The organism is Ralstonia sp. 1B3, from assembly GCF_036631435.1.
Genome location: NZ_JAPNUG010000022.1, coordinates 1 through 40638 on the forward strand (window position 1 = coordinate 1; position 40638 = coordinate 40638).

General features: G+C 64.7%; 25 protein-coding genes, 1 tRNA gene and 16 pseudogenes. 28 read left to right on the top strand and 14 right to left on the bottom strand.

All coding sequences use genetic code 11. The annotated features are described in order from the left end of the window. The 4 genes and pseudogenes from OWR21_RS06050 to OWR21_RS06065 form a co-directional block, all read left to right on the top strand. Positions 1-783, top strand: a pseudogene (locus OWR21_RS06050) (beta-ketoacyl synthase N-terminal-like domain-containing protein); the annotation flags it as partial. Beyond that, complete coding sequence (locus tag OWR21_RS06055; protein ID WP_332394796.1) at positions 780-1583, top strand: beta-ketoacyl synthase chain length factor; 804 nt, start codon at positions 780-782, stop codon at positions 1581-1583. The pseudogene OWR21_RS06050 and the gene OWR21_RS06055, both read left to right, overlap by 4 nt. Beyond that, complete coding sequence (locus tag OWR21_RS06060) at positions 1580-2041, top strand: hotdog family protein (RefSeq protein ID WP_316900250.1); 462 nt, start codon at positions 1580-1582, stop codon at positions 2039-2041. Before OWR21_RS06055 ends, OWR21_RS06060 begins: the two co-directional genes overlap by 4 nt. Positions 2042-2064: 23 nt before the next feature. Beyond that, positions 2065-2325, top strand: a complete 261-nt coding sequence (locus OWR21_RS06065) for a hypothetical protein (protein ID WP_332394797.1) — start codon at positions 2065-2067, stop codon at positions 2323-2325. 88 nt (positions 2326-2413) lie between these two features. Here the strand turns inward: OWR21_RS06065 and OWR21_RS06070 are convergent, their stop codons facing one another. Both OWR21_RS06070 and OWR21_RS06075 read right to left on the bottom strand, forming a co-directional pair. Then, positions 2414-2968, bottom strand: a complete 555-nt coding sequence (locus OWR21_RS06070; RefSeq protein ID WP_316877241.1) for a single-stranded DNA-binding protein — start codon at positions 2966-2968, stop codon at positions 2414-2416. A gap of 86 nt (positions 2969-3054) precedes the next feature. Continuing rightward, positions 3055-4218, bottom strand: coding sequence for an MFS transporter (locus tag OWR21_RS06075; protein WP_186829331.1), 1164 nt, complete (start codon positions 4216-4218; stop codon positions 3055-3057). 243 nt (positions 4219-4461) lie between these two features. Here OWR21_RS06075 and uvrA point away from each other — a divergent pair, with 243 nt between their 5' ends. Continuing rightward, positions 4462-7326 (top strand): excinuclease ABC subunit UvrA, encoded by a 2865-nt coding sequence (uvrA, locus tag OWR21_RS06080; protein ID WP_332394798.1) that lies wholly within the window; start codon positions 4462-4464, stop codon positions 7324-7326. A 65-nt stretch (positions 7327-7391) separates the two neighbouring features. On the opposite strand, the pseudogene OWR21_RS06085 reads toward uvrA, so the two are convergent. The 3 genes and pseudogenes from OWR21_RS06085 to OWR21_RS06095 form a co-directional block, all read right to left on the bottom strand. Beyond that, positions 7392-9067, bottom strand: a pseudogene (locus OWR21_RS06085) (Na/Pi cotransporter family protein). 19 nt (positions 9068-9086) lie between these two features. Continuing rightward, positions 9087-9707: a LysE family translocator gene (locus OWR21_RS06090; RefSeq protein ID WP_316888635.1), complete on the bottom strand. Its 621-nt coding sequence runs from the start codon at positions 9705-9707 to the stop codon at positions 9087-9089. A gap of 126 nt (positions 9708-9833) precedes the next feature. Beyond that, a complete protein-coding gene (locus OWR21_RS06095; protein ID WP_051530827.1) occupies positions 9834-10442 on the bottom strand; it encodes an adenine phosphoribosyltransferase in 609 nt (202 codons plus the stop codon). A gap of 108 nt (positions 10443-10550) precedes the next feature. Between OWR21_RS06095 and OWR21_RS06100 the strand changes: the two genes are divergently transcribed. Together OWR21_RS06100 and OWR21_RS06105 are read left to right on the top strand one after the other, a co-directional pair. Further along, positions 10551-11129, top strand: coding sequence for a DJ-1/PfpI family protein (locus OWR21_RS06100; protein ID WP_332394799.1), 579 nt, complete (start codon positions 10551-10553; stop codon positions 11127-11129). 39 nt (positions 11130-11168) lie between these two features. Continuing rightward, the gene (locus tag OWR21_RS06105; protein WP_027678296.1) at positions 11169-11573 is read left to right on the top strand and encodes a ribbon-helix-helix domain-containing protein; all 405 of its coding nucleotides are present in this window, start codon (positions 11169-11171) and stop codon (positions 11571-11573) included. A gap of 9 nt (positions 11574-11582) precedes the next feature. Here OWR21_RS06105 and OWR21_RS06110 read toward each other — a convergent pair whose 3' ends face one another. Further along, on the bottom strand, positions 11583-13562 hold the full coding sequence (locus OWR21_RS06110) for a cation:proton antiporter domain-containing protein (protein ID WP_332394800.1): 1980 nt from the start codon (positions 13560-13562) through the stop codon (positions 11583-11585). Between the two features lie 309 nt (positions 13563-13871). Between OWR21_RS06110 and OWR21_RS06115 the strand changes: the two are divergent. The 12 genes and pseudogenes from OWR21_RS06115 to OWR21_RS06170 all read left to right on the top strand — a co-directional run bounded on the left by OWR21_RS06115 (position 13872) and on the right by OWR21_RS06170 (position 23696). Next, a pseudogene (locus OWR21_RS06115) lies at positions 13872-14854 on the top strand (KpsF/GutQ family sugar-phosphate isomerase). 16 nt (positions 14855-14870) lie between these two features. After that, positions 14871-15466 (top strand): annotated as a pseudogene (locus OWR21_RS06120) (KdsC family phosphatase). Between the two features lie 4 nt (positions 15467-15470). Next, entirely contained in the window at positions 15471-16103 is a 633-nt protein-coding gene (gene lptC, locus OWR21_RS06125; RefSeq protein WP_332394801.1) for an LPS export ABC transporter periplasmic protein LptC, read from the top strand. A gap of 59 nt (positions 16104-16162) precedes the next feature. Then, positions 16163-16750 carry a lipopolysaccharide transport periplasmic protein LptA gene (gene lptA / locus OWR21_RS06130; protein WP_332394802.1) on the top strand — a complete coding sequence of 196 codons (588 nt, stop codon included), beginning with the start codon at positions 16163-16165 and terminating at the stop codon, positions 16748-16750. A 30-nt stretch (positions 16751-16780) separates the two neighbouring features. Continuing rightward, the gene (gene lptB, locus OWR21_RS06135) at positions 16781-17569 is read left to right on the top strand and encodes an LPS export ABC transporter ATP-binding protein (RefSeq protein ID WP_004633384.1); all 789 of its coding nucleotides are present in this window, start codon (positions 16781-16783) and stop codon (positions 17567-17569) included. A 96-nt stretch (positions 17570-17665) separates the two neighbouring features. After that, entirely contained in the window at positions 17666-19174 is a 1509-nt protein-coding gene (locus tag OWR21_RS06140) for an RNA polymerase factor sigma-54 (RefSeq protein WP_316888642.1), read from the top strand. A 50-nt stretch (positions 19175-19224) separates the two neighbouring features. Continuing rightward, complete coding sequence (gene hpf / locus OWR21_RS06145) at positions 19225-19578, top strand: ribosome hibernation-promoting factor, HPF/YfiA family (protein WP_004633388.1); 354 nt, start codon at positions 19225-19227, stop codon at positions 19576-19578. A 346-nt stretch (positions 19579-19924) separates the two neighbouring features. Then, entirely contained in the window at positions 19925-20380 is a 456-nt protein-coding gene (gene ptsN, locus OWR21_RS06150) for a PTS IIA-like nitrogen regulatory protein PtsN (protein WP_004633390.1), read from the top strand. Between the two features lie 73 nt (positions 20381-20453). After that, on the top strand, positions 20454-21428 hold the full coding sequence (gene hprK / locus OWR21_RS06155; protein WP_004633393.1) for an HPr(Ser) kinase/phosphatase: 975 nt from the start codon (positions 20454-20456) through the stop codon (positions 21426-21428). A gap of 187 nt (positions 21429-21615) precedes the next feature. Continuing rightward, positions 21616-21956: pseudogene (locus tag OWR21_RS06160) on the top strand (PsiF family protein). 94 nt (positions 21957-22050) lie between these two features. Continuing rightward, positions 22051-22943: pseudogene (rapZ, locus tag OWR21_RS06165) on the top strand (RNase adapter RapZ). Positions 22944-23042: 99 nt separating this feature from the next. After that, complete coding sequence (locus OWR21_RS06170; RefSeq protein WP_147217213.1) at positions 23043-23696, top strand: LON peptidase substrate-binding domain-containing protein; 654 nt, start codon at positions 23043-23045, stop codon at positions 23694-23696. Positions 23697-23726: 30 nt separating this feature from the next. Here the strand turns inward: OWR21_RS06170 and mutY are convergent, their stop codons facing one another. From mutY to mutM, 3 genes and pseudogenes are all read right to left on the bottom strand, one after another. Next, entirely contained in the window at positions 23727-24875 is a 1149-nt protein-coding gene (gene mutY / locus OWR21_RS06175) for an A/G-specific adenine glycosylase (protein WP_147217215.1), read from the bottom strand. Between the two features lie 103 nt (positions 24876-24978). Then, a pseudogene (locus OWR21_RS06180) lies at positions 24979-26921 on the bottom strand (dynamin family protein). A 287-nt stretch (positions 26922-27208) separates the two neighbouring features. Beyond that, positions 27209-28084: a bifunctional DNA-formamidopyrimidine glycosylase/DNA-(apurinic or apyrimidinic site) lyase gene (gene mutM, locus OWR21_RS06185; RefSeq protein WP_332394803.1), complete on the bottom strand. Its 876-nt coding sequence runs from the start codon at positions 28082-28084 to the stop codon at positions 27209-27211. Positions 28085-28185: 101 nt separating this feature from the next. On the opposite strand from mutM, the pseudogene OWR21_RS06190 reads away from it, so the two are divergent. From OWR21_RS06190 to OWR21_RS06225, 8 genes and pseudogenes are all read left to right on the top strand, one after another. After that, positions 28186-30122 (top strand): annotated as a pseudogene (locus tag OWR21_RS06190) (tetratricopeptide repeat protein). After that, positions 30122-30744: pseudogene (gene lolB / locus OWR21_RS06195) on the top strand (lipoprotein insertase outer membrane protein LolB). Before OWR21_RS06190 ends, lolB begins: the two co-directional pseudogenes overlap by 1 nt. 12 nt (positions 30745-30756) lie before the next feature. After that, positions 30757-31625, top strand: a pseudogene (gene ispE / locus OWR21_RS06200) (4-(cytidine 5'-diphospho)-2-C-methyl-D-erythritol kinase). A 50-nt stretch (positions 31626-31675) separates the two neighbouring features. Then, positions 31676-31752 (top strand) — tRNA-Gln (locus tag OWR21_RS06205). Positions 31753-31834: 82 nt separating this feature from the next. After that, the gene (locus tag OWR21_RS06210; RefSeq protein WP_004633415.1) at positions 31835-32785 is read left to right on the top strand and encodes a ribose-phosphate pyrophosphokinase; all 951 of its coding nucleotides are present in this window, start codon (positions 31835-31837) and stop codon (positions 32783-32785) included. Between the two features lie 149 nt (positions 32786-32934). Beyond that, positions 32935-33561, top strand: coding sequence for a 50S ribosomal protein L25/general stress protein Ctc (locus OWR21_RS06215; RefSeq protein ID WP_027678312.1), 627 nt, complete (start codon positions 32935-32937; stop codon positions 33559-33561). Positions 33562-33728: 167 nt separating this feature from the next. Further along, positions 33729-34331, top strand: a complete 603-nt coding sequence (gene pth, locus OWR21_RS06220) for an aminoacyl-tRNA hydrolase (RefSeq protein ID WP_316877256.1) — start codon at positions 33729-33731, stop codon at positions 34329-34331. A 23-nt stretch (positions 34332-34354) separates the two neighbouring features. Then, on the top strand, positions 34355-35005 hold the full coding sequence (locus OWR21_RS06225; RefSeq protein ID WP_332394804.1) for a DUF4124 domain-containing protein: 651 nt from the start codon (positions 34355-34357) through the stop codon (positions 35003-35005). An 86-nt stretch (positions 35006-35091) separates the two neighbouring features. Here the strand turns inward: OWR21_RS06225 and OWR21_RS06230 are convergent. From OWR21_RS06230 to OWR21_RS06250, 5 pseudogenes are all read right to left on the bottom strand, one after another. After that, positions 35092-35337, bottom strand: a pseudogene (locus tag OWR21_RS06230) (YfhL family 4Fe-4S dicluster ferredoxin); the annotation flags it as partial. 50 nt (positions 35338-35387) lie between these two features. Further along, a pseudogene (gene coaD / locus OWR21_RS06235) lies at positions 35388-35890 on the bottom strand (pantetheine-phosphate adenylyltransferase). Between the two features lie 197 nt (positions 35891-36087). Then, positions 36088-36740: pseudogene (locus OWR21_RS06240) on the bottom strand (RsmD family RNA methyltransferase). A gap of 93 nt (positions 36741-36833) precedes the next feature. After that, positions 36834-38184, bottom strand: a pseudogene (locus OWR21_RS06245) (M16 family metallopeptidase). After that, positions 38184-39673, bottom strand: a pseudogene (locus OWR21_RS06250) (M16 family metallopeptidase). Before OWR21_RS06250 ends, OWR21_RS06245 begins: the two co-directional pseudogenes overlap by 1 nt. A 60-nt stretch (positions 39674-39733) precedes the next feature. Between OWR21_RS06250 and ftsY the strand changes: the two are divergent. Further along, positions 39734-40638 (top strand): annotated as a pseudogene (gene ftsY / locus OWR21_RS06255) (signal recognition particle-docking protein FtsY); the annotation flags it as partial.

Sequence of the window (40638 nt, forward strand, 5' to 3'; positions counted from 1 at the left end):
TGCGTGCGTACTTTGGGCTGCGCGGGCCGGCCATGGTGATTTCGTCGGCGTGCTCGTCGGGCGCCAAGGTCTTTGCCTCGGCGCGGCGCATGCTGGCTGCGGGCCTGATCGATGCGGCGGTGGTCGGCGGTGTCGATTCGCTGTGCCTGACCGCGCTGTACGGTTTCAACTCGCTTGAGCTGCTGTCGCGGCAACCTTGCCGACCGTACGATGCGGCGCGGGACGGCATCTCCATCGGCGAGGCCGCAGCCTTTGCGCTGCTGGAGCGCGCACCCGACGCCAACGGCGCGCTGGACGACGGCGCCATCCTGCTGCTCGGCATTGGCGAATCGAGCGATGCGCATCACATGTCGTCACCGCATCCCGAAGGATTGGGCGCCCGCGCGGCCATGGCGCAAGCGCTCGCCACCAGCGGCCTGAGCGCAACGGATATCGACTACATCAACCTGCACGGCACCGGCACGCCCAGCAATGACGCTGCGGAGGCGCGGGCCATCCAGGCGCTGTTCGACGGCACGGCGTGCAGTTCGACCAAGGGCGCGACCGGCCACGCTCGGCGCGGCCGGAGCGTTGGAAGCCGTGATTACGGCGCTGGCGCTGCGCCATCAATTTCTGCCCGCCGGCATCAACACCACGCAGCCCGACCCGGCGTTGAACGTCAACTACCTGACAACCAGCCGCGACGCGCCTGTTCGCGCGGCACTGAGCAACGCGTTTGGCTTTGGCGGCACGAATTGCAGCCTGGTCTTTGCCCGCGCACGCGATGTGGGGGTGTCGTCATGACCGGCCTGAGCGTCTTCATCGACAGCATCGGCGTGCTGGGCCCCGGCCTGCAGGATTGGCCGCACACGGCTGACGTGCTCGCAGGCCGCGCACCCTACGCACACGCGCCGACGGAATTGCCGCCGCCAGCCGGCCTGCCGTCGGTGGAACGTCGTCGGACGGGGCCGGTGGTCAAACTCGCGCTCGCAGTCGGCCACGAAGCCGTCGCAGCCAGCGGACGCGATGCCGCCACGCTGGCCACGGTCTTCAGCTCGTCTGGCGGCGACGGCCATAACTGCAACGCCATCTGCGAGACCTTGGCAGGCGACGATCGCAAACTGTCGCCCACGCGCTTTCACAACTCCGTGCACAACGCGCCGGCCGGCTACTGGAGCATCGCCACACACGCGATGGCGCCGTCCAACGTGCTGTGCGCGTATGACGGCAGCTTTGCCGCCGGCCTGCTGGACAGCCTCTGCCAGGTCGCAATTGACGCCACGCCCACGCTGCTGATCGCCTATGACGGCGACTACCCGGAACCGCTGAATGCGGTGCGGCCCGTGCCCGACACGTTTGCGGTGGCCCTGGTGCTCGCGCCCGAAGCCGGCCCGCGCACGCTCGCGCGCATTGACGTCGCGCTGACGGACGCGCCGCCGACGGCGTTGGCACACATTAGCCTCGAAACCCTGTGGCACGGCAACGCCGCAGCACGCGCGCTGCCACTGCTGGAAGCGCTGGCCGCACGGCGCACAGGCCGCGTGGTGCTCGAGTATTTGCCCGAGACCCGCGTGCAGATCGACATCACCTTCGGCATGCCATGACGTCAACTGCGCAGCCGGCTCTGCCACTCGACCGCAACTGGATCGCGGCGCGCATTCCGCACAGCGGCGCGATGTGTCTGCTCGACACCGTTATCGCCTGGGACGATGCGCACATCCATTGCAGCGCCACGAGCCATCGTGACGCCGCCAACCCACTGCGTTCGCATGGTCAACTGGCTGCCGTCTGCGGCATTGAATACGCCGCTCAGGCGATGGCCGTGCATGGCGCCCTGTGCGATGCTGCGCAAGCACGCCCGCGCGCCGGTTTTCTTGCCAGCGTGCGCAGCGTTGAAGCCCATGTCCCGCGCCTCGACACCATCGACGCACCGCTCGACGTCGAAGCTGAACGCATCGGCGGCGACGGCAACAACGTGCTGTACCGATTCACCGTGCGCAGTGGCGCACGCATCCTGTTGACCGGCCGCGCCGCCGTGGTGCTCGACGCGTCCGTTGCATGAACCTGTTTGTGAGGATTCCCGCCGTGAAAGGTCGTCTGCTTTTGATCCCCGCGCTGCTGCTGGCGCTGCTCAGTCCCCTGGCCCACGCCGACTTGTCGGAGACCAAAGAAGACATCAAGCAGGGCACGAAGGAAGCGGCCCGCAAGACCGGGCATGCCGCGAAGGAAGCCGGTCATGCGACGGCCAACGCCGCGCGTACGGTCGGCCATGGCGTGAAGAATGCGGCGCATGCGACCAAATGCGGCGTGAAGCATCTCTTCAAGAAGCCATGTGAGAGCGACTAGAACGCCGCACCCCTGCAGACTGAAGGCCAACAAAAAACCCGGCGTCCTTGGCGAACTGCCGGGTTTTTTGTTGTGTGCCGAGAGGGACTTAGAACGGAATATCGTCGTCCATATCCTCAAAGCCATTCGACGGTGCCGGTTGACGACGTGCACCGCCGCCCTGGCCGCCGCCTTCGCCGCCGCGGGAGTAGCCACCGCCTTGGCCTTGACCCTGGCTGCGGCCACCGCCGTAACCACCACCGCCGGCACCGCCGCCTTCACCGCCACGCGAGTAGCCGCCACCGCCACCACCGCTGCCGCCGCCCTCGCCACCGCGGCCGCCGAGCATCTGCATCTGGTCTGCGACGATCTCGGTGCTGTATTGCTTCTGGCCGTCCTTTTCCCATTGACGGGTCTTGAGGCGACCTTCGATGTAGACCGACGAACCCTTCTTCAGGTATTCGCCCGCAATTTCAGCGAGACGGCCGAAGAAGGCGATGCGGTGCCACTCGGTGGCTTCCTTCATTTCGCCGCTGGCCTTGTCCTTGTAGCGGTCGGTGGTGGCCACGCGGATGTTGGTGACCGCGTCGCCGCTGGGCATGTAACGCGTTTCCGGATCGGCACCGAGATTGCCGACGATGATGACTTTGTTGACGGACGCCATGATGAGTTTCCGAAGGTAATTGAAGGGATGCCGCCGTAAAGGGCTAACGAAAAAGCCGACTGAAAGTGTAGCGCTGAATGCCGACCCTAGTGCCGACGCAACGCCGGCATCTGCATGGGGCTGGCGATTATAAGCCAGGCAAAAGCCAGTGCGGCGCAGGATAGGAATACAGCATGCTGCCCCGCGTGCAGCAGAATCCAGCCGCCGCCCGCACCGCCCGCAAACAGGCCCAGCGCCTGCGTCGTGTTGTACACGCCCATGGCCGCGCCCTTGCGTACGCCCGGCGCGTATTTCGACACCAGCGACGGTTGCGACGCCTCCAGCACGTTGAAGCCGAGGAAGTAGACCAGCAGCGCAATCGCCAGCGCGGCGAGCGTCGGATTCACTTCGCCCAGAGCCAGCTGCGCCACCATCACCAGCGCCACGGCAGACAGCAACACCGCCTTCATCTTGCCGCGCTTCTCGGCGGCAATGATGGCCGGCACCATCAGCACGAACGACACGCCCATCACCGGCAGGTAGATCTTCCAGTGCGAATCGACGGGCAGGCCGGCGGCTTCCAGCATGTGCGGCAGCACGACGAACAACGCCGTCTGCGTGGCGTGCAGGGCGAACACGCCAAAGTTCAGGCGCAGCAGTTCAGGGTTGCGCAGGACTTCTCGGAACGGCGCTTTCACATGCTCGGGCGGACGCGGCGGGTTGGGCACCACCCACAGCACCACGCCGATGGCGACGATGGCCAGCACGCCAATCGCCGTGAACATGCCGGGCATGCCAACCCAGCGGAAGATGACCGGCGCGCTCACGATGGCCACGGCAAACGACAGGCCGATGCTGCCGCCGATCATGGCCATGGCCTTGGTGCGATGCTCCTCGCGCGTGAGGTCGGCCACGAAGGCGATCACCGCCGACGAGATCGCCCCTGCGCCCTGGATAGCCCGCCCCACGGCAATGCCCGCCACGCTGTGCGAAAACGCCGCCACCAGGCTGCCCACCGCAAAAATCACCAGCCCCGTCACGATGACGGGCTTGCGTCCGAAGCGATCCGACAGCCAGCCGTACGGGATATAGAGCACCGCCTGCGTGAGGCCATACACGCCGATGGCGAAGGCGACGAGCTGGGTGTTGTTGCCGTCGGGCAGCGTTTTCGCAAACACCGCGAAGACCGGCATGATCATGAACAGACCCAACATGCGCAGCGCGAAGATGCCGGCCAGCGAGGCGGCCGCGCGCAGCTCAAGGCCGTTCATGCGGCCGGAGGCGGAAGTCATGGATGGGGAAGCGGAGGACATGGTGCGGAAACCGCCGCGAAAACCAGGAAGAAAAAGCGGCGACAAGAACACTTGAACGGTCTCACGGATTGCCCCATCTGGGGGCAGATACCAGCAAAACCGAAGTTCGGTATATTAGCAGGCTTACCCTTTTCCACCCCTCCGCCGATTGCCGCAGGCGGTCTGCACCCCGACGCCGCATTCAGCTGCACTCAGCCGCACATGGACGAAATCAAGATTCGTGGGGCCCGTACCCACAACCTGAAGAACATCAACCTCGATCTGCCGCGCAATCAGCTGATCGTGATCACCGGGCTTTCGGGGTCGGGCAAGTCGTCGCTGGCGTTCGACACGCTGTATGCGGAGGGGCAGCGGCGCTACGTGGAATCGCTGTCGGCGTATGCCCGGCAGTTTCTGCAGTTGATGGAAAAACCCGATGTAGATCTGATCGAAGGTCTGTCGCCGGCCATTTCCATCGAGCAGAAGGCCACCAGCCACAACCCGCGCTCGACGGTCGGGACTGTTACCGAGATCCACGATTACCTGCGCCTGCTGTATGCGCGCGCCGGGACGCCCTACTGCCCCGATCACGGCCAGCCGCTGGAAGCGCAAAGCGTGTCGCAAATGGTGGATGCCGTGCTGGCGCTGCCGGCCGACACGAAGCTCATGATCCTGGCGCCCGTGGTGGCCAACCGCAAGGGCGAACACGTCGACCTGTTTGAGGCGATGCAGGCGCAGGGTTTCGTGCGCTTTCGCATCCGCTCAGGCGGCGGCACGGCGCACGAGGCCGAGGCCAAGGTCTACGAAGTCGACAACTTGCCCAAGCTCAAGAAGAACGACAAGCATTCGATCGAGGTCGTGGTCGACCGCGTGAAGGTCAACCCGGAACTCAAGCAGCGACTGGCCGAATCGTTCGAAACCGCGCTGCGCCTGGCCGATGGCCGCGCCATCGCGCTGGAAATGGATACAGGCAAGGAGCACGGCTTCAGCTCCAAGTTCGCCTGCCCGATCTGCTCGTATTCGCTGCAGGAGCTGGAGCCGCGGCTGTTCTCGTTCAACAACCCGATGGGCGCATGCCCGCACTGCGACGGTCTGGGCCAGATCACGTTCTTCGACCCGAAGCGCGTGGTGGCGTTTCCGAATCTGTCGCTGGCGTCGGGCGCGATCAAGGGCTGGGACCGCCGCAATCAGTTCTACTTCCAGATGCTGCAGAGCCTGGCTGCGTTCTACGACGTCGACATCGATGTGGCGTTTGAAGACCTGCCGGCTGAAATCCAGCAAATTGTGCTGCACGGCTCGGGCAAGCAGCAGATTCCGTTCACGTACATCAACGAGCGCGGCAAGACCACGGTGCGCGAACACGCGTTCGAGGGGATCATCCCCAACCTGGAGCGGCGCTACAAAGAGACGGACTCCATCGCCGTGCGCGAGGAGCTGGCCAAGTACCAGAACAATCAGCCGTGCCCCGAGTGCCACGGCACCCGCCTGCGCCGCGAGGCCCGCTTCGTCAAGATTGGCGAGGCCGATCAGGCACGCGGCATCTACGAAATCAACGGCTGGCCGCTGCGCGATGCGCTCACGTATTTCCTGACGCTGAACATGCATGGCGCCAAGCGCGAGATTGCCGACAAGATCGTCAAGGAAATCACCGCGCGGCTGAACTTCCTGAACAACGTCGGGCTCGATTACCTGTCGCTGGAGCGCAGCGCCGATACGCTGTCGGGCGGCGAGGCGCAGCGCATCCGGCTGGCGTCGCAGATCGGCTCGGGGCTGACCGGCGTGATGTATGTGCTGGACGAGCCGTCCATCGGCCTGCACCAGCGCGACAACGATCGGCTGATCGGCACGCTCAAGCACCTGCGCGATCTCGGCAACTCGGTGCTGGTGGTGGAGCACGATGAAGACATGATCCGCGCGTCGGATTACGTGGTCGACATCGGCCCCGGCGCCGGCGTGCACGGCGGTCAGATCATCGCCGAGGGCACGCCCAAGCAGGTGGAGCAATCGCCGGGGTCGCTGACGGGCGACTACTTGTCGGGCAAGCGCCGCATCGAGGTGCCGAAGCAGCGCACAGCGCCGGACGAAGAGCGCTGGCTGCGCATCATCAACGCCAGCGGCAATAACCTGAAGAACGTGTCGGCCGATATTCCGATCGGGTTGCTGACGTGCATCACGGGCGTGTCGGGTTCGGGCAAGTCGACGCTGATCAACGACACGCTGTACCACGCGGTGGCGCGCCATCTGTATGGCTCGACGCCGGAGCCGGCAGCTCACGATCGCATCGACGGGCTGGAGCATTTCGACAAGGTCATCAACGTCGACCAATCGCCGATCGGCCGCACGCCGCGCTCGAACCCGGCCACCTACACGGGCCTGTTCACGCCGATCCGCGAGCTGTTTGCCGGCGTGCCGTCGGCCAAGGAGCGCGGGTATGACCCGGGGCGCTTCTCGTTCAACGTCAAGGGCGGCCGCTGCGAAGCATGCCAGGGCGACGGCGTGCTGAAGGTCGAGATGCACTTCCTGCCCGACGTGTATGTGCCGTGCGACGTGTGCCACGGCAAGCGCTACAACCGCGAAACGCTCGAAGTGCTCTACAAGGGCAAGAACATCACCGAAGTGCTGGAGATGACGGTGGAGCAGGCGCACGAATTCTTTGCGCCGGTGCCGGTGGTGCGCCGCAAGCTGCAGACGCTGCTGGATGTGGGCCTGGGCTACATCCGCCTGGGGCAATCGGCGACGACGCTGTCGGGCGGCGAGGCGCAGCGCGTGAAGTTGTCGCTCGAGCTATCGAAGCGCGACACGGGCCGCACGCTCTACATCCTGGACGAGCCGACCACGGGTCTGCACTTCCACGATATCGAGCTGCTGCTGAAGGTGATCTACAAGCTGCGCGACCACGGCAATACGATCGTGATCATCGAACACAACCTCGACGTGATCAAAACGGCGGACTGGCTGCTCGATCTGGGCCCCGAAGGCGGCGCGGGCGGTGGGCAGATCATTGCCAAAGGCACGCCGGAGGATGTGGCCAAGAGCAAGGCGAGCTTTACCGGCAAGTACCTGGCGCCGCTGCTCAAGCGGAAGTAAGCGCGGTCATCCGGCAACAAAAAGCGCAGCTTCGGCTGCGCTTTTTCTTGGCGCCAATACCACCTTCAGTGGCTGGCTGGCGCTGTCTCGGCTTCCACCTCATCCGCGTCTTTCATGCGGCTGCGGTTCAGCGCCCCCGCTTCATCCAGCACCGAATACGCGGCTGCGCAGAACAACGAATTCAATCGCTTGAAATCGCTGATGATGTCCAGGTGCAGCGAGCTGGTCTCGATGCTCTCGGCCGTCTGCGCCGAGATCCGCGTGAGGTGACTGCGCGAGTAGCGTTTCTCCAGATCGCGGAAGTGCGCCTTTTCCAGCATCAGCTTCTGCGCGCTGCGCAGGTCACCGGTGAGGAACACCGACAGCGCCAGCTTCAGGTTCGTAACCAGACGCGCGTGCATGTCTTCCAGCTCTTCCATGCCGGCTTCGGAAAAGGCCAGCTTGTGCGCGATCTTCTTTCGCGCACGTCCTGTAACAGGCGATCGAGAATGTCGCCGGCGTGCTCCAGGTTGATGGTGAGCGAGATGATGTCGGCCCAGCGCTTGCCCTCGCGCGCGTCCAGCGCTTCGTGGCTCAGCTGCGTGAGGTAGAGCTTGATGGCGGTGTAGAGCGCATCGACCTCGTCGTCGATCGCGCGGGTGGTTTGCAGCAGGCGCACGTCGTTGGTCTTGAGCACGCGCAGCGTGTTGTCGAGCATGTGTTCAACGCGATCGCCGATGCGCAGCACCTCGCGCGCCGCGTTGCCCAGCGCCAACGTTGGCGTGGCCAGCGCCGACGGATCGAGATAGCGCGGCGCGACCAGGTCGTCGATATGCGCGCCGCCCGGCAGGATGCGCGCGCACAGTCGCGCCATCGCTTCGGTAAAGCCGATCAGCAGCACCGCCAGCGCCACGTTGAACACCACATGAAACGCCACGACCACGTGTTGCGGCGCCACGCCCGCGTGCGGCGCCCACGCTGCCAGTGTGTCCAGGAAGGGCAGCGCCAGCGCTGCTCCCAGCATGCGCGAGAGCAGATTGCCGAGCGTTGCCCGGCGCGCGGCTTGACTTGATGACGGCGTGGTCGCCAATGCGGCCACGGCACTACCGATATTTGCGCCCAGCACGATCGCAAACGCCACCTTGACCGACACCGCGGCCGACGCCGCCAGCGTCGCGCAGAACAGCACCACAGCCAGGCTCGAATAGCACAGCAGCGTGAGCACCGCGCCAATCAGCATGTTCAGGCCGGTGTCTGACGAGAAGGAGCTCAGCAGCACGCGCAGCGCATTGGCTTCCACCATGGGGCTCGACGCGACCGAGATCAGCTCCAGCGCCATCATGATCAGCCCCAGACCGATGAGCACCCGCCCAAAGTGCCCCACCGCACTGCCCTTGCGCGACAGATGCAGGATCACGCCAAAGAAGATCAGCAGCGGCGACAGCCACGACAGGTCCAGTGCAAACACCTGCGCCATGATGGCGGTGCCGACGTTGGCGCCCAGCAGAATGGCCAGCGCCGACGACACGCCCATCAACCCTTGCGCGACGAATGCCCCGACGATGGTGGCCGTCGCGTTACTGCTCTGCACCAGGCACGTCACGCCAATGCCGGCCAGCAGCGCGGAGAACCGGTTCGAGACGCTGCGCGACAGCAGGCGACGCAAGTCCGCGCCGTACAGACGCAGCATGCCGACCTTGACGGTCTGCGTGCCCCATACCAACAGGGCCACGCCGGAAAGCAGCTTAAGCAGGGTGATCATTGTTGCCGTGCAGTCTTACTTATTTGGTCAGAGCCACGCGCAGGCCCAGCCCGATGAAAATACAGCCGCTCACCCGATCGAGCCACAGCGAGGCACGCGGCGTACGGCGCATCCAGCCGCCCAGCGCGGCCGCGCACCAGCCGTAGATGCTGAACACGACGATGGTCTGCGCCATGAACACGCCGCCCAGCAGCAACATCTGCAGCGCTGCGTGGCCCGCCTGCGCATCCACGAACTGCGGCAGGAACACCACGAAGAACAGCGTCACCTTCGGATTGAGCAGATTGGCGAAGACGCTCTGGCGATACACACGCCACAGGTCGGGCGCCGTCTGGGGTCCAGCAGGATTCAGGCCGACGCCGCCCTTGCTGCGCAGTGCCTGAATCCCCAGCCAGATCAGATACGCCGCACCGAGCCAGCGGATCGCCTGGAACGCCACAGGCGACGATTGCAGCACGGCCGCCAGCCCCAGCGCCGCCAGCGTCGTATGGAAAAGGCAGCCTGACGCAAACCCCGCTGCCGCTGACAGCCCCGCCTTACGGCCCTGGCTGGCACCGCGTGCGATCACCTGCAGGTTGTCCGGGCCCGGCATCACCGTGATCGCGATCGAGGTCAGCAGGAACAGCAATACGTGGGGCATCGACGTCTCCCGGGGTGCGGCGGCAATGGAAAGAGTCATGCTACTGCGCAAGGCAGCAGCGCGTCATATTTTTGTCACATGAACGTATGCGGCCCGTGCATCACGCGAAGGTCGCCGACGGCCCGCTCAGTGCCCGTCGAAACGGCAGACCGTGAAGAGCGGCAGACCGCCTTCGATCAGCAGTTGCGAGCCGCCCAGCTCGGGCAGGTCGACAATCGCCGCACCTTCCACCACCGTTGCCCCGAGCCGCTCCAGCAGGCGCTTTCCGGCCATCATGGTGCCACCGGTGGCGATGAGATCGTCGATCAGCAAGACGCGGTCGCCGGGCTTGCAGGCATCGGCATGGATTTCCACCGTCGCGCTGCCGTATTCGAGCATGTACTCCTCGGCCACCGTGTTGAACGGCAGCTTGCCTTTCTTGCGGATCGGCACGAAGCCCAGGTTCAGCTCGTACGCCACGATCGAGCCGAGGATGAACCCGCGCGCGTCGATGCCCGCCACCAGGTTCAGCCCCTGCCCCATGTAGCGATGGACGAACACGTCCACCAGCACGCGCAGGCTCTTCGGGTCCTGCAGCAGCGGCGTGATGTCGCGAAACATCACCCCGGCCTGCGGCCAATCCGGCACCGTGCGGATCCGGTCACGCAGGTAGCGCGACACATCGCCCAGTTCGGTGGACGCGGGAACGGACGACGGCGTCAGCAGCGCCGCCTGGTGATGAGGGACTTGGCTCATGGCAAAAACCGGAAAGCAGGAAACGTGGTCTGCGGTAATGGGCTACCACCCGGGCCGATTGGCGCCGAACCACAATGGGGAAACCGCAACCATACAGGAGACACGGCGATGGCAAAGAAAATTCTGATGCTGGTTGGCGACTACGTCGAGGACTACGAGGTCATGGTGCCTTTCCAGGCGCTGCAGATGGTCGGCCACACGGTGCACGCTGTCTGCCCGGACAAGCGCGCCGGCGATTCCGTGGCGACCGCCGTCCACGATTTCGAAGGCGCACAGACGTACTCCGAAAAGCCCGGCCACCGCTTCACCATCAACGCCACGTTTGCCGACGTCGACCCGGCAGCATACGACGCACTCGTCGTGCCCGGCGGCCGCGCGCCCGAATACCTGCGACTGAATGGCCGCGTGCTCGAAGTCGTGCGTCACTTCTTCCAGGCGGACAAACCCGTCGCCGCGATCTGCCACGGTGCCCAATTGCTGTCGGCGGCGGGCGTGCTGGAAGGCAAGGCGTGCTCGGCGTATCCAGCATGTGGCCCGGAAGTCACGGCGGCGGGCGGCACGTTCAAGGACATCCCCGTCGACCAGGCCCACACCGACGGCAAGCTCGTCACGGCGCCCGCCTGGCCGGCACATCCGGCGTGGTTGGCACAGTTTCTTGAAGTCCTGGGCACGCGGGTTCTACACTGATCCGGTTGCCCGCACGCCGGGCGCCCCGGAGCCCCGGCCATGTGCGAAATCTTCATCCGCGCCAATCCCCATTCGTACGACAGCCTCGCGCGCTCGCTCCGCCTGCACGGCGTGGCGACCAGCGTGCGGCTGGAATGCCTGTTCTGGGAGGTGCTCGAAGAGATCGGCCAGCGCGACGGCCTGACGGTCAACCAGCTCATCAGCAAACTCTATGACGAGCTGTTGGAGCGACGCGGCGAGGTGGCGAATTTCGCGTCATTCCTGCGCGTCTGCTGCCTACGCTATCTGATGCTGCAGCAGGACGGGCGCATTCCCGCCGATACCCGGGTGTCGATCAGTTCGCTCGACGCCGCAGCGGTGCTCGATGGCCTGCCGCCCAACTTAGCCGATACCCCGCCGCCGCGCCGCTCGCGGGGGCCGCTGCTCGAAGCGCTCGTCAAGTAAGCCCGCGCATCAACGCGGCGAGAGCCGCTCCTCCGCCATCTGCAGCCCCTCGGGCGTGCCACGCAGCACGACGATATCGCCCAGTTCCAGCACGGTGTCCGGATCGGGATCGAGCGCACGAATACCCTGGCGCCGGATCGCGGTGACCGACGTCTTGAAGGTCTCCAGCCCCATCGTCCCGAGCTTGTGGCCGATGGCGGGCGAGCCCTTGGCAAGCGGCACCGAATGCAGACGCACGGCGTCGCGCTCGAGCATGTCTTCCTCGTCATCCTGGCCGTGGAAATAGCCGCGCAGCAGGCTGTAGCGTGCGTCGCGCATTTCCTGCGCACGGCGCACCACGCGGCGCAAGGGCACGCCCAGCAGCACCAGCGCGTGCGAGGCCAGCATCAGGCTCCCTTCGATGATCTCGGGGACGACCTCCGTGGCGCCGGCTTGCTGCAGGCGGTCGAGGTCCGCATCGTCGATGGTGCGCACGATCACGGGCAGGGTCGGCTCCAGGGCCTGCACGTGGTGCAGCACCTTCAATGCAGATGCCGTGTCGGCGTAGGTAATGGCGACCGCCGCTGCGCGGTGGATACCGGCGGCCACCAGCGACTCGCGCCGCGCCGCATCGCCATAGACGACATGCTCACCCGCGGCGGCGGCCTCGCGCACGCGGTCGGGGTCCAGATCGAGCGCGACGTAGCCGATGCCTTCCTGTTCCACCATGTGCGCAAGGTTCTGGCCGCTGCGCCCGTAGCCGCAGATGATGACGTGGCGCTCGGTGGCGATGCTCTGTGCGGCGATTTTCGTCATGGCCAGCGACTGCATCAGCCAATCGGTGCGCGACAGCCGCATCGCGATCACATCGCTGTACTGGATCAGGAACGGCGCCAGCAGCATCGACAGCAGCATCGCCGCCAGGATCGCCTGGCCGAGCAGCGGGTCGATGAGCTTCATGCCGTCGATCTGGTTGAGCAGCACGAAGCCGAACTCACCGGCCTGCGCCAACCCCAGGGCCGTGCGGATCGCCGCACCGCCGCCGGAGCCGAAGGCCCGCGCCAGCAGCGCAATGAGCACGAACTTGAACAGCACGGGCGCCGCCACCAGCCCCAGCACCAGGGCCCAATGCTCGAAGACCACGCGTGGGTCCAGCAGCATGCCGACCGTCACGAAGAACAGCCCCAGCAGCACGTCGCGGAACGGCTTGATGTCTTCTTCCACCTGCAGCTTGTACGGCGTTTCCGACACCAGCATGCCGGCCAGGAACGCGCCCAGCGCCATCGACAGGCCCAGCCGCTCTGTCAGCGCCGCCATCCCGAGGGTGACAAGCAGCAGGTTCAGCATGAACAGCTCCTGCGAGCGCCGCGCCGCCACGAGGTGGAACCAGCGCGACAGCAGCTTCTGCCCCAGGAACAGGATCAGCACCAGCGCAACGGTGATCTTCAGCGCCGCAATCGACAGCGTCAGCACCAGGTCGGTCGGATTCTTGCCCAGCGACGGCACCACGATCAGCAGCAGCACCACCGCCAGATCCTGGAACAACAGCACGCTGATGATGTTGCGGCCGTGTTCGGTCTCGAGTTGCAAGCGTTCGGCCAGCATCTTCGAGACGATGGCCGTGGACGACATCGCCAACGCGCCGCCCAGCGCCAGCCCGGCCTGCCACGACAGCGGATACCAGTGCGAGAGCAGCATCGAAGCCGGAATCGTCAGCAGGATGGTCAGCACCACCTGGGACGCACCCAGCCCCAGCACCAGCCGCCGCATCGAACGGAGCTTTGAGAGGTTGAACTCCAGCCCGATCGAGAACATCAAGAACACCACCCCGAACTCGGCCAGATAGCGCGTCTGGGCAGAATCGGACTCCAGCCCCGTCGCCTTCGGCCCGATCAGCACGCCCACCACCAGGTAGGCCAGCATCGGCGGCAATTGCAGCATGCGGAACAACACCACGCCGATCACGGCAGCGGCCAACAACACGAGGGCGAGTTCCAGCGGCGAATGCATGCGACGCGAAAAACCAATCTAAAGGGGTTGGACAGCGGGGACAGCGCCCGCGCATCAGGACGGTGCGTGCGCAAGCGAGCACGCAGGCGCTGCAAGACCGATGCCAGGGTATTAAACGAAGAACGCGACACGCGAGACGCCGCAGGGCAAAAAAGACGGCGTGGCGACGGGAAGAAAAGTGATTGGAAAGCTGAATGCCGCGGCGCAGCAAAACGGAGCGCCCGCACGCTCCGCGACTCCCCGCAAGCCAAGCCCCAACGCGCCACCGGCGGCCGAGGACACTGTCAATCGTTGTTATACTTCGCCGCCATGATAGCGAATTTCAATCCGGATCGAGCACTTGCGCTGGCGCAGCAAACCTTCGACATCGAAGCGCAAGCCGTCCTCGGTCTCAAATCACAGGTGTCCGCCGACTTTGCACGCGCGGTCGAAATGGTGCTCGGCTGCACCGGGCGCGTCGTCGTGTCCGGCATGGGCAAATCGGGGCATGTCGCGCGCAAGATCGCCGCGACGCTCGCTTCGACCGGCACGCCGGCGTTCTTCGTGCACCCGGCCGAAGCCAGCCATGGCGACCTCGGCATGGTCACGCGCGACGACGTTTTCATCGGCTTTTCCAATTCCGGCGAAGTGTCCGAGCTGAACGCCATCCTGCCGCTGGTCAAGCGGCTCGGCGCCAAGCTGATCGCCGTCACGGGCAACCCGGAGTCCTCGCTTGGCAAGCACGCCGATGTGGTGCTGAACTCCCACGTCGATGTCGAAGCCTGCCCGCTGAACCTTGCTCCCACCGCCAGCACCACCGCGCAGATCGCGCTGGGCGATGCGCTGGCCGTCGCCGTGCTCGACGCGCGCGGCTTCGGTGCCGAAGATTTCGCCCGCTCGCACCCGGGTGGATCGCTTGGCCGCAAGCTGCTGACGCACGTGCGTGACGTCATGCGCGCCGGCGACGCCATCCCCGCGTGAACGAAGACACGCCGCTGTCGCAAGCGCTGATGGAAATCACCCGCAAGGGGATGGCGATGACCGCCGTGGTCGATACCGAAGGCCATGCCGTGGGCGTGTTCACCGACGGTGACCTGCGCCGCCTGCTCGAAACCCCGCGCGACTGGCGCACCGTGCCCATCCACGAGGTCATGCACCGCAACCCGCGCTCGGTCGGTCCCGACCAGCTCGCCGTTGAAGCCGTCGAAGTCATGGAAACGCACCGTATCAACCAGTTGCTGGTGGTCGACGCCGCCGGCCTCCTGGTGGGCGCGCTGCACATCCACGACCTGACGCGGGCCAAGGTCATCTGACCCGCCCACGCCGCTGATGATCACTCCGGCCCTGTTTCCCGCCGACAGCGTCCACAGCAACATCGACGCACGCTTTCCGCAGGCAATGGAACGCGCCGCACGCGTGCGTCTGATGGTGTTCGACGTCGATGGCGTGCTGACCGACGGCCGCCTGCTCGTCGGTCCCGAGGAGAAATCAGCAAGGCGTTCGACACGCTCGACGGCCACGGCATCAAGCTGCTGGCACAGGCGGGGGTCACGTCGGCCATCATTACCGGGCGGCAATCCGAAATCGTCGCGTGGCGCGCCGGGGAACTCGGCATCGAACATCTGTACCAAGGCGTAGCCGACAAGCGCGAGGCATTTGCCCGCCTGCTGGCCGCCACGCAACTTCAGGCCACGGACGCCGGCTACATGGGCGACGACTGGCCCGACCTGCCGGTGATGACGATGGTCGGATTTACCGCATGCCCGGCTCAGGCCCATGCCGAGCTGCGCAGCCGCGCTCACTATGTCGCGCAGGCCACGGGCGGACGCGGCGCCGTGCGCGAAGTGGCCGACCTGATTCTTAAGGCACAAGGCGCCTACGACGCCCTGCTCGCGCAACTGCTGCACGCCCCGCAACCTTCCTGACTCCATGGCCAGCGAACGCTCCCAACGCCTCGTCTCCTCCGTGCTGCAGATCATGCTGCGCGGGCTGCCGATCCTGCTGATGGCGGTCGTCTGCGGCGTCACATTCCTGCTCGTGCAGGTCAACACACCGCAAACCGACGAAGCCGCCACGCAACCCAAGCGCCACATCCCCGACTACACAATGGACGGCATCTCGGCCACTGCGCTGGACGAGACCGGCTCGACCAAATACCGCTTCACCGGCGTCCACATGAACCACTATGAGGACGACCTGACCTACGACGTCACGTACCCGGCGCTGCGCGTCTATGCGCCCGGCCGGCCGCAGGTCACCGCCCGGGCGGATCTCGGCAAGATGAACGGCGACGGCACGATCATCGATCTGTACAACAACGCCAAGGTCATCCGGGCGCAAGGGCCCGACGCGCGCCAGGACCCATTGATGACGGCCGACTCGACTTACTTCCAGGTGCTGCTCAACGACGACATCGTGCGCACCGACAAGCCGGTCGAGCTGCACCGGGGGCCGTCGATCATGAACGCCAACGGCCTCACCTTCAACAACGTGACGCGCCAAGTACAATTGCTGGGCAATGTGCGCGGCCGAATCGAAGGGCTGGGGGCGCCGAAGCAGTAAACTCTGCCCCCGACACCTGACAACGCCCACCGACCGCGCCCTTCTCCGACGTGATCTCCATGACTGATTCCCTCCGTGCCGCCGGCCTCGCCATCGCCGCTGCGCTGCTGCTCCCGGCCCTGCCCGCGCACGCCGAGCGCGCCGATCGCGACAAGCCGCTCGTGCTCGAAGCCGACAACGCCAGCTACGACGATCTGAAGCAGGTCTATCACTTGACCGGCAACGTGGTGCTGACCAAGGGCACCATGGTGCTGCGCTCCGACCAGGCCGATCTCCGGACCGACCCCGAGGGCTACAACTACGCCGTCGCCACGTCCAAGCCCGGCAATCTGGCGTTCATTCGGCAGAAGCGCGACAACGTCGACGAATACATCCAGGGCTGGGGCGAGCGCATCGAATACGATGGCAAGCAGGAAATTTCCAAGCTGATCACCCGCGCCCGCATGGAGCGCCTGCAAGGCGCGACGCAACTCGACGAGATCCGCGGCGCGGTCATCACATACGACGGCCAGAAGGAGTTCTACACGGCCTCGGGCGGCGCTGAAAACGCCACCGCCGCCAATCCGTCCGGCCGCGTGCGCGCCGTTCTCGCGCCGCGCACGAGCACGTCTGCCGCACCGGCATCAAATCCGGCCGCCAAGCCCTGATCCGTATCGCCAGTCTTTTCTGCTTCGCTTATGTCCGCCACCACTCTCGCCCCGAAAACTGCAGCGCCGCAGGCCACGACTTCCAGCACGCTGGTCGTCCGCCATCTGAAGAAGCGCTACGGCACGCGCACGGTGGTCAAGGATGTGTCGCTTGACGTGAAAAGCGGCGAAGTGGTCGGCCTGCTCGGCCCCAACGGCGCCGGTAAGACGACCTCGTTCTACATGATCGTCGGCCTGGTGGCGCTGGACGCAGGCGACATCGTGCTCGACGGCGAGCACATCAGCCGCCTGCCGATCCATCAGCGGGCGCGCATGGGCCTGTCGTATTTGCCGCAGGAAGCGTCGGTGTTTCGCAAGCTGAACGTGCAGGAAAACATCCGCGCGGTGCTCGAGCTGCAGGAGCAGAACGGCAAGAAGCTGTCGCAAGACGAAGTCAATCGCCGCCTCGACGGCTTGCTGGACGACCTGCAGATCGCTCACCTGCGCGACAATCCTGCGCTGTCGCTCTCGGGCGGTGAACGTCGCCGCGTGGAAATTGCGCGCGCGCTGGCCTCGTCGCCGCGCTTCATCCTCCTCGATGAACCGTTTGCCGGCGTCGACCCGATCGCCGTCGGTGAAATCCAACGCATCGTCAGCTTCCTGAAAGACCGCAACATCGGCGTGCTGATCACCGATCACAACGTGCGCGAAACGCTGGGCATCTGCGATCACGCCTACATCATCAGCGAAGGCACCGTGCTCGCCGCGGGCATGCCGGAACAGATCATCGAAAACGAGGATGTACGGAAGGTCTATCTGGGCGATAACTTCCGGATGTAAGCCACCCTGCACGCCTACGCCTTAAGGACGTGGCAAAGCCGCACCTTAAAGCAAAATCCGTTCCATCGACCGAGTGTTGGGCATAGAATAGCCCGCATGAAACAGTCGCTCCAGCTCCGTCTCTCTCAGCATCTCGCGCTCACGCCGCAGTTGCAGCAATCGATCCGACTGCTGCAGTTGTCGACCATCGAACTGCAGCAGGAAGTTGAGCAGGCCCTGACCGAAAACCCGCTGCTGGAGCGGGAAAACGAGTGGCTCGACACCTCCGCACGCATTGGCGCGGACGGCTCGGTGAACGCGGTGCAAAGCAACAGCGCCACGCCGCTGCCGACCGAGTCGCCTCCGCCCGCGCCCAACGGTGGCGATAGCAGCGACGCCCCAGACAGCTACGAGAACGGCCACGACAGCGGCGCCGATTTCGACAGCGATTACGGCTCCGACCGCTCCGACTGGAGCCTCGACGACTTCGCCCGCAAGCCGCAATCCGATGAAGACGACCGCGCGCCGCTACAGTTGCGCGAAGCCGAGCAAAGCATGCGCGAATTCCTCATGGAACAACTCGCGCCGCTCAAGCTGTCGATGCGCGACAAGGGCCTCGTCATCTTCCTGATCGAGTCGCTCGACGACGAAGGCTATCTGTCAGGCACGCTCGATGAAATCCTTGCAGATCTGCCGGCCGAACTCGAAGTCGAACTCGACGAACTGCAAGCCGCGTTGCGCATGCTGCAGAGCTTTGATCCGCCCGGCATCGGCGCGCGCTCGGCCTCCGAGTGCTTGTCGCTGCAATTGCACCGGCTCGATTCGCCCGCGAAAGCGCTGGCGCTCATCATCGTCAACCAGCACCTTGAACTGCTCGCCGCGCGCGACTACACGCGCCTGAAGAAGGCGCTCTCCGTCGACGAACCGGCACTCAAAGCAGCGCATGAGCTGATTCGTTCACTGGCGCCGTTTCCGGGTCACGCGTTCGGTCGCGCCGAAGCGGACTTCGTGGTACCCGACGTGATCGTGCGCAAGACCAGCGCAGGCTGGATGGCGCAACTGAACCCCGACGTCATGCCGCGCCTGCGCATCAACGACATGTACGCGCAAATCCTTCGCAGCAGCCGTGGTGAATCGGGCGCCGCCAATCTGCAGCAGAAGCTGCAGGAAGCACGTTGGCTGATCAAGAACATTCAGCAGCGCTTCGATACGATCCTGCGTGTCTCGCAAGCGATTGTCGAGCGTCAAAAGAGCTTCTTCACGCACGGCGAAATCGCCATGCGCCCCTTGGTTTTGCGGGAAATAGCCGATACACTGGGTCTACACGAGTCCACGATCTCCCGTGTGACAACCAACAAATACATGGCGACCCCGATGGGGACGTTCGAGTTGAAGTACTTCTTCGGCAGCCATGTATCGACGGAAACCGGCGGGGCCGCGTCGTCCACCGCGATACGCGCGCTCATCAAGCAACTTGTAGGAGCCGAAGACCCGAAGAATCCTCTGTCCGATAGCAGAATTGCCGAACTGTTAGGGGAACAAGGATTCGTGGTGGCCCGTCGGACGGTGGCCAAATACCGCGAAGCCCTCAAGATCCCTGCAGTGAATTTGCGCAAGTCTTTATAGCCGCATCGCGGGCAGTTCCGGTGCGGCTCATCTTGAGAAGGAGAACCGCTATGAACTTCAAACTCAGTGGACACCACCTGGACATCACGCCTGCTTTGCGTGAGTACGTGGAAACGAAACTGGAGCGTGTGATCAGGCACTTCGATCAGGTGATTGGCGTCAGCGTGTTGCTATCGGTCGATAACCACAAGGAGAAGGATCGGCGTCAGTACGCGGAAATCAACCTGCACCTCAAAGGTAAGGACGTCTTCGTCGAATCACACCATGAAGATCTGTATGCGGCCATCGACCTCCTCGTCGATAAACTGGACAGGCAAGTGATCAAGTACAAGGACCGCGTGCAAGGACACGATCGCGACAGCATGAAGCACCAAGCCTTCCAGGCCGTGCAGATGCAGCAATAGCAGGACGGCACCGCAGAAACCGCGCCCCGAGTTGGCGCGGTTTTTTTATGCCGTGGTGCATTCGTGACGAATCCGATTGCAACGGATTTAAGTCGGGCTAAAATCTGACGAAAGTATGAATGCTGGCGTGGCGCGGCTTTTGGCGCGATGCTGGCAAAAACAGGGTCGATGCCGTGCGCACATTGCCGGCACCGGCTGATTGCAGCCCTGGGGGATTCGCTTCTCTGCCCTGCGTGGTGCACCGCTGGTGCGCCGCACAAAGCCGCGCGGCACGTGGTCTATAATGACCCCATTGTCCGCGCGCCATCTTGGTGCAGAAGGACGCCGCTCATTTCACGCATTGCACATGAATCGCTTGGCCAAACTGCTGCCGCCCGGGAACATTGCCCTCGACGTCAGCGTAACCAGCAAGAAGCGGGTATTTGAACAGGCCGGCCTGCTGTTCGAGAACAACCACGGTGTGGCGCGCGCAGTCGTCACCGACAACCTGTTTGCGCGCGAATCGCTCGGCTCCACGGGGCTGGGCGCCGGCGTGGCCATCCCACACGGCCGCATCAAGGGGCTCAAGCAACCGCTGGCCGCTTTCATGCGCCTGTCCGAACCGGTGCCTTTCGAGTCGCCGGACGGCAAGCCTGTCTCGCTGCTGATCTTCTTGCTTGTGCCTGAACAGGCGACCCAGCAACACCTGGAAATCCTCTCCGAAATCGCCCAGCTGCTGTCCGACCGTGACATGCGCGAAGGCCTCGCCACCCTGCCGTCGCCCGAGGCGATTCACCAGCTACTGACCGACTGGCGGCCCTGATCGCAGCGCAATCGGTGGCCAGCGCAACCGATTGCGAACGCGCTATGCCCCGTCGGCATCACCGTGCCCCGCTATGGAACTGACCGGCGTCATCGCCCAATCGATCTTTGACGACAACGCAGCTGATCTGAAGCTATCGTGGGTCGCTGGCCTGGAGGGCGCGGACCGCGCGTTCGACGTGGACTTCGCGAAGGAAGCGACCTCCGCAGCGGACTTAGTCGGGCACTTGAACCTCATCCACCCGAATCGCATCCAGGTGCTCGGCAAGCCCGAGATCACCTACTACCAGCGCCTGTCGGAAGAAAACCGCAAGCGGCAGATGGGCGAGCTGATCTTGCTGGAGCCGCCCTTCCTGGTGGTGGCCGATGGTGTGGATCCGCCGCCCGACCTGGAACTGCGCTGCACGCGTTCGTCTACGCCGCTGTTCACGTCGCCGATTTCCTCGGCGGCCGTCATCGACCACCTGCGCTTGTATCTGTCGCGCATCTCCGCACCGCGCGTGACGATGCACGGGGTGTTTCTCGACATCCTCGGCATGGGCGTGCTGATCATGGGCGATTCGGGCCTGGGCAAAAGCGAGTTGGGCCTGGAACTGATCTCGCGCGGCCACGGCCTGGTTGCCGACGACGCAGTCGACTTCGTGCGCCTCGGGCCGGACTTCATTGAAGGCCGGTGCCCGCCGCTGCTGCAGAATCTGCTGGAAGTGCGCGGCCTGGGCCTGCTCGACATCAAGACGATCTTCGGTGAAACGGCGGTGCGCCGGAAGATGAAGATCAAGCTGATCGTCCAGCTCGTGCGCCGCAACGATGGCGAGTTCGAACGCCTGCCGCTCGATTCGCAGTACCTCGATGTGCTCGGCTTGCCGATCCACATGGTGAAGATCCAGGTGGCCGCCGGCCGCAACTTGGCCGTGCTGGTCGAAGCCGCCGTGCGCAATACCATCCTGCGTCTGCGCGGCATTGATACGCTGCGCGACTTCATGGACCGCCAGCGCGCCGCCATGCAGGCGGAAGCCGCTTCCCACTCGCCCCAGGGTCGCCTGCTTTAACAAAGCCGCCACAAAGTTTCGTATTCAGGCCGGTTTACCTAGGTTTCGCTGCGAAACGTCAACCCGACGTGCGGCCGCCCCGTTGTGGGAGGGAATGCGCCGAGCACACAACGCGGCGGCGTTCATCGCGAGCGCGGCGGCTTATTTTTCGCCCGCTCTTCTGACGGTACCCAAGGAGAATACGACGATGAAACAACTGATTGCCGCTTGCGCCCTGGCGCTCCCGTTCCTGGCAGGCCAGGCTTTCGCCCAAGGCAGCGCACCCGCAGCCGCGCCGCCGCACCTGCCGCCGCCCCGGCAGCCAAGAATTCGCAGCAAGACAAGATGAAGCAATGCAACATGGACGCCGCCGGCAAGAAAGGCGACGAGCGCAAGGCTTTCATGAAGGGCTGCCTGTCGGACAAACCGGCTGCTGCCGCCAAGCCGATGACGCAGCAGGAAAAGATGGCTGCCTGCTCCAAGGCCAACAAGGGCAAGAAGGGCGACGAGTACAAGAACGCCCAGAAAGCGTGCCTCTCGAAGGGCTGAGCAGTCCCTTGACCTCGCTCGGAAAAAGGCGGCCACATCGGTCGCCTTTTTTGTTGGTCGCTGCTTTGCAACACAGGGATGCTATCCTCGCGGCATGCGGATCATTCTCATCACCGGTATGTCGGGTTCAGGGAAATCGGTCGCCCTGAACGTGCTCGAAGACGCAGGTTATTACTGCGTCGACAACCTGCCCGCGCAGTTCATCCCGGAACTGGCGCGCTATCTGGCGGACCAGGGTTATACGCATCTGGGCGTGGCCACTGACATCCGCAGCCGTGAATCGCTGCGCAAGGTGCCCGAGACGGTCACCTTGCTGCGCAAGGAACACGACGTGCGCATGCTGTTCCTGACGGCAAGCACGAACGCGCTGGTGCAGCGCTATTCCGAGACGCGCCGCCGGCATCCGCTGTCCATCCGTAACGGCCGCCCCGATACCGCCGCCAACGTGCAGGCGGCCGCCAAGGCCTCGACACCTCGCTCATCGAAGCGATCGAGATGGAACGCGAGCTGCTCAGCCCGCTCGCTGATCCAGCGCATCGCATCGACACCAGCACGCTGCGCACGAACGCCCTGCGCGCGTACATCAAAGAATTCATCAGCGATGAGCCGCACGACATCACGTTGATGTTTGAATCGTTCGGCTTCAAGCATGGCGTCCCCACCGACGCCGATCTCGTCTTCGACGTGCGTTCGTTGCCTAACCCGTACTACGACACGCAACTGCGCCCACTCACGGGGCGCGACCAGCCCGTCATCGATTTCCTGCAAAGCCAGCCGATGGTGCTTGCAATGGCAGAGGATATTCGCGCCTATGTGGAAAAGTGGCTGCCGAGTTTCATTGCCGACAACCGCAGCTACCTGACCGTCGCGATCGGCTGCACGGGCGGCCAGCATCGCTCCGTGTACATCGCGGAACGGCTCGCCACGTACTTCCGCGCGCATGGTAATGTGTTGGTCCGCCACCGCGAATTGGCCGTAGAGGGCTGAGCCGCGCCGAGTATCTTCCGCGCGCGAACCTGTCTCATTTGGATGCGGCCTCTTGCGCGGCGCCACGCGAAGGTCTTGCCGCCTGCCGAAAGTCCGTCCATGCAAGAAGACATCGCTCTCTCGCCGTTCTCGCCGCTGCCGCCGCTGCCTACCGAGCTGCCGCTGTTTCCGTTGCACACGGTGCTGTTTCCGGGCGGCCTTCTCCCGCTGCGCATTTTCGAAGCGCGCTACATGGACATGGTGCGCACGTGCCTGCGCGACAAGACGCCGTTCGGCGTCTGCCTGATCGAGCGCGGCAACGAAGTGGCGACCACAGACGGCACCACCGTGCCGGTCGACGTGGGCTGCATTGCCCACATCACCGAATGCGATATGGAGCAGCTGGGCCTGCTGATGATCAAGGTGCGTGGCACGCAGCGCTTCAAGGTGCTGTCGTTCGAGACGACGCCCAACGGGCTCATGCGCGGCACGGTCGAGCCCATTGGCGCCGACGTGGAAGACTGCAAAGGCGAACTCTTCGACGATTGCGTGGGCGCCCTGCGCCGCATCATCACCACGCTTGGCTCACGCGAAGACGGCAACGTTCCGATGGTGGAGCCGTACGAATGGAACAGCCCGAGCTGGGTCGCGAATCGGCTGTGCGAGCTGCTGCCGGTGCCGCTCAAGGCCAAGCAGAAGTTGATGGAGCTGATGGACGCCGGCATGCGCATCGAGATCGTCCATCGCTACATGAAGCAGCACCACATTCTGTGATGCCAACTCGGCCAAGCCTGCCCGCGTTGCTTAGATCAGGCTTGGCTGTACCAGCGTCTCCAGCGCCAATTTCACCGGCGCAGGCAACCCCACTGAATTGAGTTGTGCAAGCGGTACCCAACGCCAGTCGTCGTCGAGCGCCGCGGGTGTGGCGATCTCCGCGCGCAGCAGATGCATGTGCAGGCGGAAGTGCGTGAAGGTGTGCGTGAGCGCGCCGGCCATCTCCACGGTGGAGACGTCGCCATAGGCCTGCGCGGCACGACGCACGGTGCCGACATCCAACGGATGCGTGTCGAGCGCGTCGTCCATCTCGCCCACCAGCGGCAACGACCACAAGCCACCCCAGATACCGCGCTGCGGGCGACGCTGCAGCAACACCGCGTCGGCGTGCAGCGCGATGACAAGGGTGGCGGCGCGCTCGGGGATCGCCTTGCGCGGGCGCGGCACGGGCAGCTCCATCACGCGACCGGTACTGCGCGCTTCGCATAGCGATTCGAGCGGACAGGGCCGCTCACCGCTCAGGCATGCAGGCTTGCCGCGCGTGCACACCGTGGCCCCAAGATCCATCAAACCCTGCGTGTACGGTTGAATGCCTTCGGCCGGAGGCAGCACGGCTTCGGCGATGCGCCACATGGTGTCTTCGATGCGCTTGTCGCCGGGAAAGCCATCGATGCCGAACACGCGCGCGAAGACGCGCTTGACGTTGCCATCGAGAATGGCCGCGCGCACGCCATACGAAAACGCCGCGATGGCAGCCGCGGTCGAGCGGCCGATGCCGGGCAGCGTCGCCAATACTTCGGGATCACGCGGGAAGATGCCGCCGTGCTCCGCCACCACGATCTGCGCGCAGCGATGCAGGTTGCGCGCGCGCGTGTAATAGCCGAGGCCCGCCCACGCAGCCATCACGTCGTCTGCAGGGGCAGCGGCCAGCGCCTGCACGGTCGGGAAGCGCTCGATGAAGCGTGCGTAGTAGCCCAGCACCGCGCTCACTTGCGTCTGCTGCAGCATGATCTCGGAGAGCCACGTGCGATACGCGTCGCCGGTGTTCTGCCACGGCAGATGGTGACGGCCGTGACGCTGCTGCCAGGCGATGACGCGCACGGCGAAATCGTCAGGAAGCGGCGGCAATACGGGAACGGGCTGAGCAACGCGGCGCGTGCGGCGGGGGCTGGCGGTCATGCGTGTGATGGAAAAGCGGCGGACGGAACGTGCGCGCTGGCGGCGATCCTACCAGAACGAAAAAAGCGCCCGCAGGCGCCTTCTCCGTGAACGACATTGCGCGTCAGGCCGCGAACGACTCGCGCTCGAGGATCGTTCCGGCCGCGAGAATGCGGTCGGTGTACTTCGCGATGGTGCCGCTGCGCTCATCCAGCGTGTTGAGCAGCGCTTCCAGTTCGGTGATGCGCGCTTCCAGCGTATCGGTGGCCTCGTGGATGCGCTCGATCGAATCGACACGCTTGCGCAGTTGCTTCTGGTGATCGCGCACCTGCGCTTCGAGCGGCGTCATGACCGACTTCAGCCAGATCTCGATGTCGCGGTTCATGTCCTGGAAGGTGTCCAGCACGCGGCTGGCCACCGTCGAGAAGGCACCGTGTACGAGTTGCGGCTTCGGACGCGTCAGGAAGCTGAACGCGCCAAAGTGGTTGTGCGCGAGCATCAGCGTCTCTTTCAGATCGGCGTCGTAGCGCGTGCCCAAAAAGCGCAGCGGCGGCGACAGCGTGAAGCCGTGCTCGGCGTTGAACTTCTTGTACATGCCGTCAACCATCTGGTGCAGTTGGTCGATGCGATTGGCTGCGTCGCGCACCAGGCCGGTCAGGTGGGCGAACAGCTTGTCCATGTCGTCGCGCAGGCCGCGCGAGAACACGCGCTCCTTCATCTTCTCGCGCGCCTCGCGCATCGTCGAGCGGATCTGCTTGAGCTGCACGCTCTTGATGATCTCCGCGCTGTGGCGACCGAACACCGTGCGCAGCGCCTGGAATTTGGCAATGCTCTGCTCAAACTCTTCCTTCTCGCCCTGCACGCGCATCAGCATGTGCTTGACCATCGTGTGGTTCTTGCCGCGCAGTCCGCGCAGTTCGAACAGCTGCTCGACGATGTCGCGGCGGCGCATCTGCAGCAGTTGCTGCGCACCGGCGGCCATGTCCTTCACCGCCAGCTGAACCTGCTCGGTAACGATCTCGCGACGCTGCGGAATCAGCTGATCCGACAGCACCGACTCCAGCTCCGGCAGCCGGCTCTTGGCCAGCAGTTCGTGATCGTGGCTGACCTTCGCCAGCAAGCCCTTCTGCGCCGACACCGGATACACGCGCTCGACATCGATATCGAGCACCTGCGCCGTCGTCATGATCTGGCGGCTGACTTCGCTCTCGACTTCTTCTTCAGACTTGAGCGGATCCCACAGGCCATCGACCTTGTTGAGCACCGCGATGCAGCCCTTGCGCTGGCCGCCGCCCACATGCGAGCGCCACAGTTCCAGGTCGCTCTTGGTCACGCCGGCGTCCGCTGCCAGCACGAACACCACGACGTGCGCATCCGGAATCAGGCGCAGCGTCAGCTCAGGCTCGGTTCCGATGGCGTTCAGGCCCGGCGTATCCAGGATCACCAGCCCCTGCTTGAGCATGGGGTGCGGGAAATTGATGATCGCGTGCCGCCACTTCGACACCTCGACCGTGCCGGCGGCATCCACCGAAAACGCGGCGTCGGGATCGGCGTCGTTATAGAGGCCAAGCTGCTCGGCTTCTTCCTTGGGCACGCGCACGGTTTCCACCACGTGACGGAACGCTTCGAGCATGCCCTCCGGCGACGACGGATCGAGCGGCACCGACAGCCAGTGGCTGCCGGCATCGCGAAAATCGGCGGTCGAGGCATCGTGCAGGCGCGTCTCGATCGGGAGCAGGCGAATCGACGGCGGATAACTTTCGTCGTACATCAGCTCAGTCGGACACATCGTGGTCCGGCCCGCCGACGACGGCAGGATGCGGCGGCCAAAGTCCGCAAAGAAGATGGCGTTGATCAGCTCGCTCTTGCCGCGAGAAAACTCGGCAATGAAGGCGACCTTGAGCTTGTCGCTGCGCAGCACGCCGCGGATGCGCTGCGCGCGCATGTCAGCCTGCGCGTCGTACAGCTCCTGCGCTTGCAGCCAGTCTTGAAATTCCCCACCGACTGCAGTACGGAAGCGCGCCAAGCGCTGTACTGCTCGAACTGTGTGCTCAGTGTATTGTTCATCGTTCTGTCTTATTGTGTGCGCGACCCGACCGCAACAAATGCGCGCGCCCCTCGACATCGCTGTTACCGCCCATTTACGGCACAGAAATGCACAAATTTAGGTGGAACGATACAGCGAACCGCCAGCTTCCGGGCGAACTTTCCGCAAGGTTCCCCAGCCCGGGCAGACAAGTGTTGCGGGATGCCATCGGCAGCCGGACACCCCACTTCAAAAACCTTGCGAAATGACGGCCTGATCGCTCCAGCGTCGTGCCTCCAGGCGGCTTCCGATGCCCTTGGTAGGCCGATCAGCGCTGGCAGGTCGGGCAATAGAACGTGGAGCGCTGGCCCTGCACGATCTGGCGGATCGGCGTGCCGCACACACGGCACGGCAGACCGGCGCGGTCGTACACGAAAGCTTCGAGCTGAAAGTAGCCGCTTTGCCCGTCCGAGCCGACAAAGTCGCGCAGCGTGCTGCCGCCCCGCGCGATGGCATCTGCCAGCGTGGCGCGAATAGCCTCAGCCAGCGCTGCATAGCGCGGGCGGCTGATGCGGCCCGCCGCCGTGGTCGGCCGGATTCCGGCGCGAAACAGGCTTTCCGAACAATAGATATTGCCTACGCCGACCACGATGTCGCCGGCCAGGAGCGCCGATTTGATGGCCACCCGGCGCCCGCGTGTGCGGGCAAACATCCAATCACCGTCGAATCGCGCGTCGAACGGCTCAATGCCGAGATTGCGGAGCAGCGGATGTTCGGCCAGGCCAGCTTCGTCCCCAGCGTGCCACAGCACGGCACCGAAGCGGCGCGGATCCCGATAGCGCAGTGTGATGGGTACGCCGGTTGCGTCGGCGAGTTCGATATCGACGTGATCGTGGGGGCCGGGCGCCACGGGCGTTTCCAGCACGCGCAGGGTGCCGGTCATGCCCAGGTGGATCAGCAGCCAGCCACCTGCGGCGTCGGCAGAGTTGATGGATTGGCCGATCCCGGGCATGCATTCGATCAGCAGGTATTTGCCCCGGCGCAGCAGGCGGGTGACCGTCAGCCCGGCAAGCAACGCCGGCAGCGCCGGGTCGATCGGCCAGCGCAGGCCGTGATGGCGCACCACGACGCGCTCGATACGTCGCCCCGTAACATACGGTAGCAAACCCAGACGCGTGACCTCGACCTCCGGCAACTCAGGCATCGAACCTCCGTCCCATGTGCTGCTCCAACCTTTTTTACGATGCGGGCGATTGTAGCGGTCAGGCTACAATGCCCCGAACCCCTATCCGGAGCTTCGAGACTATGCCTCACGCCCTCTCCCGTTCGCCCGCGACGCAACGCCCGCGGCGATTCCCGCGCAGCAGAACGGCCCTGCTGGCCGCGCTGGTGGCGGGAGGGCTGACGAGCCTGCCGGCATGGTCGTCGCAATCGACGGCCGCCGCCCCGGTGATCGCCCAAGCCGCACAGGAAAGTGGCACGGGTGGTCGGGCGGCCGTCCAGATTGAACGCTCGCGCCCGCGCACCGGCCTGCTGAGCTCGGAGCGCACCGATCTGCCGCGCGTCGCGCTCACTGAAGACATCATGTACCGCGTGCTGGCATCGGAAGTGTCATTGCAGCGCGGGCTGGTCGAACCGGCGTACCGTACTTACCTCGCGCTGGCGCAGGACACGCGCGACCCCCGCTTTGCCCAGCGCGCCACCGAAATCGCGTTTCTGACGCGCTCCCCGCGCAAGCGCTGACTGCCTCGCGCCTATGGGTGGAGTTGTCGCCGACGTCCATGCCGGCGCGCCAGGTGCAGCAGCTCCTGCTGGTGGCAACGGGACAGTGGTCGGAAGTCGAGCCGATGCTGCAGGCTCAGTTGAACAAGGTTTCGCCCGGCCAGCGTGCCGATGCCCTGCTGCAATTGCAGCAGCAGATGTCCAAGAGCAGCGATCCGGCGGGTGCCGTAGGCGCGCTGCAGCGCATCGCCTCACACGACATGCAGCGCCCGGAAACGCATCTGGCCTTGGCACGCGCGAAGGTTGCCGCCAAGGATGTCCCTGGCGCTCTGACGGAACTGGACACGGCGCTCAAGCAACGTCCCGGCTATGAAGACGCTGCCATCCTGGCCGCCGAACTGCGCGCCGACGGCGACCCCGATGCCGCCATCGCCGGCCTGCGCAGCTTCCTGAAAGCCGCACCGGCGTCCATCGACGGTCATCTCGCGCTCGCGCGCATGTACCTCGTGCGCAACCAGCAGGACAAGGCGCGGGCCGAATTCGAAACACTCAAGAAGATCGCCCCCAACGATGCGCGTATCACGCTCGCCCTGGGGCTGCTGAACCTGCAGCAACGCCAGTACGACGACGCAGAGCGGTATTTGAAGGAATACGTGGCCGCCACCGCCAAGTCGCCCACGCTGAGCCCCGAACCCGGCTACCAGGGCCTCGCGCAGTTGGCCGAGGAAAAGCGGGACTACGCCGGCGCGCTCGGCTGGGTCGACAAGATCACCGGCTCCGCCAACGGCGACGCCGACGGTCAGACCGCACTGGCTGCGGGCATCAAGCGTGGCCAATTGCTCGGCAAGCTGCGGCGCATCGACGAGGCACAACAGACCTTCGACGAACTCGTCGCCGATTCCGAAGACGTGCCCGATGGCCCGCGCCGCCAGGCGCTGATGGACGGCATCCGCCAGGCCGAAATCGGCATGCTGATGGACGCCAAGGCCTACGGTCGCGCCCGCGCCCGCGTCAACGAGCTGCTCAAGAGCGACCCGGACAACGTCGAATACACGTACCAACTGGCGATGCTCGAAGAGCACGACGGCCACTACGACAACATGGAAACGCTGCTGCGCAAGGTGATCGACCTGCGCCCGGGCCAGGCCATCGGCTACAACGCGCTCGGCTACTCGCTGGCCGACCGCAACGTGCGCCTGCAGGAAGCGCAGGAGCTGCTGGAGAAAGCCGTGTCGCTGGCACCGGATGATCCCTATATCGCGGACAGCCTCGGGTGGGTCAAATACCGTCGCGGCGATCTGCCTGCCGCCACCGACATCCTGCGCAAGGCGTGGACTGCCGCCCCGCAAGCCGAAATCGGCGCGCACCTGGGCGAAGTCCTGTGGCAATCCGGCAAGCAGGACGACGCGCGCCAGATCTGGACCGAAGCGTCCAAGCTCGACGTGAACGACACCACCTTGCGTGACACGCTGCGCCGCTTCGGCCAACCGGTGCCCAATGTTCCCGTGAGTGCGAATTAATGGCGATGCGGTTCACGCGCGCGCTTGGCGCGCTGATGCTCGGGGCCGGCTGCGTGCTGTTCAGCGGCTGCACAACCTTGCGGCCAGCCAACGATCTCTTCGCCGGCACGCAAGACGGCGATGCCACCATCACACGCTATCAGGGTCGCTTCTCGGCCCGATACACGCAGAACAACGCCGAGCAAAGCGCCGTCGGCAGCTTCCGCTGGCGCGAGCGCGGGCCCGACGTGCAGCTTGAACTGATGTCGCCGCTGGGCCAGACACTGGCCATCGTCAGCCAAAGCAACCAGGGCGCGACGCTGGAACTGCCGAACCAGCCGCCGCGCCGCGCCCCGAAGTCGACACGCTGATGCAGGATGCGCTCGGCTTTTCGCTGCCGGTTTCAGGCCTGCGGGACTGGCTGCGCGCGCGCCCCGCTCCGGGCACACCTGCGCGCGTGGCACGCGACGCGCAATCTCGCCCCGAAACCATCGAGCAGAATGGCTGGACCGTCCGCTACGTCGCGTGGGCCGACAACGGCAACAACGCCGATGGCGCCAAGGCGACCATCCGCCGGCTCGATCTCGATCGTCAGCACGGCGCCAACGGCCCGCTCTCGGTGCGACTCGTGCTCGACCAGTAACGCCTCTTCGCCATGTCCTCCGCCCCCGTCGAGCTGCGTGACTGCCCCGCGCCCGCCAAGCTCAACCTCTTCCTGCACGTGGTCGGCCGCCGGCCTGACGGCTACCACCTGCTGCAAACCGTCTTCCAGTTGATCGACTGGAGCGACACGCTGCATTTCGCGCGCCGCACCGACGGCCGTCTCGTGCGCACCACCGATATCCCAGGCGTGCCTGCCGATGACGACCTCATCATCCGCGCCGCGCGCCTGCTGCAAGCAGAAACCGGCTGCACCTACGGCGCCGACATCGCCATCGAGAAACGCCTGCCGATGGGCGGTGGCATTGGCGGCGGCTCCTCTGATGCCGCCACCACGCTGCTTGCGCTCAATCGACTCTGGGGCCTCGACCTGCCACGCACGCAACTGATGGCGATCGGCCTGAAGCTCGGCGCCGATGTGCCGTTCTTCGTGTTCGGCCAGAACGCGTTCGCCGAGGGAATCGGCGAACAACTGACGCCCGTCACGCTGCCACCAGCGGCCTTCGTGGTGATCCACCCACGCGTGCATGTGCCCACCCCTGCAATTTTTTCCGATGAAGGGTTGACACGCGATACGCCACTCACCATAATTACGGACTTTCCTGACCAACAAATTGTTTTCGCTTACGGTCGCAACGATCTGCAAGCGGTGGCGGAAGGAAATACGGCGAAATCGCCCGAGCACTTGTCTGGCTGCGTCAGTTCAGCCCTCTGGCAAGAATGACCGGATCCGGCGCCTGCGTATTTGCTCCGTTCGACAACGTTGAGCATGCGCAAGCGGTAGCGGATCAGGTGCCTTCCGAATGGGAAGGTCGGTGTGCGGCAGGTCTGACGCGTCACCCGCTCGCAAGATTTGCTGTGTAAGGTTTGCAGTTATCGCTTCTGCAATGGAGGCGGTAACCGATAGGTTGTGTAGGGGCGTCGCCAAGCTGGTTAAGGCACCGGATTTTGATTCCGGCATGCGTAGGTTCGAATCCTTCCGCCCCTGCCATTTTCTTCCTCATGTTCCCAGCAATAGCCCGGTTGGTGCTTCAACTGACCGGCGCGTCTGAAGTCGAAAAACAGGTGCCCCGATGAGCAGCGAAGGCTTGATGGTTTTTACCGGCAACGCCAACCCGAAACTCGCCGAAGCTGTCGTCAAGCACCTAGGCATTCCGCTAGGCAAGGCCCTCGTCGGCCGATTCTCCGATGGTGAAGTCCAGGTCGAGATCCAGGAAAACGTGCGCGGCAAGCACGTGTTCATCCTGCAATCCACGTGCGCTCCCACCAACGACAACCTGATGGAATTGATGGTGATGGTCGATGCGCTCAAGCGTGCGTCTGCCCGCCGCATCACGGCCGCCATCCCCTACTTCGGCTATGCGCGCCAGGACCGTCGCCCGCGTTCCGCACGTGTGGCGATTACCGCCAAGGTCGTGGCCAACATGCTGGAAGTTGCCGGCGTCGAGCGCGTGCTGACGATGGATCTCCACGCCGACCAAATCCAAGGCTTCTTCGATATCCCGGTCGACAACATCTACGCGTCGCCGATCCTGCTCGAAGACCTGCGCAAGAAGAACTACGAAGACCTGCTGGTGGTGTCGCCTGACGTTGGCGGCGTGGTGCGCGCACGTGCGCTCGCCAAGCAGCTCGGCGTGGATCTGGCGATCATCGACAAGCGTCGCCCGAAGGCCAACGTGGCCGAAGTGATGAACATCATCGGTGAAGTCGACGGCCGCAACTGCGTGATCATGGACGACATGATCGACACCGGCGGCACGCTGTGCAAAGCGGCGCAGGTGCTCAAGGAGCGCGGTGCCAAACAAGTGTTCTCGTACTGCACGCACCCGGTGCTGTCGGGCGGCGCAGCTGCCCGCATTGCAGACTCGGCGCTCGACGAAGTGGTCGTGACCGACACCATCCCGCTGCGCGAAGACGCCATCAAGTGCGGCAAGATCCGCCAGCTCTCGACGGCTCCGCTGCTGGCCGAGACCTTCACCCGCATCGTGCGCGGCGACTCGATCATGTCGCTGTTTGCTGAATAATTCGGCACCTGAGCGGCTTACTGTTATAATTCAAGGCTTTACCGCAGAAAACGTCGATTAGACGGCACTTCTGCGGTCTCTGCGGGCGCAATATGGCGCCCTTCACCAGACGGCTTGGTCGCGAGTCGTCTTTTTCGTTTGGAGCAATCATGAAAGTTGTCGCTTTCGAGCGTAGCGTTCAGGGCACTGGTGCGAGCCGCCGCCTGCGCAACGCCGGCAAGACCCCGGGCATCATCTACGGCGGCGAAGCCACCCCGAAGTTGATCGAACTCGATCACAACGCGCTGTACCACGCGCTGAAGAAGGAAGCCTTCCACTCGTCGATTCTCGACATCGAAGTGGCTGGCAAGGTGGAAAAGGCGCTGCTGCGCGACTTCCAACTGCACCCGTTCAAGCAACTGGTTCTGCACGTCGACTTCCAACGCGTGTCGGCCAAGGAAAAGATCCACGTCAAGGTGCCGCTGCACTTCCTGAACCAGGAAACCGCACCGGGCGTGAAGCTGGGCCACGGCATCGTCAACCACATCCTGAACGACGTTGAAGTGTCGTGCCTGCCGGCCGACCTGCCGGAGTTCATCGAAGTGGATCTGGGTTCGCTGGAAATCGGCCAGACCCTGCACATCGCTGACCTGAAGCTGCCGAAGGGCGTGACCATCCTCACCCACGGTGGCGATGAGAACCCGGCGGTTGCCAACATCAGCGTGCCGGCTGGCGAAAAGTCCGCTGCCGCTGAAGAAGGCGCTGCTGCTGCAGGCGAAGACAAGCCGGCAGCCTAAGTTGCCGCACCTCGCACCTCGGTGCGAGCGAAAAAAGCCCGCCGAGCCTGTCTCGCCGGGCTTTTTCTGCCTGAGCGGGGCGAGCCGCACCGCCTCCGGGCTGCGGAATGCAGCTATGCTTGTACGATCAAGGGGCGCGTCCTGCACCTCCATCTGACACGAATCGCATGATCAAACTCATCGTCGGCCTCGGCAATCCGGGCGCCGAATATGCGGCGACCCGACACAACGCCGGCTTCTGGCTAGTCGACCAGCTCGCTCGCATGGGCAACGTGACGCTGCGCAACGAGGCACGGTTTCACGGCTATGCAGCGCGTGCCAACCTTTGGGGCAACGAGGTGTGGTTGCTCCAGCCGCAAACTTTCATGAACCGGTCCGGCCTGGCCACCGTGGCACTCGCTCGCTTCTACAAGGTGATGCCCGATGAAATCCTGGTCGTGCATGACGAACTCGATTTGCCGCCCGGCGCCGTCAAGCTCAAGCTCGGCGGTGGTTCCGGCGGCCACAATGGCCTGAAGGACATTGCCGCACATCTGACCACGCAACAGTTCTGGCGGCTGCGCCTTGGCATCGGGCATCCGCGCAATCTGTTGCCGCCGGGCGCCGCGACGTCGGGCCAGCATGACGTCGCCAACTTCGTGCTCAAGGCGCCTCGCAAGGAAGAACAGGACCTCATCGACCGCGCCATCGATCACAGCCTTGATGCGCTGCCGGAGCTGATCGCCGGCAATGCCGAGAAAGCCATGATGCGGCTGCACACCGCGCGCTGATCAACGTCACCGAGGACACGGCCATGACACCGTTCGCCATACTCACCTCGCGCGCCGCCGTGCTGGCGGGTCTGGCGCTTGGCTTGGCAGCGACCAGCCTGCCGGCGCATGCGCAGGTATACCGCTGTAGCGAGAACGGCCAGACGACCTATTCCGACCACCCTTGCGGTACGCGCGCGAGGCCGGTGCCGATGATCGATAACACACCCAGCGCCGCCGACCAGAAGGCAGCCCGCGAACGGGCCAGCGCCGAGGCCGCCGAAGTCCAGCAGATGGAAACCGCGCGCCGCAAAGCGCAAGCTGCGGAAGATGCCCGCCAAGCCCAGGTTGCCGCGCAGGCTGCTGAAGCGGCGCGCCGCGAGCAACGGCAGAAAGTGGTGGTTGCGCAGGAAGGCGTTCGCTACTGCCATCGCGTCTATGTAGGGCCCGTGCCGTACCCGGCGCCATACCCGCAGCCCTATCCCACGCCGATGCCGGTAATCCGCCAGCCTCCCGCGCCTGCTTCAGGTGCGCTGCGCCAACCTGGCAATGGCCCGAAGCCGTTCGCACAAGCGCCGGTGGCGCCGACACCGATCATGCCGCGCCCGCCGCATCCGCATTACCCGCACTACCGCATCGTCTGCGAGCCGGGCTATGCGTACGAGGGGCCGGAAGAGCTACTGCCCATCCAGTAAAACAAACAGGCGACAAAACGGTTACCACCAATGAAAAGAGACGGCCGGAGCCGTCTCTTATCTTGTGTGCTCACGCTGCGTGGTGGCGCCGCGGTGAGCTGGGTGTACTTCTGCATCAACTGCTCGTGCGTTTCCTCATGGGCCGGGTCCTTGGGGATGCAATCCACCGGACAGACCTGCTGGCACTGAGGCTCGTCAAAGTGGCCGACGCATTCGGTACATTTGCCCGGGTCGATCACGTAGATCTCCGGGCCCATCGAAATCGCGCCGTTGGGGCACTCAGGCTCGCATACGTCGCAATTGATGCACTCATCGGTGATTATGAGCGCCATGATGCCTTCCTTGAAATGGCCGGCGAGCCAGCGCTCGCCAAAGCGTCATTTTATTCCGATTTGCCCGACCCTTCCGACTTGCCGGTCTTTTCCTTGAGCCATTTTTCGACCGACGGGAACACGAACTTGCTGACATCACCGCCCAGCACGGCGATTTCGCGCACGAACGTGCCGGAGATGAACTGGTATTGATCCGACGGCGTCAGGAACATGGTTTCCACGTCCGGCAGCAGATAGCGGTTCATGCCGGCCATCTGGAATTCGTACTCGAAATCCGACACCGCACGCAGACCCCGCACGATGACGCGCGCGCCGTTCTTGCGCACGAAATCCTTCAAGAGACCGGAAACCCTTCGACCCGCACGTTGGGGTAATGGCCGAGCACTTCACGGGCGATCTCGATGCGCTCTTCCAGCGCGAAGAAGGGCCGTTTGTTCGGGCTCTGCGCCACCCCGACGATCAGCTCATCGAAGATGTTGGATGCGCGTCGCACGAGGTCTTCGTGGCCGCGCGTGAACGGATCGAAAGTGCCGGGATAAACCGCGATCACCATGGTTCCTCCACCAAGGGGAAAAGAGCATCCGCAAGCGTCGGCGTGGGACATGGCCGCGCCGGTACTGCATTCGGACACCGTTGCGTTATCGAGCGCGGCAGATCCCGAGCCTGCCGCCTGTGCCACCGGCATCCACCGGACGTACCCGAGTTGCGGGTGCCGCCCGATGCTCATGCACCGGTTGCGAGCGGCGTAGTTTAACCGTTTTTGCGGAGCAGCAAATGTGCATGCACCGCACCGGCGCGCAGGTGTTTGTGAAGCACCAAATCGGCGGGCAGCGCGATGCCGGTGGCCGGCTGGGCATCATGTGAATCAGCACTCACATCCATAAGCGGCTGCGCTGCTTCAACGTAAATCACGCGGGCTTGACCACCCGCGTCGCTGCTTCCAGCGCGCGCAGCGTCCAGTCCTGCGCAAACGGGGGGTCGATGAACACAGCATCGAGCGCAGCATCGGGCTGCCGAGCGAGCCAGGCGAAAGCGTCGCCGGAGACGATGTCGACCATGCGTGCGCCCAGCTTGTCGCGGATGGCGTGCAACGCGCGCACGGCCGGGGCGTGGTTTTCGATGAGCGTCACGTGGGCGGCGCCGCGCGAAGCCGCCTCGAAGCCGAGCGCGCCGGTGCCGGCAAAGATGTCCGCGCAGCGCCAGCCGGTCAGGTCTTGACCGAGCCAGTTGAAGACGGTTTCGCGGACGCGGTCGCTGGTCGGGCGAAGGCCGTCTGCGTCGATCACCGGGAGCGGCGTGCGCTTGTATTGCCCGCCGATGATGCGCACCTGCTGCGGGGCGCGCGCGTGCGACGTGGCGGTCTTGGCCTTGGGGCCTTTGGAGCTGGAGGTACGAGGTGCCATGGGCGCGATTTTAGGGGCTGTTGCCTCATAAAACGAGCGCAACAAAAACCGGCGGGAAATGCCGCCGGTTTTTTCGGATGAAGACGCGGTACGTCAGTTCGCAGCGGCTTTTTCCGGACCGCCCACAACGATCGTCGCCATGGCCTGCGGCTGCAGCACGCGCTGGAACGCCGTGCGCACCTGTTCACGCGTGACAGCCGCGATGCGCTGCGTCCACGTATCCAGGTAGTCGAGCGGCAGGTTGTACCAGCCGATGTTGGCCACGTTATCCAGCAGCTTGCGGTTACTGTCCAGACGCAGGGGAAGCCGTTGACGAGGTTGTCCTTGGCCGCCTTCAGCTCCGCGTCGGTCGGGCCATCGGCGACGAACTTGGCAACCGTGTCACGCACCACGCCCAGCGCTTCCTCGGTCTGGTCCTTGCGCGTCTGCAGCGCCAGTTCGAACGGACCGGGCTGTGCAGCGGGCGCGAAGTAGCTGCCGATGCTGTACGTCAGGCCGCGCTTCTCGCGCACTTCATTGGTCAGACGCGCGCTGAAGCCGCCCCCGCCCAGCACGTAATTGCCGACCAGTAGCGGGAAGTAATCCTTGTCGCCACGCGCGATGCCCGGTTGCCCGAGGATGATGGTCGCCTGCTGCGCCGGATGCGGAATGCGGATCGTCTCCGCCTTCGGCAGCGGCATCTTGACGTCAGGCAGCGCCGGGGGCGTGGCGCCGTCAGCGGGCAAGCCGCGCGTGATCTGCTCGGCGATGGCCTCGGCTTCCTGGCGGCTGATCGCTCCGATCAGCGTCACGACCGCGCGCTTGGCGGTGTAGTTGGCCTGGTAGTAGCGCACGATGTCGTCGCGCGTGATGCTCTCTACCGTTTCCGGCGAAGCGGTCTGCCCGTACGGATGCGTGCCGTAGATGGCCTTGCCGAATGCGCGCTCGGCCAGCACCGACGGTTTGGTCAGCGATTCGCGAATCGCAGCCACCAGGCGCTGCTTGTCGCGCGCGAGCACGGCGTCGGGGAAGGTCGGCGCCGAGACGATCTGCGTCATCAGCGCGATGGCCGGGCCGCGCTCAACGGCGTCGGACAGCGTGCGCAGGCGCAGGCTCGTGCGGTCGCCACCGGCGCCGCCGCCAAAGCTCGCGCCCACATCGGCAAACGCGTCTGCAATCGCCGCTTCATCGCGCGCTGGCGCATTGCCCTGCGCCGCGACACCCTTATCGAGCATGCCTGCTGTGAGCGAGGCGAGGCCCACCTTGGCAGCCGGCTCATAACGCGAACCCGCATCCACGTCGAGATTGATGTCCAGCATCGGAATCGACGGGCTCGGCACGAAGAACACGCGTGCGCCGGTCGGGGCCGTCCAGTGTTCGATGGGCAGCGCGGCCAGGGCGCTCTGCGCCGCCGCTGCAACAATGGCGACCAGCGCCGTCTTCAGGTCAGAGACATGGCGCGCATCAACGCAGCCCTTCATCGCGCATGCCGGGAACAGGCTTGCGCGCCGGTTTGTTGGGATCGATCGGTTGCGGCAGCAGCGTGGCGACGACGAGGTTGTCTTCGCTGAAGTAGGTCTGCGCCACGTGCTGGATCTGCGCCGACGTCACGGCCTTGATCTTCTCGAGCTGGCGATCGATGGAGCGCCACGACAGGCCGCTCATCTCGTTCATGCCGATCTCCATGCCCTGGCCGAAGACCGAGTCGCGCTTGTAGATCTGCGCGGCCACAACCTGCGCCTTCACGCGCTTCAGTTCGGCATCGGTCACGCCTTCCTTGGCGATGCGCTCGATCTGCGCGCGCAGCGCCTGTTCGATCTCGGCGGTGGTGTGGCCGTCGGCGGGCGTGCCGTCCATCAGGAAGATCGACGGGCCGCGGTTCAGGCCGTCGTAGCCGGCATTAACGTCGTCGGCGATGCGCTTTTCGCCCTTGACGAGTTGGCTGGACAGGCGCGCGTTGTCATAGCCATCGAGCACGGCGGACAAGACCTCCAGCGCATACGGATCGACGTCTTTCTCCACATCGCTCAGGCGCGGCACCTTGTAGGCCAGCACAACGTATGGGTTCTCAGCCGGGGCCTTCACCCAGATGCGCTTCACGCCGATCTGCTTGGGCTCTTCCTGCGCATAGCGGCGTGGCAGCGCATGCGGCTTGAGCTTGCCGTACGCTGCGCGAGGCGAAAGACTTCATCGGGTTTCACATCGCCCGCGACGATCACGGTGACGTTGTTGGGCGTGTACCAGGCGTGGTACCAGTTCTGCGCGTCCTGCACCGTCATCGTGTCGAGGTCGCCCGGCCAGCCGATGGTCGGGTTGCGGTACGGCGCGGCGTTGAACAGCGTGGCCAGCATCTGCTCATACACGGTGGAACGGGCGGAGTCGTCGATGCGCATGCGACGCTCTTCCTTCACCACGTTCATCTCCGGCTTGAACTCCTTGTCGGTGAGCTGGAGATTGGCCATGCGATCGGCTTCGAGCCCCATCACATCGGCCAGGTGCGATTTCTCGATCTGCTGGAAGTACATCGTGAAGTCGCGCGTGGTCATGGCGTTTTCACGGCCGCCGAGGGCCGCCACGCGGCGGGAGAACTCGCCGGGGCCGACTGCCTTGGTGCCCTTGAACATCATGTGTTCGAGCATGTGGGCGACACCCGTGGTGCCGTTGTGCTCGTCGATGCTGCCGGCGCGATACCACACCATGTGCGCGACGGTGGGAGCGCGGTGGTCTTCCTTGACGATCAACCGCAGGCCATTGGGCAGCTTGTATTCGTGCGTGTCGGACTGGCTGGCGCCCACCTTGCCACCGGTGGTGGTGGCGGTCGGATGCCCCGGTGCAGCGGCCAGCTCCTGCGCGCCAACATGGCCGGCCAGCAGGGCCGCCGCCAGGGCCGTCGCGGCCAATTGCCAGACTCGCGACCGAGCCCGGTTTGAAACGATTCGCATGGAAGAGCGCATAAGGGCTGTCTGATAAAATTCGACGCTTGATTCTAACGGCGAAATAGACTGCCTTTTACGATGTTTAGTTTCTGGAAGAAGCGCAAGGCAGAGCCCCAACCGGCCGCCGAACCCACGCCCTCAGCGGCGCCCGAAGCCGCGCAGGCGCCTGCCCCGGCTGCCATCCCTGGCGCCGCCCCCGCCCCCATACCCGCACCTGTTGCAGCCCCCAGCCAGTCGCTGCACCGGCTTCCGCGCCCGCACCTGTCGCGGCGCCGGCCCACGTTGCCGTGCCGGACGCACCTGCTGCGCAACCTGCGCTCGACGTGCAAGCCGACGACGTCGAAACCGTCCCCACGCCCGCCGTGATCGAACAGGCCCGCAAGGGCTGGATGTCACGCCTGCGCTCCGGACTGTCGAAGACGAGCAAGGGCCTGACCACGCTGTTCGTCGGCGTGAAGGTGGACGAAGCGCTGTTCGAAGAGTTGGAGACCGCGCTGCTCATGGCCGATGCCGGTGTCGACGCCACCGAATACCTGCTCGGCGAACTGCGCCGCCGCGTCAAGGCACAGCGCATCGAAACGGCCGAAGGCGTGAAGACCGCCCTGCGCGATCTGCTGGTCGAACTGCTGCACCCGCTGGAAAAAACCATGGTGCTCGGCCGCGAGCAACCGATGGTGATCATGATCGCGGGCGTGAACGGTGCCGGTAAAACGACCAGCATCGGCAAGCTGTGCAAGCACTTCCAGACCTACGGTCAATCGGTGCTGCTGGCAGCGGGCGACACATTCCGCGCCGCCGCGCGCGAGCAACTCGTGATCTGGGGTCAGCGCAACAACGTCACGGTCGTGGCGCAGGAATCGGGCGACCCGGCCGCCGTGATCTTCGATGCAGTGAACGCCGCGCGTGCACGTGGCATCGATATCGTCATGGGCGACACCGCCGGCCGCTTGCCGACGCAACTGCACCTGATGGAAGAACTCAAG

Excerpts from the sequence above, each read along its gene's own strand:
- OWR21_RS06100 (WP_332394799.1), top strand. The coding sequence starts at position 10,551 with ATGGCAAAGAAAATTCTGATGCTGGTTGGCGACTACGTCGAGGACTAC.
- OWR21_RS06055 (WP_332394796.1), top strand. The coding sequence starts at position 780 with ATGACCGGCCTGAGCGTCTTCATCGACAGCATCGGCGTGCTGGGCCCC.
- ptsN (WP_004633390.1), top strand. The coding sequence starts at position 19,925 with ATGAATCGCTTGGCCAAACTGCTGCCGCCCGGGAACATTGCCCTCGAC.
- OWR21_RS06105 (WP_027678296.1), top strand. The coding sequence starts at position 11,169 with ATGTGCGAAATCTTCATCCGCGCCAATCCCCATTCGTACGACAGCCTC.
- lptA (WP_332394802.1), top strand. The coding sequence starts at position 16,163 with ATGACTGATTCCCTCCGTGCCGCCGGCCTCGCCATCGCCGCTGCGCTG.
- OWR21_RS06060 (WP_316900250.1), top strand. The coding sequence starts at position 1,580 with ATGACGTCAACTGCGCAGCCGGCTCTGCCACTCGACCGCAACTGGATC.
- pth (WP_316877256.1), top strand. The coding sequence starts at position 33,729 with ATGATCAAACTCATCGTCGGCCTCGGCAATCCGGGCGCCGAATATGCG.
- hprK (WP_004633393.1), top strand. The coding sequence starts at position 20,454 with ATGGAACTGACCGGCGTCATCGCCCAATCGATCTTTGACGACAACGCA.
- OWR21_RS06110 (WP_332394800.1), bottom strand. The coding sequence starts at position 13,562 with ATGCATTCGCCGCTGGAACTCGCCCTCGTGTTGTTGGCCGCTGCCGTG.
- OWR21_RS06070 (WP_316877241.1), bottom strand. The coding sequence starts at position 2,968 with ATGGCGTCCGTCAACAAAGTCATCATCGTCGGCAATCTCGGTGCCGAT.
- uvrA (WP_332394798.1), top strand. The coding sequence starts at position 4,462 with ATGGACGAAATCAAGATTCGTGGGGCCCGTACCCACAACCTGAAGAAC.
- OWR21_RS06170 (WP_147217213.1), top strand. The coding sequence starts at position 23,043 with ATGCAAGAAGACATCGCTCTCTCGCCGTTCTCGCCGCTGCCGCCGCTG.
- mutM (WP_332394803.1), bottom strand. The coding sequence starts at position 28,084 with ATGCCTGAGTTGCCGGAGGTCGAGGTCACGCGTCTGGGTTTGCTACCG.
- OWR21_RS06215 (WP_027678312.1), top strand. The coding sequence starts at position 32,935 with ATGAAAGTTGTCGCTTTCGAGCGTAGCGTTCAGGGCACTGGTGCGAGC.
- lptB (WP_004633384.1), top strand. The coding sequence starts at position 16,781 with ATGTCCGCCACCACTCTCGCCCCGAAAACTGCAGCGCCGCAGGCCACG.
- OWR21_RS06095 (WP_051530827.1), bottom strand. The coding sequence starts at position 10,442 with ATGAGCCAAGTCCCTCATCACCAGGCGGCGCTGCTGACGCCGTCGTCC.
- hpf (WP_004633388.1), top strand. The coding sequence starts at position 19,225 with ATGAACTTCAAACTCAGTGGACACCACCTGGACATCACGCCTGCTTTG.
- OWR21_RS06225 (WP_332394804.1), top strand. The coding sequence starts at position 34,355 with ATGACACCGTTCGCCATACTCACCTCGCGCGCCGCCGTGCTGGCGGGT.
- OWR21_RS06075 (WP_186829331.1), bottom strand. The coding sequence starts at position 4,218 with ATGAACGGCCTTGAGCTGCGCGCGGCCGCCTCGCTGGCCGGCATCTTC.
- OWR21_RS06090 (WP_316888635.1), bottom strand. The coding sequence starts at position 9,707 with ATGCCCCACGTATTGCTGTTCCTGCTGACCTCGATCGCGATCACGGTG.
- lptC (WP_332394801.1), top strand. The coding sequence starts at position 15,471 with ATGGCCAGCGAACGCTCCCAACGCCTCGTCTCCTCCGTGCTGCAGATC.
- OWR21_RS06210 (WP_004633415.1), top strand. The coding sequence starts at position 31,835 with ATGAGCAGCGAAGGCTTGATGGTTTTTACCGGCAACGCCAACCCGAAA.
- mutY (WP_147217215.1), bottom strand. The coding sequence starts at position 24,875 with ATGACCGCCAGCCCCCGCCGCACGCGCCGCGTTGCTCAGCCCGTTCCC.
- OWR21_RS06140 (WP_316888642.1), top strand. The coding sequence starts at position 17,666 with ATGAAACAGTCGCTCCAGCTCCGTCTCTCTCAGCATCTCGCGCTCACG.